At 64.2% G+C, this 56,574-nt stretch carries 54 protein-coding genes and 2 pseudogenes (1 of these 56 only partly in view); 30 read left to right on the top strand and 26 right to left on the bottom strand.

What is annotated here, in order from left to right; translation table 11 throughout:
- The 3 genes from NG698_RS16345 to NG698_RS16335 form a co-directional block, all read left to right on the top strand.
- Window positions 1-403, top strand: partial view of a metallophosphoesterase family protein gene (locus tag NG698_RS16345; protein ID WP_252611023.1) — the final stretch only. It extends 608 nt beyond the left edge of the window; only the last 403 of its 1,011 coding nucleotides appear in the window; the start codon falls outside the window, past its left edge; its stop codon occupies window positions 401-403.
- A 389-nt stretch (window positions 404-792) separates the two neighbouring features.
- Window positions 793-2,157 carry an MFS transporter gene (locus tag NG698_RS16340; RefSeq protein ID WP_374210100.1) on the top strand — a complete coding sequence of 455 codons (1,365 nt, stop codon included), beginning with the start codon at window positions 793-795 and terminating at the stop codon, window positions 2,155-2,157.
- The gene (locus tag NG698_RS16335; protein WP_252611021.1) at window positions 2,154-2,957 is read left to right on the top strand and encodes a putative hydro-lyase; all 804 of its coding nucleotides are present in this window, start codon (window positions 2,154-2,156) and stop codon (window positions 2,955-2,957) included. Before NG698_RS16340 ends, NG698_RS16335 begins: the two co-directional genes overlap by 4 nt.
- Before the next feature lie 161 nt (window positions 2,958-3,118).
- Here NG698_RS16335 and NG698_RS16330 read toward each other — a convergent pair whose 3' ends face one another.
- The 6 genes from NG698_RS16330 to eat all read right to left on the bottom strand — a co-directional run bounded on the left by NG698_RS16330 (window position 3,119) and on the right by eat (window position 9,355).
- Window positions 3,119-3,391 (bottom strand): hypothetical protein, encoded by a 273-nt coding sequence (locus tag NG698_RS16330; protein ID WP_252611019.1) that lies wholly within the window; start codon window positions 3,389-3,391, stop codon window positions 3,119-3,121.
- 158 nt (window positions 3,392-3,549) lie between these two features.
- Window positions 3,550-4,329 (bottom strand): 3-oxoacyl-ACP reductase, encoded by a 780-nt coding sequence (locus NG698_RS16325; RefSeq protein ID WP_252611017.1) that lies wholly within the window; start codon window positions 4,327-4,329, stop codon window positions 3,550-3,552.
- Between the two features lie 26 nt (window positions 4,330-4,355).
- A complete protein-coding gene (locus tag NG698_RS16320) occupies window positions 4,356-5,741 on the bottom strand; it encodes an aldehyde dehydrogenase family protein (protein WP_252611015.1) in 1,386 nt (461 codons plus the stop codon).
- Window positions 5,722-6,483 (bottom strand): gamma-glutamyl-gamma-aminobutyrate hydrolase family protein, encoded by a 762-nt coding sequence (locus NG698_RS16315; RefSeq protein WP_252611013.1) that lies wholly within the window; start codon window positions 6,481-6,483, stop codon window positions 5,722-5,724. The genes NG698_RS16320 and NG698_RS16315 overlap by 20 nt, the downstream gene beginning before the upstream one ends.
- A complete protein-coding gene (locus NG698_RS16310; RefSeq protein ID WP_252611011.1) occupies window positions 6,464-7,846 on the bottom strand; it encodes a glutamine synthetase family protein in 1,383 nt (460 codons plus the stop codon). Before NG698_RS16310 ends, NG698_RS16315 begins: the two co-directional genes overlap by 20 nt.
- A 60-nt stretch (window positions 7,847-7,906) precedes the next feature.
- Window positions 7,907-9,355, bottom strand: a complete 1,449-nt coding sequence (eat, locus tag NG698_RS16305; protein WP_252611009.1) for an ethanolamine permease — start codon at window positions 9,353-9,355, stop codon at window positions 7,907-7,909.
- A 195-nt stretch (window positions 9,356-9,550) separates the two neighbouring features.
- Between eat and NG698_RS16300 the strand changes: the two genes are divergently transcribed.
- Window positions 9,551-10,312, top strand: a complete 762-nt coding sequence (locus tag NG698_RS16300; protein WP_252611007.1) for a FadR/GntR family transcriptional regulator — start codon at window positions 9,551-9,553, stop codon at window positions 10,310-10,312.
- 97 nt (window positions 10,313-10,409) lie between these two features.
- Here NG698_RS16300 and NG698_RS16295 read toward each other — a convergent pair whose 3' ends face one another.
- Entirely contained in the window at window positions 10,410-11,528 is a 1,119-nt protein-coding gene (locus NG698_RS16295) for a type I restriction enzyme HsdR N-terminal domain-containing protein (protein WP_252568465.1), read from the bottom strand.
- A 309-nt stretch (window positions 11,529-11,837) separates the two neighbouring features.
- Between NG698_RS16295 and NG698_RS16290 the strand changes: the two genes are divergently transcribed.
- The 6 genes and pseudogenes from NG698_RS16290 (at window position 11,838) to NG698_RS16265 (ending at window position 15,661) form a co-directional block, all read left to right on the top strand.
- Window positions 11,838-12,428, top strand: a complete 591-nt coding sequence (locus NG698_RS16290) for a TerD family protein (RefSeq protein ID WP_252568464.1) — start codon at window positions 11,838-11,840, stop codon at window positions 12,426-12,428.
- 24 nt (window positions 12,429-12,452) lie between these two features.
- Window positions 12,453-12,640 (top strand): annotated as a pseudogene (locus tag NG698_RS16285) (TerD family protein).
- A gap of 38 nt (window positions 12,641-12,678) precedes the next feature.
- Window positions 12,679-13,260 (top strand): TerD family protein, encoded by a 582-nt coding sequence (locus NG698_RS16280; RefSeq protein ID WP_252568463.1) that lies wholly within the window; start codon window positions 12,679-12,681, stop codon window positions 13,258-13,260.
- A 121-nt stretch (window positions 13,261-13,381) separates the two neighbouring features.
- Entirely contained in the window at window positions 13,382-14,575 is a 1,194-nt protein-coding gene (locus NG698_RS16275; protein ID WP_252600439.1) for a toxic anion resistance protein, read from the top strand.
- Between the two features lie 31 nt (window positions 14,576-14,606).
- Complete coding sequence (locus NG698_RS16270) at window positions 14,607-15,110, top strand: hypothetical protein (protein WP_252568461.1); 504 nt, start codon at window positions 14,607-14,609, stop codon at window positions 15,108-15,110.
- Window positions 15,110-15,661: a TerD family protein gene (locus NG698_RS16265; protein WP_252575924.1), complete on the top strand. Its 552-nt coding sequence runs from the start codon at window positions 15,110-15,112 to the stop codon at window positions 15,659-15,661. The genes NG698_RS16270 and NG698_RS16265 overlap by 1 nt, the downstream gene beginning before the upstream one ends.
- Here the strand turns inward: NG698_RS16265 and NG698_RS16260 are convergent.
- Window positions 15,658-15,948 (bottom strand): hypothetical protein, encoded by a 291-nt coding sequence (locus NG698_RS16260; RefSeq protein ID WP_252568459.1) that lies wholly within the window; start codon window positions 15,946-15,948, stop codon window positions 15,658-15,660. The two genes, NG698_RS16265 and NG698_RS16260, sit on opposite strands and share 4 nt — an antisense overlap.
- A gap of 13 nt (window positions 15,949-15,961) precedes the next feature.
- Here NG698_RS16260 and NG698_RS16255 point away from each other — a divergent pair, with 13 nt between their 5' ends.
- The 5 genes from NG698_RS16255 to NG698_RS16230 all read left to right on the top strand — a co-directional run bounded on the left by NG698_RS16255 (window position 15,962) and on the right by NG698_RS16230 (window position 22,036).
- A complete protein-coding gene (locus tag NG698_RS16255; protein WP_252611005.1) occupies window positions 15,962-16,417 on the top strand; it encodes a hypothetical protein in 456 nt (151 codons plus the stop codon).
- 9 nt (window positions 16,418-16,426) lie between these two features.
- Window positions 16,427-17,677: an HpcH/HpaI aldolase/citrate lyase family protein gene (locus tag NG698_RS16250; RefSeq protein ID WP_252600442.1), complete on the top strand. Its 1,251-nt coding sequence runs from the start codon at window positions 16,427-16,429 to the stop codon at window positions 17,675-17,677.
- Window positions 17,674-20,220, top strand: coding sequence for a phosphoribosyltransferase domain-containing protein (locus NG698_RS16245; protein ID WP_252611003.1), 2,547 nt, complete (start codon window positions 17,674-17,676; stop codon window positions 20,218-20,220). The genes NG698_RS16250 and NG698_RS16245 overlap by 4 nt, the downstream gene beginning before the upstream one ends.
- A complete protein-coding gene (locus NG698_RS16240) occupies window positions 20,217-21,026 on the top strand; it encodes an HAD family hydrolase (protein WP_252568455.1) in 810 nt (269 codons plus the stop codon). The genes NG698_RS16245 and NG698_RS16240 overlap by 4 nt, the downstream gene beginning before the upstream one ends.
- 224 nt (window positions 21,027-21,250) lie before the next feature.
- Complete coding sequence (locus NG698_RS16230) at window positions 21,251-22,036, top strand: GOLPH3/VPS74 family protein (protein ID WP_252611001.1); 786 nt, start codon at window positions 21,251-21,253, stop codon at window positions 22,034-22,036.
- A gap of 10 nt (window positions 22,037-22,046) precedes the next feature.
- Here the strand turns inward: NG698_RS16230 and NG698_RS16225 are convergent, their stop codons facing one another.
- The 4 genes from NG698_RS16225 to NG698_RS16210 all read right to left on the bottom strand — a co-directional run bounded on the left by NG698_RS16225 (window position 22,047) and on the right by NG698_RS16210 (window position 26,482).
- Complete coding sequence (locus NG698_RS16225) at window positions 22,047-22,958, bottom strand: alpha/beta fold hydrolase (protein ID WP_252600446.1); 912 nt, start codon at window positions 22,956-22,958, stop codon at window positions 22,047-22,049.
- Between the two features lie 174 nt (window positions 22,959-23,132).
- Window positions 23,133-24,125 carry a PDR/VanB family oxidoreductase gene (locus NG698_RS16220; protein WP_252611000.1) on the bottom strand — a complete coding sequence of 331 codons (993 nt, stop codon included), beginning with the start codon at window positions 24,123-24,125 and terminating at the stop codon, window positions 23,133-23,135.
- Between the two features lie 55 nt (window positions 24,126-24,180).
- Window positions 24,181-25,155, bottom strand: coding sequence for an NHL repeat-containing protein (locus tag NG698_RS16215; RefSeq protein ID WP_252610998.1), 975 nt, complete (start codon window positions 25,153-25,155; stop codon window positions 24,181-24,183).
- Window positions 25,148-26,482 (bottom strand): cytochrome P450, encoded by a 1,335-nt coding sequence (locus NG698_RS16210; RefSeq protein ID WP_252610996.1) that lies wholly within the window; start codon window positions 26,480-26,482, stop codon window positions 25,148-25,150. Before NG698_RS16210 ends, NG698_RS16215 begins: the two co-directional genes overlap by 8 nt.
- Before the next feature lie 174 nt (window positions 26,483-26,656).
- Between NG698_RS16210 and NG698_RS16205 the strand changes: the two genes are divergently transcribed.
- From NG698_RS16205 to NG698_RS16185, 5 genes are all read left to right on the top strand, one after another.
- A complete protein-coding gene (locus tag NG698_RS16205; RefSeq protein ID WP_252610994.1) occupies window positions 26,657-27,679 on the top strand; it encodes a LacI family DNA-binding transcriptional regulator in 1,023 nt (340 codons plus the stop codon).
- Between the two features lie 246 nt (window positions 27,680-27,925).
- Window positions 27,926-28,948 carry a substrate-binding domain-containing protein gene (locus NG698_RS16200; RefSeq protein WP_157768982.1) on the top strand — a complete coding sequence of 341 codons (1,023 nt, stop codon included), beginning with the start codon at window positions 27,926-27,928 and terminating at the stop codon, window positions 28,946-28,948.
- 117 nt (window positions 28,949-29,065) lie between these two features.
- A complete protein-coding gene (locus NG698_RS16195) occupies window positions 29,066-30,154 on the top strand; it encodes an ABC transporter permease (protein WP_058931137.1) in 1,089 nt (362 codons plus the stop codon).
- Window positions 30,151-30,936 carry an ATP-binding cassette domain-containing protein gene (locus tag NG698_RS16190; RefSeq protein ID WP_252610992.1) on the top strand — a complete coding sequence of 262 codons (786 nt, stop codon included), beginning with the start codon at window positions 30,151-30,153 and terminating at the stop codon, window positions 30,934-30,936. The genes NG698_RS16195 and NG698_RS16190 overlap by 4 nt, the downstream gene beginning before the upstream one ends.
- 181 nt (window positions 30,937-31,117) lie before the next feature.
- Window positions 31,118-31,879 (top strand): GntR family transcriptional regulator, encoded by a 762-nt coding sequence (locus NG698_RS16185; protein ID WP_252600458.1) that lies wholly within the window; start codon window positions 31,118-31,120, stop codon window positions 31,877-31,879.
- A gap of 231 nt (window positions 31,880-32,110) precedes the next feature.
- On the opposite strand, the gene NG698_RS16180 is transcribed toward NG698_RS16185, so the two are convergent.
- Both NG698_RS16180 and NG698_RS16175 read right to left on the bottom strand, forming a co-directional pair.
- Complete coding sequence (locus tag NG698_RS16180; protein ID WP_252610991.1) at window positions 32,111-32,437, bottom strand: TOBE domain-containing protein; 327 nt, start codon at window positions 32,435-32,437, stop codon at window positions 32,111-32,113.
- A 78-nt stretch (window positions 32,438-32,515) separates the two neighbouring features.
- Window positions 32,516-33,526 carry a LacI family DNA-binding transcriptional regulator gene (locus tag NG698_RS16175; protein WP_252611075.1) on the bottom strand — a complete coding sequence of 337 codons (1,011 nt, stop codon included), beginning with the start codon at window positions 33,524-33,526 and terminating at the stop codon, window positions 32,516-32,518.
- A gap of 361 nt (window positions 33,527-33,887) precedes the next feature.
- Here NG698_RS16175 and NG698_RS16170 point away from each other — a divergent pair, with 361 nt between their 5' ends.
- From NG698_RS16170 to NG698_RS16135, 8 genes are all read left to right on the top strand, one after another.
- A complete protein-coding gene (locus NG698_RS16170) occupies window positions 33,888-34,592 on the top strand; it encodes a nucleoside/nucleotide kinase family protein (RefSeq protein WP_252610989.1) in 705 nt (234 codons plus the stop codon).
- Between the two features lie 98 nt (window positions 34,593-34,690).
- Window positions 34,691-35,455: an ATP-binding cassette domain-containing protein gene (locus NG698_RS16165; RefSeq protein ID WP_252600461.1), complete on the top strand. Its 765-nt coding sequence runs from the start codon at window positions 34,691-34,693 to the stop codon at window positions 35,453-35,455.
- A complete protein-coding gene (locus NG698_RS16160) occupies window positions 35,452-36,537 on the top strand; it encodes an ABC transporter permease (RefSeq protein ID WP_252610987.1) in 1,086 nt (361 codons plus the stop codon). The genes NG698_RS16165 and NG698_RS16160 overlap by 4 nt, the downstream gene beginning before the upstream one ends.
- A gap of 45 nt (window positions 36,538-36,582) precedes the next feature.
- A complete protein-coding gene (locus tag NG698_RS16155) occupies window positions 36,583-37,563 on the top strand; it encodes an ABC transporter substrate-binding protein (RefSeq protein WP_252575940.1) in 981 nt (326 codons plus the stop codon).
- 86 nt (window positions 37,564-37,649) lie between these two features.
- Window positions 37,650-39,149 carry a mannitol dehydrogenase family protein gene (locus NG698_RS16150; protein ID WP_252600463.1) on the top strand — a complete coding sequence of 500 codons (1,500 nt, stop codon included), beginning with the start codon at window positions 37,650-37,652 and terminating at the stop codon, window positions 39,147-39,149.
- A complete protein-coding gene (locus NG698_RS16145; protein WP_252575942.1) occupies window positions 39,146-39,922 on the top strand; it encodes an SDR family oxidoreductase in 777 nt (258 codons plus the stop codon). The genes NG698_RS16150 and NG698_RS16145 overlap by 4 nt, the downstream gene beginning before the upstream one ends.
- A 55-nt stretch (window positions 39,923-39,977) precedes the next feature.
- On the top strand, window positions 39,978-40,568 hold the full coding sequence (locus NG698_RS16140; RefSeq protein WP_252610986.1) for a P-loop nucleotide/nucleoside kinase family protein: 591 nt from the start codon (window positions 39,978-39,980) through the stop codon (window positions 40,566-40,568).
- 170 nt (window positions 40,569-40,738) lie between these two features.
- The gene (locus NG698_RS16135) at window positions 40,739-41,653 is read left to right on the top strand and encodes a hypothetical protein (protein ID WP_252610984.1); all 915 of its coding nucleotides are present in this window, start codon (window positions 40,739-40,741) and stop codon (window positions 41,651-41,653) included.
- A 61-nt stretch (window positions 41,654-41,714) separates the two neighbouring features.
- On the opposite strand, the gene NG698_RS16130 is transcribed toward NG698_RS16135, so the two are convergent.
- The 11 genes from NG698_RS16130 to NG698_RS16080 all read right to left on the bottom strand — a co-directional run bounded on the left by NG698_RS16130 (window position 41,715) and on the right by NG698_RS16080 (window position 52,919).
- A complete protein-coding gene (locus NG698_RS16130; RefSeq protein WP_252600466.1) occupies window positions 41,715-42,950 on the bottom strand; it encodes an NYN domain-containing protein in 1,236 nt (411 codons plus the stop codon).
- 144 nt (window positions 42,951-43,094) lie between these two features.
- Window positions 43,095-43,823, bottom strand: coding sequence for an amino acid ABC transporter ATP-binding protein (locus NG698_RS16125; RefSeq protein ID WP_256471159.1), 729 nt, complete (start codon window positions 43,821-43,823; stop codon window positions 43,095-43,097).
- Between the two features lie 8 nt (window positions 43,824-43,831).
- On the bottom strand, window positions 43,832-44,521 hold the full coding sequence (locus NG698_RS16120; protein ID WP_058931152.1) for an amino acid ABC transporter permease: 690 nt from the start codon (window positions 44,519-44,521) through the stop codon (window positions 43,832-43,834).
- On the bottom strand, window positions 44,514-45,185 hold the full coding sequence (locus tag NG698_RS16115) for an amino acid ABC transporter permease (RefSeq protein WP_252600468.1): 672 nt from the start codon (window positions 45,183-45,185) through the stop codon (window positions 44,514-44,516). The genes NG698_RS16120 and NG698_RS16115 overlap by 8 nt, the downstream gene beginning before the upstream one ends.
- 85 nt (window positions 45,186-45,270) lie before the next feature.
- Window positions 45,271-46,110: a transporter substrate-binding domain-containing protein gene (locus NG698_RS16110; protein ID WP_252600469.1), complete on the bottom strand. Its 840-nt coding sequence runs from the start codon at window positions 46,108-46,110 to the stop codon at window positions 45,271-45,273.
- A 293-nt stretch (window positions 46,111-46,403) separates the two neighbouring features.
- Window positions 46,404-47,153 carry an SDR family NAD(P)-dependent oxidoreductase gene (locus tag NG698_RS16105; RefSeq protein ID WP_252611073.1) on the bottom strand — a complete coding sequence of 250 codons (750 nt, stop codon included), beginning with the start codon at window positions 47,151-47,153 and terminating at the stop codon, window positions 46,404-46,406.
- Between the two features lie 14 nt (window positions 47,154-47,167).
- Window positions 47,168-48,010: a fumarylacetoacetate hydrolase family protein gene (locus NG698_RS16100; protein ID WP_252610982.1), complete on the bottom strand. Its 843-nt coding sequence runs from the start codon at window positions 48,008-48,010 to the stop codon at window positions 47,168-47,170.
- Window positions 48,007-49,212, bottom strand: a complete 1,206-nt coding sequence (locus NG698_RS16095) for a fumarylacetoacetate hydrolase family protein (protein WP_252610980.1) — start codon at window positions 49,210-49,212, stop codon at window positions 48,007-48,009. The genes NG698_RS16100 and NG698_RS16095 overlap by 4 nt, the downstream gene beginning before the upstream one ends.
- Window positions 49,209-50,708 carry an aldehyde dehydrogenase (NADP(+)) gene (locus NG698_RS16090; protein WP_308293045.1) on the bottom strand — a complete coding sequence of 500 codons (1,500 nt, stop codon included), beginning with the start codon at window positions 50,706-50,708 and terminating at the stop codon, window positions 49,209-49,211. The genes NG698_RS16095 and NG698_RS16090 overlap by 4 nt, the downstream gene beginning before the upstream one ends.
- The gene (locus NG698_RS16085) at window positions 50,705-52,051 is read right to left on the bottom strand and encodes an enolase C-terminal domain-like protein (protein ID WP_058931159.1); all 1,347 of its coding nucleotides are present in this window, start codon (window positions 52,049-52,051) and stop codon (window positions 50,705-50,707) included. Before NG698_RS16085 ends, NG698_RS16090 begins: the two co-directional genes overlap by 4 nt.
- Window positions 52,052-52,187: 136 nt before the next feature.
- Window positions 52,188-52,919 (bottom strand): GntR family transcriptional regulator, encoded by a 732-nt coding sequence (locus tag NG698_RS16080; protein WP_252610979.1) that lies wholly within the window; start codon window positions 52,917-52,919, stop codon window positions 52,188-52,190.
- A 215-nt stretch (window positions 52,920-53,134) separates the two neighbouring features.
- Between NG698_RS16080 and NG698_RS16075 the strand changes: the two genes are divergently transcribed.
- Entirely contained in the window at window positions 53,135-54,484 is a 1,350-nt protein-coding gene (locus NG698_RS16075) for an MFS transporter (protein WP_252610977.1), read from the top strand.
- A gap of 615 nt (window positions 54,485-55,099) precedes the next feature.
- Here the strand turns inward: NG698_RS16075 and NG698_RS16070 are convergent.
- Window positions 55,100-55,600 (bottom strand): hypothetical protein, encoded by a 501-nt coding sequence (locus NG698_RS16070; protein ID WP_252610975.1) that lies wholly within the window; start codon window positions 55,598-55,600, stop codon window positions 55,100-55,102.
- A gap of 246 nt (window positions 55,601-55,846) precedes the next feature.
- On the opposite strand from NG698_RS16070, the pseudogene NG698_RS16065 reads away from it, so the two are divergent.
- Window positions 55,847-56,574, top strand: a pseudogene (locus tag NG698_RS16065) (DUF222 domain-containing protein); the annotation flags it as partial.

The raw sequence follows: 56,574 nt of genomic DNA, 5'->3' as shown, positions 1-56,574 counted from the left end.
GCACCGGACGGATGCCGTCCTGGGCCAGATACGTGACACGTTCACCGACGCCGAGCGCCGCAACGACCGCGCCGTGGTGCTGATGACGCAGGCCGACATGTTTGATCCGTCGCTGCTCGCCGCGGCCGCTGCCAACCCGGAAACAGTCTCCGGTTCCGGGAGATCGTTGCGGCCATCATTGAAGAGACCAACCGCTTTGACCGCCCGGTCTATCTCATCAACGGCGACAGCCACGTCTTTGCCGAGAACCAGCCGCTGGCGGAAGGCTCACCATGGCTGGAGGTCTACGGCCAGCCCGCCGCGGATGACCTGCAGCGCATCACCGTGGACGGATCGGCCAACGCCACCAACTACGTCAGGTTCACGGTGGTCGGCAACAGCAGCGACAGCGATGATGTCCTGAGCTGGGAGAAGGTCCCCTTCAGCCAGTAGGCACCAAACGGAAGCGGACGACGGCGGGAGCCCCCCGCCGCCGTCCGCTTCCCTTCCCTCGAAGTAAGCCCTACGCCCGGCTCCTCTTGCGATGGCCCGCGCCCTCAACTCCGCAACTGCCGGCGGCGTCTGAATCCCATGAACCCCTTGACGGTGTGATCTGCGTCGCGTAGCTTGTTCAACAAGAGGATTGTTCAACAATCCAACGATCGCCGCAATTCCGACTTCCGCAGCCATCCTGACGGCAAGCGCCCAAATGTCCCACCCTGCAACGCCGCACGCAGGCGAGACAGAAGCATGCTCACCAGCACCATCCATCCCGAACACGGATGACATCAACTCTCTTCATGGAGGTTTAACATGGCCACTCCCCAAGCCATGGCCCCCGTTGACGCAAAGCCCCCGGTGGCGCGCAAGGACATGTACAAGGCATTCGCGGCCAGCCTGACCGGAACCGCGCTGGAGTTCTACGACTTCGCCGTCTACTCCGCGGCCGCTGCGATCGTCTTCCCGCTTATCTTCTTCCCGGCCTCGGACCCCGTCACGGGTACCCTGCTGGCCTTCTCCACCTACGCCGTGGGTTACATCTCCCGTCCCGTAGGCGGCATCATCTTCGGACGGCTTGGGGACGAGATCGGCCGCAAGAAGATCCTGGTCATTACGCTGATGCTGATCGGCGTGGCCACGTTCCTCATCGGCCTGCTGCCCACGTATGACAACATCGGCGTCATCGCCCCCGCCATCCTCGTGTTCCTCCGCTTCGCCCAGGGCGTTGGCGTCGGCGGCGAATGGGGCGGCGCGGTCCTGCTCTCCAGCGAATTCGGCGACCCGAACAAGCGCGGATTCTGGGCCTCTGCCGCACAGATCGGCCCGCCCGCCGGCAACCTCATGGCCAACGGTGCACTCGCCGTCCTCACCCTGACCCTGTCCGAAGAAGACTTCCTGAGCTTCGGCTGGCGGATCGCGTTCCTGATCTCCGCGCTGCTGGTGGCCTTCGGGCTCTGGATCCGGCTCAAGCTCGAAGACACCCCCATCTTCAAGGCCATGGAAGCCCGGGGCGACAAGCCCAAGGCCCCCATCCGCGAAGTGCTGGCCACCCAGCGCCGGCCCCTCATCGCCGCCATGCTCAGCCGCATTGGCCCGGACGTTCTGTACGCCATGTGCACCGTCTTCACGCTCACCTACGGCATCCAGGAGCTCGGCTTCGACCGCGGCCAGGTTCTCGTCGCCGTCCTGATCGGGTCAGCCCTCCAGATCTTCACCATGCCTCTCGCCGGAGCCATCTCCGACCGCATCAACCGCCGCATGGTTTACGGAATCGCCGCAGTTGGCGCTGCCGTCTGGTCCTACCTGTTCTTCATCGTTCTTGAGGGACGGTCCCCGGTCATGCTGGTCGTGGGCATCGTGCTGGGCCTGCTCTGCCACTCGTTTATGTACGGACCCCAGGCAGCGTTCGTCGTCGAGCAGTTCTCGCCGCGGCTCCGTTCCACCGGCAGCTCACTGGCCTACACGTTCGCCGGCATCATCGGCGGCGCCATCGCACCGTTTATGTTCACCCTCCTGCTGAGCACCTATGACAGCTGGGTCCCGGTGGCCGTCTACCTCAGCGTCGCCTGCCTGCTGACCCTGGTTGGCCTGGCCCTGGGCCGCGACTCCAACGTTGCCGAGGATGAGGAATACCTGCAGGCCGGGCAGGCGCCGGCTGAACTTGTGGAGTCCAAGTGAGCCAGCCACACGCCCTCCTGGCCCCCGCCGACGCACGCCTGAAGTTCCGCAACGGCCTGGTCACCCCCACCTCCGGCTGGAGCGACGGCTACACCCAGGCGAACCTGATAGCGGTCACGGCAGACTACGCCGATGAGTTCATCGAATTCTGCCGGCTGAACCCCAAAGCCTGCCCCGTCATCGACATCATTCCGGCGGGACAGTATGAAAGCGCCCTGGCGCCCGGCTCCGATATCCGCACCGATATCCCCGCCTATCGGGTGTGGGTGGACGGCGAACTGGCCGAGGAGGTCACCGACGTCGCGTCAGTCTGGCGTGACGACATGGTGGCCGTCCTCATCGGCTGCAGCTTCACCTTCGAAGCCGCGCTGGCCAGCGAAGGGATCCCGCTGCGGCACACCGAAACCGGCCGCAACGTCCCCATGTACCGCACAAACGTCGAGTGCACCCCTGCCGGCAGGATCCACGGCCCCATGGTGGTCTCCATGCGCCCGATGCTGCCCGGGCTGGTTGAAACCGCCGTCAGGGTCACGTCGGAAGTGCCGAAGGTCCACGGCAGCCCGGTCCACGTCGGGTCACCGGAGGATCTGGGCATTGCCGACATCAACCGCCCCGACTTCGGGGATGCGGTGGAGATCCGGCCAGGGGAGGTGCCGGTTTTCTGGGCCTGCGGCGTGACACCGCAGAGCGCAGTGATGGCATCCAGGCCCTCCTTCGCCATCGGCCACGCTCCCGGACACATGTTCATCACTGATGTTCCGGAAAGCACCTACCGGGAACCGGCGGGAGAGCCATCGTGAAGCGGAGACTTCCCGTGGCCGAGAAGCGGGCCCGCCGGCCTCCCGGCAAACAAGACGGATTCGCGCGAGGCCCGCGTGGCCACTGCTGAACACCACAGACAGTAAATGCCGCAAACGCAAGCGGACCTCCCGCCGTCGTCCGCTTGCGTTTAATCGGGGTGCTACGGCAGGCGCAGCACCCCGGCGGCCGCCACCAGATAGGGGACGGGATCCGGATCCGTCCCCGCGGCCCACCGCATCCAGGCCTCGAACGTGGCGCCCACGAACGCGGCGCACAGATACCCCGCCACATCCTCGTCGACTCCTGCCGAAACAAGGTACGCCCGGGCGCGCTCGCGCTGCGGCGCCAGGGACTCGTAACTCCGGCTGGCCAGCTCGGGATGCTCGGCGATCAGCCGCAGCCGCCCGCGCGTGACCGCCAGGTCTGGAATCACCGAAACCCCGGCAAGCGCCGCCTCCCGCAGCCCCGCCAGGGCGTCGCCAAGCGGACGACGGCGGGTGCCTCCCGCCGTCGTCCGCTAAGTAATCTGCGACGCCCCCGATCTGCCGCGCACGTGCCTTGGGGATAGGGTCCACGCGGAAGACCTGGCCGTCACTCGGGTGTTACGTAAGCGCCTGAAATGCCGCCGTCAACCAGGAAGGTCGAGGCGGTGATGAAGGATGAATCGTCGCTGGCGAGGAAGGCGACTGCTGCTGCCAGTTCTTCCGGTTCAGCGAACCGGCCCAAGGGAACGTGAACGAGGCGGCGGGCTGCCTTCTCGGGATCCTTGGCGAACAGTTCCTTCAGCAGGGGCGTGTTGACGGGTCCCGGGCAGAGTGCGTTGATCCGGATTCCCTGCCGGGCGAATTCGACGCCGAGTTCCCGGCTCATGGCCAGCACCCCGCCCTTGGAGGCGCTGTAGGAGATCTGCGAGGTGGCAGCACCCATGACCGCAACGAACGACGCCGTGTTGATGATGGAGCCCTTCCCTTGTGCCTGCATGTAAGGGAGGGCGTATTTGCAGCAGTAGAAAACGGAGGTCAGGTTTACTTCCTGGACCCTGCGCCACGCATCGATTCCTGTATCGATGATTGAGGCATCGTCTGCCGGCGAGATTCCCGCGTTGTTGAAGCTGATGTCCACGCTTCCGTACGTTTCGTTGGTGATGGCGTAGAGGTTCTTCACTTCCTCTTCGCTGGTGACATCCACCTTCACATAGAGGCCGCCGACCTCGTCGGCTGCGCGCTGCCCGGCGGTCGGGTCCAGATCAGCGATGACCACATGGGCGCCTTCCGCGGCGAACCGGCGAGCTGTGGCCAGCCCGATGCCGCTGGCGCCGCCGGTGATGACAGCGCTGCGTCCCTTGAGGCGGTTGGAAATTACTTCAATCATTTTTTCTTCCTTTTGTGGTGGGGACGTTATGGGTTGGTGGAGATGAAGACGTTTTTTGTTTCGGTGAACGCGTTCAGGGCGTCCGGGCCGAGTTCGCGTCCGAGTCCTGACTGCTTGAATCCGCCAAAGGGCGTGGAGTAGCGCACCGAGGAGTGGGAGTTCACCGAAAGGTTTCCCGACTCGAGTCCCCGGGCCATCCTCAGCGCCTGACCGATGTCCCGTGTCCAGATGGATCCGGACAGGCCGTAGATCGAGTCATTCGCCAGGCGGCGTGCGTCGGCTTCGTCCTCAAAGGGAACGACTGCCACGACGGGGCCGAAGATCTCCTCATGCATGACCCTGTCCTCGCGGGCGGGCGTAAGAACGGTGGGAGGGAACCAAAACCCCTTGCCGTCCGGCGCGGATCCCTGGAAAGCCACAGATGACCCGTCCGGGACGAAGCCGGAGACTGTGCGGTGTTGGGCTGCGGAAATCAGCGGCCCCATGAACGACGCCTCGTCGCTGGGGTCGCCGACCTTCAGGGCCTTCACGACTGGTTCCAGGAGTTCAAGGAATTTTTCATAGACGCTGTTTTGGACCAGGATTCTGGAGCGGGAGCAGCAGTCCTGCCCGGCGTTATCAAAAGCGCCGCCGGGTGCTGCCGCGACAGCGGCTTCGAGGTCCGCGTCGGCGAAGATGATGTTGGCGCTCTTGCCGCCCAGCTCCAGGGTCACGGGTTTGACCTGTTCCGCGCAGCCGGCCATGATCCGCTTGCCGACGCCGGTTGAACCGGTGAAGACGACCTTCCGCACTGCAGGGTGGGTGACGAACCGTTCCCCGACGACTGAGCCCTTGCCCGGGATGATCTGCAGGACCCCTTCGGGCAGCCCCGCTTCCAGAGCCAGCTGTCCGAGCCGGATGGCGGTCATGGGAGTCAGTTCCGCCGGTTTAAGGACAACGGTGTTGCCGGCGGCCAGCGCAGGGGCGAAACCCCAGGCCGCGATGGGCATGGGGAAATTCCACGGCACGATCACTCCCACGACCCCGAGGGGTTCGTTGAAGGTGACGTTGACCCCTCCGGCTACCGGAATCTGCTGGCCAAGGTGCCGTTCGGGGGCTGCGGAGTAGTACGTGAGGACGTCGCGGACATTCCCTGCTTCCCATCGGGCATTGCCGATGGTGTGCCCGGCGTTGCGGACCTCCAGTTGCGCCAGGTTTTCCAGATCGGCGTCAACTACCGCGGCAAACCTTCGCAGCAGGAGGGCCCGGTCTGCAGGGGCAACATGGCGCCAGGTCTCGAAGGCCTGGACGGCCTTCTCGATCGCCCTGTCCGTGTCCGCAAGTGTTGCAAGGCTTATGGTCTCGATGACCTCTTCCGTTGCCGGATTCAGTACGTCAAACGTGCTGGTGGACTCAAACGTGCTGGTGGACATTGCCGGGGCTCTCCGTTCGATTTTTGCGGTAGTTGGTTGCAGCCTCAATGAACCCATTGAAAAGCCGGAGATCGTTGGGATTCTGTTCCGGGTGGAATTGGACCCCTAGTGCCCATCCGCCCGTTGCCGTTTCGAGGGCTTCCACCGTGCCGTCGGCCGCCGCCGCCGTGACGGAAAGGCCGTCAGCGATCCGGTCCATGGCCTGGTGGTGGTAACAGGGTGCGCTGGCCGATGCTCCCAGCAGATGCCGGCTGATGCTGCCCGGCGCCGTCGTGAACTCCACGTTGCCGAATACGCCCGGCGCCGGTTGGTAGTCCGCCTCCGGGTTCACATCGGGGATGTGCTGAATCAGCGACCCGCCCATGGCGACATTGAGGATCTGGGCTCCCCGGCAGATGGCGAAAAGGGGGACTTCGGCGTCCAAAGCTGCCTTGGTGAGGGCGATATCGTGCACGTCCCTGGCCGGTTGGGCGCGGGTGAGCCGGTGGGGCTGCGCCCCGTACTGTTCCGGGCCCACGTCGCTGCCTCCGGAGATGATCAGTCCGTCCAGGACCTCCACGATCGATGGGTCAGTGCCGACGGGCGGCAACAGGACAGGGGTGCCGCCGGCAGCGACGACCGCCTGGACGTAGGTTCCCGGCAGAACTGCCGCATCCGCTGTCCAAACGCCCCAGGAAGCCTGCTGAAAGTAGGTTGTCAGTCCAATCCGGGGACGGTAGCCATCAGAGACGTTCAAAGACACGCTTGCGCTCCCAGTCCGTCACGGCGCTGTCAAAAGCTTTCAGTTCGACATCGGCTGCGAAGACGTAGTGGTCCACAACTTCATCGCCGAAGGATTTGCGGGCAATCTCGCTGTTGGCCAGCAGGGCACGGGAGTCCCGCAGGTTCGTTGGGATGCGGTCGGCGTCGGACTGGTAGGCATTGCCGGTCAAAACGGGCTCGAGCGGGAGTTCATTCTCGATACCGTGGATGGCTGCGGCGATCAATGCGGCGGCGGCGAGGTAAGGGTTCACGTCCCCGCCCCCCACGCGGTTTTCCACCCGAAGGCCGGGACCGCGCCCGACGATGCGGAGTGCGCAGCTGCGGTTGTCCAGCCCCCAGGCGATGGCTGTTGGCGCGAAGCTGCCTTCCACGAAGCGTTTGTAGGAATTGATGTTCGGAGCGAGGAAGTAGGCCAGCTCCTTCAGCCCGGCGAGTTGGCCTGCGATGAAATGCTCCATGACGGGACTGAAGCCATGCTCACCATCGCCGGCCAGGACCGGGTTGCCGTCCAGGTCGGTCAGGCTGAAGTGGATGTGGCAGGAGCTGCCTTCACGCTCGTTGTACTTCGCCATGAATGTGATGCTCTTGCCCTGCTGGGCGGCGATTTCCTTGGCTCCGTTCTTGTAAAAGACATGGTTGTCGCAGGCAGTAAGCGCCTCGGCATATCGGAACGTGATTTCCTGCTGGCCCAGGTTGCACTCGCCCTTGGACGATTCGACCACCAGGCCTGCCTTTTCCATACCCGTGCGAATGCTTCGGATGACCGGTTCCAGCTTTGCCGTGGCCAGAAGTGAGTAGTCCACGTTGTAGCGGGTTGAGGGAGTGAGGCCCTCATACTTCTTTTCCCAGGCTTCTTCGTAGGTGTCGTCAAACATGATGAATTCGAGCTCGGTGCCGATATGGGCGCGGTATCCCAGCGCCTCCAGGCGTTCGATCTGTGCGCGCAGGATCTGGCGCGGGGACTGGGAGACGGGGCGGCCGTCGAGCCAGAGGATGTCGCACTGGATCATGGCGGTGCCTTCCAGCCACGGCACCCGGCGGAGGGTCGAGACGTCGGGCCGCATCACCATGTCTCCATAGCCGTTCGCCCAGGAGGACATGGAGTACCCGTCAATGGTGTTCATCTCCACATCCACGCTCAGGAGATAGTTGCAGCCTTCGGCGCCGTGCCCCAGCACGTCCTCAAGGAAAGACCTTGCCCCGCATCGTTTGCCCTGCAGGCGTCCCATCGAGTCCGTGATGGCAACGACAACGGTGTCAATGTCACCGGAAGCGACCAGGTCCCGCAGCTCATCGACGCTGAGCTGGGCTTGCGCGGACGTGCCGGTTGTTTGATTCGTCATGTGATTTCCGTAACTTTGATCGTTATTATGAGAGTAAGAGATCGGACCGCGGGATGGGTGTCAGTTCTTGAGTTCTGCCTCGGCCGCGGCCAGCTGCGCGAATTCCTCTTCGGGAGCGCCTGCAACGATGCGGTGCCGGCTGTAGAACCAGTAGTAGAGGAGCGCTGCGCCGAAAATTCCAGCAGTTATGGACGCCGCGTTGACATCGACCACAAATGTTGCGACAACCGCGACTGCCGCCAGAACCAGCGCGATGGAGGTGGTCACGACCCCTCCGGGGGTCCGGTAACCGCGGGGCAGGTCGGGTTCCTTCTTCCGCAGCACAATGTGCGAGAGGTTCAGCAGGACATAGGACACAGTGGCACCAAAGACGGCGATGTTGATCAGGAGCGCGCCGTCACCGGTTACTGCCGCCAGGATGAAGCCGATCGTTCCGGGGACGATCAGTGCCCAATAGGGGGTTCGCCGCTTGCCGGTCAGGGACAGCCACTTGGGAAGATACCCTGCCCGCGACAGTGCGAAGAGTTGGCGGGAATAGGCGTAGATGATGGAGAAGAAGCTGGCTATGAGCCCGGCGAGGCCAGCATAGTTGACGAAGTCGGCCAGGAAAGTGTTGCCGCCGTACGCCAGACGCAGGGCTTCCGGGAGGGGATTATCGGACCCACTCATTGCCGCTGACCCTGCGGCCCCCGGAACGAGCACCAGCATCAGGGCCGCGAAGACGACCAGTACCACCACCGCGACCATGATGCCCCGCGGCATGTCCTTCTTCGGGTCGGCGGTCTCTTCAGCGGCCAGGGGAACCCCTTCGACCGCAAGGAAGAACCAGATGCCATACACCAGTGCACCGACGGCGCCGCTGATTCCCATCGGCAGGAAAGCGCTCGAGCTGGGTGAGCCGTCCGGGACTATGTCAAAGAGGTTCTGGACGTTGAAATGCGGGGCCAGCCCCACCACGACCGCAACCAGGGCGACGACAGCGACTGCGGTGATCCCGAAGATCATCTTTAGGGCTTCGCCCACTCCGCGGAGATGGATTCCAACGAAGATTGCATAGGTCACCAAATAGACCGGCCAAGAGTTGGTCAGGCCAAAGAGTCCCAGCGCTTCAACATAGCCGCCAATGAAAATGGCTATCGCAGCGGGTGCAACGGCGTATTCAATGAGCACGGCCATTCCGGTGGCGAATCCGCCCAAGGGGCCCAGGGCCCGGCGGGCGAATCCATATCCCGCGCCAGTGGCAGGAAGTGCCGAGGATAGCTCGGCGAGGCCGAAGGCCATACACGTATACATGATGCCCATGAGAACAGTTGCAATGAGGAGACCGCCCCATCCGCCTTGGGCGAGGCCGAGGTTCCACCCTGCGAAGTCGCCGGAGATGACGTAGGCAACTCCGAGTCCTGCAAGCAGGATCCACCCCGCGGCCCCGCGTTTCAGTTGTCGGTGCTGGAGATATCGTTTGTCGTCGGTAAGCTGGGCTGAATCAGAGGATGCCACTGTAGTTCCCATCGTCCAAGGGTATTGGTATGAAATAAGACCATAAGCTCGTTACAGTGTGTGCCAGATCACGAGCGTGGTCAAGAGGGTTCCCTGATCTCGGCCAACTTTTCCTCGGTTCAACCGTGCTTCCGGCCGGTGCGGCGGTTTTTCCCGCTTCAATGGCCCCTGCCATAGGCCTTTTTTTGGACCGATTAGGATAAGGGTATGGAAGAGGAACTGCTCGGAAGCCCCGCCCCGATTCTCCGCCCGGTCCGGCACGGCAACGCCTTCGAGGAGACCATCGAACGCTTGCTCCAGAACATCAAACTCGGTCTGTTCGGTGTAGGGACCAAGCTGCCAGCTGAGCGGGAACTTGCCGAGATGCTGGGCGTATCGCGCGCCACCTTGCGGGATGCCCTGGCCGAGCTGCAGAAGGCCGGATACGTTGAAGTTCAGCGCGGCCGCTATGGAGGAACGTACGTGTGCAGCCGGCCCCCTGCGGGTTCGGGGTCCTACCCGGAACTCGATCCGGCCGAGGTGGACGACGTCCTAACCTTTCGCGGCGTACTCGAGCCGGCGGCCGCATCCTTGGCGGCCAGGGCGACGTTATCACCTGCCCAGCGCGGTCACCTGTTAAGGGCTTTGGCCGAGGTGGCCAGTGCACCTGCGAATCTGTACCGGCCGAAGGACGCAAGATTCCATGTGGCGATCGCAGAAGTGGCAGGATCGCCAAGCCTTGCGCTCGCGGTGGCGGATGTCCGCTCAAAGGTAAGTGACCTGCTGGACCGGATACCTCTGATCCAACCCAACCTGGAACATTCCAACCGGCAGCACCAGGAAATCGTGGACGCCATACTCCGGGGCGACGATGAGGCAGCCTTCAAGGCGGCGCAAGATCACCTGCAGGGAACAGCGTCGCTGCTACACGGATTCCTCGGACATTCCCAGCCTGAGGTTTCCCCGCAATCGACTGCACCACAGCGTTGAGTTGACACGGCTTCCCCGCTGACCGCGACACCGCAGCGCTGGGGGAGTGGCACCCACCGCGAGCGGACGATGGCGAGAGATCCCGCCGTCGTCCGCTCTACCTGTTGCGAAGCTTAGGGTCAACTATCTCTGTCCGGATCACTGCCGCCAGCGTCTGGACCGTTGTGGTGATTCCGGTATTCCGCTTGATTTCCTTGCGGATGATGTCCAGCACCGAGTCGGACAGGATGACGTCCAGCAGCGCATCCGGCGATGTTGCCGCGCGGTGCTTCCACAGCTCATCGATCCGACGGCGCTTCAGCGCCTCCCGGTGGAGGAAGAACATTTTGTCCGCTTTTGCCTCCAGCGATTCAGGGCCGAGGAGGTCAACCTCGAAGGCGAGATTCAAAATCACGGGGAGCCCACCGGTCAGGTGGTAGGCCTGCCAAACCTGGCCGTTGGTGAGGATCATCCATTCCACACCCTCGTTGACCGCATACATTTGGACCTGGCGAAGGTGGCGCTCATTGAGTTTCTGGCTCACCCGCTTGACCTCTATGAAGGCAATCAGCTGCTTGTCAATTCTGACGCCGTAGTCCGCGAAATCCTGCCTGACCATGTATTCGGTGGTCAGGTCGCGGAATTTGTCATAGCCCAAACCCTCGCAGAGCATGTCCGTAATCAAAAGGCGGGTGTCGCCCTCATTGGCATCACGGGTGAGGAGATCGTGGAGTGGTTTGGTGAATCGCTGAACGGCGTCTTTAACCTGCTCATGGGCCTCGGACTCCCACTTCGGTCCCTTGGCAATTGGGGGAGCGGGTTTGATCTCCGCGATGACTGTGACGGCTTCGGCGGCGTGGCTGCTTCCGTGTTCCGTGTCCGGGGAAACGACCGCCACGAGGCTTAATTCCATCGCCGGCGGCGCTGGCGCGTCGGCTGAATTTTCGTCGGGTGGAACGACTTGGAGAGCGTGGGCCGCACGCACGGGCCGCGACAATTCGTCGGGGAGCTGGACATGTGGGTCCACAACACCAAAAGCCGCCTGTTTCAACAGCCACTGGATTGTCGGCAACCATGGCTGGACGGCCTCCCTGCTCACACCCGGGGCATCGACGGTCCTCGCCGCGGAGATGGCCTCCAGATCGGCGATGCGCGGAACAAGGTGACCCTGCCCAGCTGCCTCAGTCGCCCACTGAGACAGCACCTGCAGACGCGCCTGATACTTGATGTCTGTCATTTTCCCCCATTTGAATTCAATCCCTACTGGAAATTGACTTCGTGTGAATGCCTTCCGGCAAGAGCCGTCCTGCTTTTGAGATTCGCCAATTAGACGAGACCATACACGGCCGCCTTGTCCGGCTCCGCCCGCGCCACGGCTTCGCCATCACCTCGATTCCGGCTAGGATCGCTCTCGAACCCGCCTGATCGGCATGGTCCGCGTCCTCGCCCCCACTAACTTCACATGTACGCACGGAACTAGCGCACGGCCGGAGTCGTTGGGACCTGAGAACTCGAGTATTCAAACTAGCTGGAGGTTGAGAAAATTATGGGATTGAGCTTGCAGAAGGGCCAGTCGCTGTCGCTGACCAAAAAAGACGGCGGATCGCTCACTAAGACCAAGATGGGGCTGGGCTGGGACTCGGCGGCCCCGGTCAAGAAGGGCTTTTTCGGAAAGGCCAAGTCGGTGGAGGTCGACCTCGATGCGTCGGCCATTTTCTTCGACGCGGCTGGCAAGTCGCTGGATCAGGTCTGGTACAACCAGCTGCAGAGCAAAGACGGCTCCACGCGTCATACCGGGGACAACCTGACGGGCGACGGCGACGGCGATGACGAGACCATCCTGGTCAATTTGGAGCTCGTCTCCCCGGCAGTGGCACACATCGTCTTCGTTATCAGCAGCTACACCGGCCAGACCTTCGACCAGGTGCAGAATGCCTTCTGCCGGCTGGTGGACGACTCCACGCCAGGAAGCCCGGAAATTGCCAAGTACCAGCTGACCGACTCGGGGACCCATTCGGCCATGATCATGTCCAAAGTATCCCGTGACGGCGCGGGCTGGACCTTTAAGGCCATCGGGGAGCGGGCCCAGGGCCGCTCGGTCGCGGATCTGATCGCACCAGCTGCCGCCGTCCTCTAGTCGTTCGAGGCTCCCTTCTGCCGTGTGCTGAACCAGGACACGGATCAGGAAGTGGTCCGCTACGATTTGAGCGAGGACGCGGCACCTGAAACGTCGATGATTTGCGCCGAGATTTACCGCAACGTGCCGAATGGAAGTTCCGGGCGGTTGGCCAAGGCTATGCCACGGGCCTCCACGGCATCGCCACCGATTTCGGCATTTCGCTGGACTAGTTCGCAAGATCGATTCAACACGAAGGAATGGTACAAACATGGCAGGACTAACCCTTACCAAAGGCAGCAATCTGTCCCTGACGAAGAGCGCACCAGGCCTGACGAAGGCTGTGGTCGGGCTGGGCTGGGACCCGCGTACGACGACGGGAGAACCTTTCGACCTCGACGCCTCCGCCCTCCTGGTGGCGGCCGACGGCAAGGTCCGGTCCTCCGCGGACTTCATTTTCTACAACCAGCCCGCTGCCGCGGACGGCTCCGTCAGCCACCTGGGGGATAACCGGTCCGGCGAAGGCGCCGGCGACGACGAACAGATTCTGATCGATCTCTCCCTGGTTGCTGCCGACGTCGAGCGTGTTGTCATCGTGGTCTCCATCGACCAGGGTGAAACGCGCGGCCAGAACTTCGGCCAGGTGCGCAGCGCCTACTGCCGGGTGGTCAACCAGATCGATGAGAAGGAAATCGTCCGCTACGACCTGAGCGAGGACGCGGCGCCCGAAACGTCGATGATTTTCGCCGAGGTCTACCGCAACAACGGGGACTGGAAGTTCAAGGCCGTCGGACAGGGATACGCCACCGGACTCGCCGGCATCGCCAAGGACTTCGGCGTCGACCTTAGCTGATTAGTGTCCCGGACTGATTAGAGTCCGGACTGACTACTTCGGCTCCGCATCGTTTCCACCTGAGGTGGTGTCCCGGCCAATCGAAACCGGGACACCATCGACCTCTTGAAAAGGCAGCATCATGAATTCTCCGTTGACTCCCCCCGACGCCGCAGAGGCTTCATTGGTGCTTCAGGCTCCGGACGCCCCTGCCATAGTTCAGCCCGAAGACGCTCCCGGCATGGTGCCGGTCCCCGACGAACGACGGGCCGAGATCAATAGGCAGGCCAGGGAGTTCGTGGCCGGTCTGGCCCAACTGGACGCGCGCAGCCCGGAGTTCTCCGCGCAGGTCGATGGCATCAATAAGATCGGCAGCGCCGAGATCACAGCGTCCAGCAACTCCTCCAGCAGGCTGCTGGAGCGTTCCTCGACGTCCATGGCCGGCGCCAAGAAGTCCGGGAACAGCGCTCAGGTGGCGGTCGCCAACACCCTGGGTGAGCTGCGGAGCACGGTGGAGGAGCTCACTCCCAACCAGGCCAACATGAGCGTTGGCAAGAAGATCCTGGGCTTCATCCCCGGCGGCAACAAGCTGGCCAAGTACTTCCAGAAGTACGAGTCGGCGCAGACCCAGCTGAACCAGATCATCAAGGCCCTGATGACGGGCCAGGACGAGCTGCTCAAGGACAATGCCAGCCTGGCCAACGAAAAAGTCCAGCTCTGGGAAACGATGCAGGCGTTGAGCGAATATGCCGTCTTCGCCAAGGCACTGGATGCCGCCTGCATGGAGAAGATCGACTCCACCCGCGCCGCCGGGCAGATTACCGAGGCGCAAAAGATGGAGGCGGACGTCCTGTTCCCCGTGCGTCAGCGCCACCAGGACATCCTGACCCAGCTCGCCGTCTCGGTGCAGGGGTACCTGGCGATGGACCTGATCCGCAAGAACAACGTTGAACTGATCAAGGGTGTGGAGCGGGCGCGGACCACCACCATCTCGGCCCTGCGCACGGCGGTGATCGTGGCCCAGGCCCTGGCCAACCAGAAGATGGTCCTGGACCAGATCGACGCCGTCAATACCACCACCAACAACATGATCTTGAGCACCAGCGAAATGCTCAAGGACCAGACTTCCCGAATCCACCAGCAGGCGTCCAGCTCCGGGGTCAGCGTGGAGACGCTGCAGAAGGCCTTCGACAATGTGTTCGCCACGATGGATGCCATCGACACCTTCCGGTCGGAGGCGGCCAAGAACATGGAGAGCACCGTCGGGGCCCTCGAAGCCAGCGTGCTGAAGGCCAAGCCGTACCTGGAACGCGCGCGGCAGGGCAAGACAGACTAAGTGACGGCGGAAAGCAGCAGGCGGTAACGCAGTGATTGGTAAGTTCATCGGCTCCCTGTTCGGCGGCGCCCCCGTGCCGGGCATCACCGAACAGGCTCCCGAGCCAACGGCCGACGCCGAGATGGCGCAGACCGCCGGATCCCTGGACAACCTGCGCAGCGCCATCCGGCGGGCCGGCGCTGAGCTGCCGACGTCGGTGTCCTCGCAGTTGCGCCAAATCGACGATGTGCTGCGCCCGCTGGTGAGCCATATGGTCGAGCAGGGGGCTTCGATGGAGCAGCAGGTGCTGTTGAATTCCATCGTCTGCAGCTACATCCCGGATCCCCTGCGCACTTATCTGGCGCTCCCGGACAGTGCCAGGACTGAGGAATCCGGGCCGACGCGGCTGCTGGCGGAACAGTTCGCCACGCTCGAGGAAATAGCTCGTGACCTGGCCAACCAGGTGCGGATCGGTGCCATTGCCGAGCTGTCCACCCACGGCCGGTTCCTCGAGGATAAGTTCGCGCCGTCCAGCCTTCGTCTGGAAGGCCGCTGATGGGCAATCTTGTGGCCGGGGCCAACGCCGCGCTGACGGCCGAGAACCCGGGACTGAGCAAGATCCTGGTCGGCTTGGGCTGGCAGTCCATTCCCAGCCGGGGGCCCCAGTCCGAGCTGGTTCCGCTGGCGATCATGTGCGACGCCGGCGGCCGTGCCGTCTCGAACGATCACCTGGTGTTTTTCAACCAGATCGCCAGCCCGGAGGGCTCGGTGGCCTTCGCCGGCACCGAGGACCAGGAGCAGATCGACGTCGACCTGTCCCTGGTGCCGGCCGGCGTCGCCAAGATTACGTTCATTGTCTACGTGGACCCCGATCTCCGCGGGCCCGGCACCTTCTCCGCCATCCGCAACCAGTACATCCGGGTGGCTACCGCACAGAATCAGGAGCTCGTGCGCTTCGATATTCCCCAGTCCCCGCAGGACAACATCACCGCCATGATGTTCGGCGAACTGTACCGCCACCGCGAAGACTGGAAGTTCCGGGCCCTGGGCCAGGGCTACACGACTGGCCTGCGCGGCGTGGCAGCCGACTTCCGGTTCGATGTCTAGGCGATGGCACTGAACAGGTCCAGCACCCGCACGGACATCACGTACCTCAGCCGCCGGGTCAAGCCGGCCGCCCGCGCTGAAACATCCGCCCCGGCGACAGCGCCGCCGTCGTCTCCGGTGTCCCCTGCGGCCGTGACGTCGCTGTCCCTAAGCCGATCGTCCGCGCCCACATCACCAGCACCAGCCACGTCAGCGGCGACCCCATGGGCCGGAGCCCGGCCGGCAGCCGAGACCCGGCCCACCAGGCTCTTTCCGGCTCCCGGGATCGGCGAGACGAGGCTGCTCAACGCCCAGACACCGATGATCCGCCTCGACCGGCGCCAGTCGGCGATTGGCAGCCTGCTGGTGACGGGGGCAACCTCGGCGGCATGGGAAAGCCCAGAACGCGTGACCGGGGCAATGACCGTGGACGGCGCCGTCTCCGGCACTTCCATCAAGTGCTCGGGAAACCGCCCGCTTGTGGGCTACATGGACGGGACCGCCGTCGTGGCACTTCGGCATATCCGCGAGCTGCGCCGGTCGCTTTTTATCGGACAGCCTTCGGCCCCGCTGACCGTGGAGATCTTCGACGGCGGCACCGTGACGCTGCCCGCGGCCAGCGGGGAGCTCAGATACATCCTGTCCCTGACCGCGATCGATGGAGTCATCGAGCTGCGCGCCGAACCGGTGCCGGCCCGCGCCGACGCCGCCGAGCTCTGGCAGGAATTCGGCTTTTCCATGACCACCAACGCTGCCGCCCGTCGGCAGGGACACTGACGGGACGGCATGCGCCATTTCAGTTTTCTTAGCGACGAGAATGCCTCGCGCCTTTTCCACATCGCTCCGCAGGAGCTGAGCCTGGGCTCGGCGCCAGCGGTGCTGGCCGTGGCCTTGGGCGCCACGCTCTACACTCCGGCGGACCGCCCGAACCTGGCTCAGGATATCCGCAAACAGGCTGCCCGCGGCTGCCTGAGCATGGTGATCTGCCTCGAGGATTCCATCGCCGATGATGCGGTGGACTCTGCAGAGACCAACGTCGTGAACACGCTGACCCGGCTGCATGCCGGTTCCGCCGGGCCGCGCCGCGGGAGCGGCATCGGCAGCGACGACGACAGGAGTGGCGACAGCGGCAGCGACGCTGTCGGCGCCTTCCACTCCGACGAGGGGCCGTTGCTGTTTCTCCGGGTCCGCACGCCGGAACAGATGCTGAGCCTGGCCAGCCGCTGCGGTAAGGCACTGGACCTGCTGGTGGGCTTTGTCATTCCGAAGTTCGAGAATGAGACCGGCCAGGCCCAGCGGTTCCTGGATGCCCTGCATACCATCAACGCTTCACGCGGGGGCGGCCGCAGGCTGCGGATCATGCCCATCATGGAATCTCCGCTCGTGATCCACGGCGAGACCCGGGCCAGGACTTTGTCCGGTATCTGCGACGTGCTGCAAGCCAACAAGGAGGATGTCCTGGCCGTCCGCGTGGGCGCCACGGACATGTCCAGTGCTTTCGGCCTGCGCCGCTCCCGGGACCTGACCATTTATGACGTCAAGGTGGTGGCCTCCGTGATCGGGGACATCGTGAATATGCTGGGCCGGCCGGACAACGGATTCGTGATCTCCGGCCCGGTCTGGGAGCACTACAGCAACAGCGAGCGCGTGCTGCGTCCCCTGCTGCGGCGCACTCCCTTCGCCGACGCAAATGAGATGCCCCTCCGCGATCGGATTCTGACGGCCAACCTCGATGGGCTGATCCGCGAAATCGAACTGGACCTGGCCAACGGGCTGCTGGGCAAGACGGTCATTCACCCCACCCATGTCCCGCTGGTCCATGCCATGTGCGTCGTCAGCCACGAGGAATACGTGGACGCGCTGGAGATCGCCGGCAAGAACGGCGGCGGCGCCTCGGCCTCGCCGTACGGCAACAAGATGAATGAGATGAAGCCCCATCAGGCCTGGGCCGGCCAGACGCTGCTGCGTGCCGCAGCCTTCGGCGTTGCCGCGGAGAACATCACTTACGTTGACCTTCTGGAAGCGAGCATGAATTGAGCCAGGACATCTGGACCGGCGGTTTTGTGCGGGACGCCCTCGGCGTCGGCATCACGACGGACCACTCCGCGAGCCTGCTGCCGGTCGAGGACCTGGTGGGACTGGCACTGCGCCGCAACCCCAAGCGGGCCCACCTCCTGGTGTCCCGGGTGCTCGGCAAACACGTCCCCTCTGAACCCGGGCTGGTCATAGCCGCCGGTGAGCTGCTGGGAGTGCTCGTCGGCGAGGCTCTGTCCGCCACCCCGGAATCCGTATCCGTCACTCCGACCATTGCGGCCGGGCTCGCCGCGCTCCTGCGCGGGGAAACGCACGACGGCGGCCGGCGAGCCGCGTTGCAGAGCCTCCGTCTGCAGCTCGCCGGGTTGAAGACCCGCAACCAGCAGATCATCACCATCGGCTACGCGGAGACCGCCACCGGACTGGGACGGCTTGTTGCTGACACGATCGGCTCGTACTACATCCATTCCTCCCGGCACGCCCCGGCGGGCGCCGCCGCCTACGGGTCCTTCGAGGAATCACATTCGCACGCCACCTCACACCGGCTGCTGCCCACGGATCCGCGGCGCCTGAACGCCCCGGAACCGGTGGTGCTGGTGGACGACGAACTCAGCACCGGGGCCACGATCATCAACACCATCACCGAACTCCACGCCCTGGCTCCCCATCCCAGCTACACGGTGGCTGCGCTCGTGGACCTGCGGACAGCGGGGGACCGGGCCCGGTTCGACGAACTGGCGGAACGGCTCGGAACCCGCATCCGGGTAGTGGCCCTGGGCACTGGGCAGATCACCCTGGGCGCGGACATTCTCCAGCGCGCCGAGGAGGTGGTGGCGGCACTGCCGCAGGCGCCGGCAACCCCCGATTCGGCACCCGGAACGGTGACCTTCCTCAAGCCCGCGGCAGACGGCGCAGCTGTCCGCAGCGACCGGTTCGGCAACGGCGGCGCCCCCGCGGCGGCCACCCTGGCCGGCATCGCGGAATCGATCCACCGGATGCTTCCGCAGGCGGCTGCCGCGGAGTCCGTTCTGGTCCTGGGCAGCGAGGAGTTCATCCACGTGCCCCTGGCCGTGGCCGATGCACTGGACCGGCTGAATCCGGACCGCGGCGTCCGGTTCTCCACCACCACCCGCTCGCCCATCGTCGCCCTGGACCGCCCGGACTACGCCATCACCGGCACGGTGCGGTTCACCAGCCATGACGTCACCGTGGACGGCCCCGGTGTGCGCTTCGCCCACAATGTTTCCCCCGCCGGCCGCAGATTCGGCACGATCGTCCTGATGCCCGAACCTGGAACCCCCGCGGAGGTTCTCTCGGGTCCCGGCAGCGTGACGGAGGGGCTCAGCGCCGTCTGCAGCGTCGTCGTCGTCCTCCTGCCCGCCTCACCCATCCTCCCGGCGCCGCTGGCCGGACCGGCGTTCGGTTCCTACGCGCCCGAGGAAGTCACCTGGCTGCTCAAGGACATCGGTGATGCCGCGCTGGAAGCGCCCGCGGCCGATCGTGAAGCCGCGATGCAATCGGGCAGGGCGAGCTATGCAGAGTCCCTGCCGATCGAATATTCGCCCTCGCAGCAGTACCAGCAGCTGTACCGGGACGCCTTGAAAGGCTCCGCCGCGCGCGTCGCGCAGGCCGTGGGCACCGTGACCGAGATGGCGCTGGCCGCGCGCCGGAACCGGCCTGTGTTGGTTTCCCTGGCCAGGGCCGGCACACCGGTCGGCATCCTGATGCGCCGCTGGGCCCAGCAGATCCACGGCATCGACCTTCCCCACTACACGATGAGCATCGTGCGCGGCGTCGGGCCGGACCAGACGGCCCTGCGATACCTGGCCGCCCACCATGACCCGGAGCAGATCCTCTTTGTGGACGGCTGGACCGGAAAGGGCGCGATCACCCGCGAGCTCTCGGCCGGCCTCGACCGCTTCGCCGAAACCGACGGTGTTGCCTTCCCCAAGGACCTCGCCGTGCTCGCCGATCCCGGGCACTGCGCCGCCATGTACGGCACGCGCGAGGACTACCTCATACCCTCCGCCTGCCTGAACTCGACGGTGTCCGGGCTCGTGTCCCGCACGGTCTTCAACACGGAGTTCATCGGCCCCGACGACTTCCACGGGGCCAAGTTTTACCACCAGCTGCGCGGTGACGACGTCTCGCGGGAGTTCTTGGCCGCCGTCTCTGGCCATTTCCCAACCGTCGAACCGTTCGCCCGGGCAGAAGCCGGGGCGCTGCTGGCCGCGGACCGGACGCCCACCTGGGCCGGCAGGCTCGCCGTGGAAAGCCTCGGCCGGGAACACGGGATCGACGACCTGAACCTCATCAAACCCGGAGTCGGCGAGACAACACGCGTGCTGCTGCGCAGGGTGCCGTGGAAGATCCTGGTGCGTCCTGATGCCGCGCCCGAGATAGCCCACATCCTGCTGCTGGCTCAGCAGCGCGATGTACCGGTGCTGGAGGTGCCGCACCTGCCCTTCAGCTGCGTGGGGCTCATCGATCCGACGTTCAGCGGGGTATCCGGCGCCGATGGAGTCACTGCGGCGGCCGCCCTGTGAATTCCGTCCTGCTGGCCTCGGACCTTGACCGGACCCTCATCTACTCCGCGAAGGCCTTCTTTCTGGACGTCCCCGACCACCTGGCACCGGACATGGTGGTTGCGGAGCTCCACGAGGGGGTGCCGATCTCGTTTATGACCCGCACCGCCGAGCGGCTGCTGCTCGAACTGACCCGGACAACCATCTTCGTCCCAGTGACCACCCGGACCGAGGCCCAGTACCGGCGGGTCCGGCTGCCCGGTGCCGTGCCTGAATACGCGGTCACCACCAACGGCGGTGTCCTGCTCAAGAACGGCGAGCCGGACATCGAGTGGCAGACCACAGTCGGGCAACGGGTCTCGGAGGGCTCGGCGCCGCTGGCCGTCATCGAGGAATTTTTGTCCCGGGAGGCCTACCGGTCCTGGATTCTCCGGCTGCGCCAGGCCGAAGAGCTCTTCCTCTACGCCATCGTGGACCGGGAGCTCATGCCCGCGGAATTCGTGCGGGAGCTGGACGCATGGTGTGCCTCGCTCGGCTGGACGGTGTCCGTCCAGGGCCGCAAGCTCTACTGTGTGCCGCACGCGGTGACGAAGAACAGCGCCGTCGCAGAAGTCGCCCGGCGGACTGGGGCCTCCCGGGTGATCGCCGCCGGGGATTCGCTGCTGGACGGGCCGATGCTGGCCGAAGCTGACGTCGCCTTCCGTCCCTCCCACGGAGAACTCGCCGACGTCGACTTCCGCAGGGATCACCTGCGCGTCACCGATGCCCGCGGCATCCTGGCAGGCGAAGAAATCTCCCGACGCATACATGCGCTGGTCCAGCGCTGAGCACACGTCTACAGGCGGCCACCTGCCCAGCCTTGGCCTGACCAGGAACTCGGCCGTGATGTACGGGCCCAAGGGCCTGCGCTTCAATGCAGTGGACCCCGGCCCCACCATCACCAACATCAACGGGGCCATCCTTGCGTCCGACGGCAGGAGGTCCCGCCGTCGTCCGCTCGCCTTTGTAAATCCTCATTGTGGTGGGCGCCCAACAGGGCCACCATGTTCGTATGGACGCTGAAACACCGAAGGCGGCGGAGCTGAACCTTCCCCAGGCCTTCCTCCTTCTGGCAACGAACGACTTGAACGGCAAACCTGAAGTGCCGGTGTTCGCACTCAGGACCACTGTGGCAGGGGCAATATTGGCCGAGCTGGACCTGATCGGTGCGATCGAGCTGCAGGGGAAGCGCATCAGGGCCACCGGCGACGCCCCGGCAACGGACTTCCAGCGCGAGCTGGAAGTCATCCGTGGCAAATCCCGGCCCCACACTCCCAAGGGGTGGGTAGGCATGCTGGAGGGCCGCGCCGTAGTGCAGCGTGTCTACGAGGGCATGGCGTCACTGGGCATCGTAGAACATGTCGGCGAAAAGCACCTGGGCCGGTTCCGGGCCGTGCGGTACCCGGAGAAGGATCACGCTCCGGAGTCGGCGCTCCTGGAAAAGATCCAGGCCGCACTCAGCGGTGCGCCGTCCCATCTCGAGGCGCCGGATACCACGGCGACCGATGCCGGCTCTGATGCGGGGACCAGTGATGCGGGGACGGCTGACGCAGGGACGCCCGATTCCACGAAGCCTGGTGCCGGGGCCCCTGCTGCCAAGCCTGATTCCAAGGCGCCCGATGCGAGGACCATAGTGCTGATCGCCCTGCTTCAGGCGGCCGGAATGCTCGGCAAGCTCTTCCCGGCGGCAGATCTGACCCGGGCAACTGAGCTGTCGAAGGACTATTGGCCGTCCCGCGCGGTGGAGGACGAACTTCGTATGATCAGGCTGGCGGAGCAAGAAGCCGCAAACCTGTGATTCAACGCCTTCACAGTGACCACAGGCCCTCGAGCAGTTGCTGCACGTGCTCCGGCTGCTCGACGTTGGCGAAGTGGCCGCAGCGCGGGATCGTCACAGTCCTGACGTTCGGAATTGTGGCGGCCAGCCGGTCCAGGTCGGAAGGAAACGTGAACACATCAGTGTCCCCGCGGGTCGCCAGCACGGGGCAGCGGATGCCGCGCCACTGGTCAAAGTCGTAGTGCGCCACTGCCCGGGCAGCCGCGGAGAAGCTGGCCGGACGGGCGCCACGGCCGAGCCCGCGGATCACCCCCTCGGACATGCCTGCGGGATCGGCGAACAGCGGTGCCGTCAACGGTCCCATCACGGGGGTTGCGCCGACTGCACGGACCAGGGCCGGCCCTGCCGGACCCAGGGCCGCCAGTGAGCGCATGAGCAGCCTCATGCCGACAAACGCCGGGAATCGGGACAGACTGAGCAGCGGCTTGCGGGCGGCCTCGGACACGCCGAATGTCGTGGCCGAAATGGCGGCGACGCTCGCGGTCCGTTCCGGCCATGCCGCGGCAATATGCAACGCCAGGAAGCCTCCCATGGAGTGGCCCACGAGGTGCCATTGCGGGTAGCCGAGCAAGGCCAGCACCTCAGTGACGGCGCGTGCCATCGCCTCGATGCCGAAGTGTTCCAGCCTGGCTCCCTTGGTGGATTCGCCCCAGCCCGGCAGATCAATCAGGACACGATCGCGGGGCGAAGCGTCGGAAAGCAGCGGCTCAAAAGTGGTCCAGGATCCCGCGGCGCCGTGAAGATACACCTCCGCTGTGCCGGACGCCGGGGACCCGCCTCCGGTGCCCTGCTGGACACGCACCGTGCACGAGCCCAGCCCGGTTGGAACTATGTGCCGCCGCAGCGTGGCCTCCCGCGTCGCGGATACCTGCCGAACGCTCATGCCCGCCTTCCTCTGGTGATCTCTAACGCTGTTGATCTCTACAAAGGATTCGGAGCCGTGGCGTTACTGGACCGGACCGGACGTGCAGAGCACAGCTGCCTGGTGAGGCACTAAACGGAAACGGACGACGGCGGGAGGTCCCGTCGTCGTCCGCGTAACTGGGCGGCAGGAAGGCTAGAGGTCCAGCACCAGAACGGGGCACGTGGCGCGGGAGACGCAGACCATCATGCAGCTGTTCTCGGCTTTTTCTTCGTGGGTGAGGACGGAGTCGCGGTGGTCGATCCTTCCCTCGATGACCGTGGTTTCGCAGGTGCCGCAGGTCCCTTCGCCGCAGGAGGAAAGGATGCGCGTGCCGGCTTCTTCGAGAACACGCAGGACGGATTTATCCGCCGGGACGGTCAGCCGTACGCCGCTCGTTGCCAGTTCGATTTCGAACGCCACATCGTGCGCGGTGTCCACCTTCTTTGCCGTGAACCGTTCCAGGTGCAGGGACCCGGAGGGCCATTTCTCGGCACAGATTGCCTCGACGGCGGCCAGGAGCGGTTCCGGACCGCAGGTGTAGACGGCTGTGTGGCTGTCCGGGGAGCCCAGGGCCGTGGGCAGATCGATGATCCCCTTCTGGTCCTGGGGCCACAAGGTGGTTCGGGTGCCGTGGGCGGTTAGCTCATCCCTGAAGGCCATGGAGGAAAGTGTCCGGCCTCCGTAGACGAGTGTCCAGGGCTTCCCCTGCTGCTGTACTTCACGGACCATCGCGGCAATGGGCGTGATTCCGATACCACCGGCGACGAACAGGTAGCTGGGGGCATCGACCAGCCGGAAGTGGTTCCGCGGACCGCGGACAGTCACCGAATCGCCGGCAGCCAGCGATTCGTGAACGAACTGCGAGCCGCCGCGGCTGTTGGGCGCATTGAGGACACCAACGACGTAGCTGCTCCGATCTGCCGGATCGCCGCAGAGGGAGTACTGCCGCGTCAGGCCGTTGGAAAGAACCAGGTCGATATGGGCGCCGGGTCGCCACGGCGGAAGGTCTTCGCCGTCCTGGTGCTGGAGGGTGAGGAGTACGACGTCGTCGGCTGCGTGTGTCTTCGACGCGACGCGGGCAACGAAATGGGCCTCTTCGAGGGTGAGGTCCGAAATCGGCCCGGAGATGGTCTCTGTTGTGCTCATGGTCCTGCTCTCAATCTGAAAGTCGTCGCGTGGGATGGGTGCGGGGAAGTGTGTTCTAGTACTGCGTGAGTGACAGGCGGCTGAGCCGCCCGCCGATGAACCACTCGGTGACGTAGAGCCAGTGATCGTCGGCAGCGATGCCGTGGGGGCTGTTAAAGAACCCCGGGTCCACAACCGGTCCGTCCAGGCCCTCGGGGGTGCGGCGGTTGGGCCAGGCGTCGTCCTCGTTCGACCGGGGCCGGGTCTGTTCAAGGACGCGGGTGAATGCATCGCCGTCGAACCTCGCGACTCCGCCGAAGAGTTCGGTAATGTAGATCCGGTTCTCCACGAGAACGAGCGAGGACGGGCTGTCCAGGACTCCTTCGCCCAGGAGCCGCGACTGCATTCCGTTCGGGTCCATGACTACGATTCGGCGGTTGGTGCGGTCCGCCACGTAGATTTCGAGGCGCCCATGGTGGGTCCGCAGCATTATCCCGTGCGGGCAGGCGAAGGCGGTGCCCGTTTCAGCGCCGTCCCGCGTTCCGAGGTAGTGGCCCGAGGCGTCGAAACGGTGCACCAGGCTGGCGCCGTACCCGTCGGCTACCCAGATGTCACCGCTGCCGGAGTATCGGGAGTCGTCGACGGCGATCGACGTCGGGCGCCATGACTCCAGTGCATAGTCCAGCAGTGGCGGGCATTCCAGTTCCAGGAGGACGCTTCCGTCCCTGTTCAGGATCACTGCGCGCCCGGGCGAGAAGTGATCGACGTAGGCCGACGCATCGGCGGGATCCTCGACGAAGCGGTGCCCGGGATCGGCCACCGCGATGACTTCTACGCCGTCACGGTCGCAGGTGAAAATGCTGTGCATTTCGGTCAGGGACGTTCGTATGGTTTCGGAGCGACCTGAAGGGTCGATGACCAACAGGTCGCAGCCTTCCGGGTGGGCGCAGAGAATCCTGCCGTCGCTGAGCACGGCGACACCGGAGTGCATCCAGCCGCGTGACTGTGGCAGCAGGCCGGAGAGGTTCTCCCAGCCGTTGACCTCAGTCAACGAACTTCACCGGAAGCTTTGCGAAGCCGCGGACCATTTGCTTGGCCCAGCGCTCCGGCAACCCGACGACGCGGATCTCAGGGCCTTCGAGGAGAGTCTCCACGAGGACGCGTCCGGCCAGCCGGGCCAGGGGTGCGCCCAGGCAGGCGTGGATACCGTCGCCGAAGGTCATGATGCGGTTCTCCGGCGTCAGCTCGCGGCTGATATCAAAGAAGTCCGGGTTCTGGAAGACCCTTTCGTCCCGGTTGGCGGAGCCCAGCAGGAACATCACCCGGGAGTCCGCCGGTATGGTCACGCCGGCGATGGTGATCTCGGCGGTGGTCTGCCGGCAGAGGTTCTGGCCGGGGGTGTCAAAGCGGAGTGTCTCCTCCACAAAGGCCGGAATGGCGGCAGGGTCCTTCGCAAGGCAGCGCTGGAAGGCCGGGAACTTGTCGAGGGTGGCCACGAGGTTGGTGAGGAGGGCGGCGGGGGCGTCGATGGCTGCCGACAGAATCAGATGGGCGAGGCCCACCTGTTCATCCGGCTCCACCTTCCCGGCGTGCATGCCGAGGATGATCTGGGTGATGGCATCCGCCCCTGTGGCGGTGCCACCGGCTTCGACCTCTTCGCTCCGCTTCCCAAACACGTCCGCGAGGTGCTCTTCGGCTTCCTGATTGGAGACCGCGGCGTCGTCCGGCACTCCGAACTCGCCCACCGTCCGCACCATGGAGCGCAGGAGATGTTCCTGCAGCATTCCGCTGTCCTCGACGGCCATGCCAATCATTTTCGTGGCCGCACCGATAGCCAACGGAAGCGCCACCTCAGTGGCAAAATCACCGCCGCCGTTCTCGCGGAGTTCCGCGATCAGGTGGCGGGCCAGTTCCCTGATGCCGTCTTCCTTGGACAGTATCTCGCGTCCGACAAAGACGCGACGGACGGCTGATCGCAGCGAGGTGTGCCGGGGAGCGTCGACCATGATCAGGTTGCCTGCCCCGTAGGACGCATGAGTACCGTCCATGTCATTGCCCAGGGCGCTGGAGAGCTGCCCGTGGTTTCGCAGGCCTGCCTGGACATCGGCATAACGCGAGACGACGTACAGGTCGCGGCGCTCGTTGTAGTAGACCGGCGCCTTGTCCCGCAGGATTTTGTACAGCTCATAGGGATGGTCATACGCGGCGTAGGAGAGCGGATCGTAGAAGACGCCGGGATCTGTCTCCAGAGCGGGATTCGGGCCAATCCCGGGCGCCGCGACAGGGTCCGGCCTGAGTGCTTCTTCGCCGGCGAGTGCGGCGCCGCTGAAAGGGCATTGCTGGATGTCGGTGGTGTTCGGATCAGTGGCTAACGACATTGGTAGGCCCTGCTTTCGTGGGGTTTGCCTGGATGAGGGAACGAGACCTCAGCCGTGTGAGGAAGGGGATCTGAGCGCGATTTCCTCAAGACTAGCACGTGCCAGTTTTTCGTCAAGGGATGTCCTGACAAACTCGGCGGAGGGCCATCAACCCTGCGCGTATAGGATGTCCAAGTGATCTCTAAACGGCCGACCATGATGGACGTCGCCACTCGCGTCGGCGTTTCACGGCAGCTTGTGGGGCTCGCCTTCCGCAATGAGGCGGGCGTCAGTTCCTCGACGCGGGAACGCATCTTTGAGGCGGCTTCCGAGCTTGGATACAGCCCGGACATAGCGGCGCGGTCACTTCGCCGGCGGAGCAGCAACTACATCGGCGTGCTTTTCAATCCCGCCCACTCATCCGCGGACGACATTGTGGAAGCCCTCTATGCGGCGGCCCACGAGCGTGGCTACAACCTGATTCTCGGTGCCTTGACGGCGACGCGGGACGAGCGGGATGCCATCACGGAACTGCTCGGGTTCCGCACTGAGTCCGTCATCCTGATTTCGCCGGAAACGCCTGTAAACGAGCTGCGGAAACTGGCAAAGAGGCTGCCGGTGGTCAGCATCGGCAGACCTCTGCCGCAGGGTGTCTGCAGTGCTGTCCGGTCAGACGGGCAACGGGGGATCGCGGCGGCCGTGGACCATTTGGTGGAACTCGGGCACCGGGATATTGCCTACGTGCTGACGCGGTCACTTCCTGAATTCGCTGCCCGCCACCAGGGATACGTGACGGCCATGGACAGGCACGGACTGCCCTCGCGGGTCCGGGAGATCGGCGGGGACTTCACCGAGGAATCCGGTGCCGGTGCCGCCGAGTCGTTTCTCGCGGAGCCTGTCATGCCCACCGCGGTGGTCTGCTCCAACGACCATGCTGCCATGGGCCTCATCAATAGGCTTCTGCGTGCCGGCTTGCGGGTGCCCGAGGATGTTTCGGTCACGGGCTACGACGACAGCCGCATCGCCAGGCTGTCGTTCGTTGACCTGACGAGCGTCCGCCAGGATCCCGCGGAAATGAGCACGGCGGCCGTCGAGGCCGCCGTTCAAATGATGTCAGACCAGGATTCAACGCCCCAGGAACGCATGATCGTTCCCACGCTGGTCATCCGGGGAAGTACGGGCCAGCCCCGGTCAGAGGCGCAGCTGCACCCCAGGTAGGCCGGCGCTGCCGCCGACGTCCCGGCGCAACGTTTCCCGCGGAAGTTGCATGCCCGCATCCGCAATCCACGCCGTGTGCCCCGCGTCACAAAACTGGCACGAGACAGGACTTTTTCAAAAAGCCTTGCACGTGCCAGGGATTAGGCGTAAGAATGTCCTGACAATAAGTCGAAGATCGGCCGCTCCCACCGGACACCAGTTCCGGATGGAGGCAGGCTTCGGCACCTATGAGAGGGACACGACGAAGTGAAACCTATTTCTACGTTCAAGCGAGGACTCGGCGTAATTGCCATGGCGGGCGTGGCAACGCTGGCGCTGGCAGGCTGCACCGCAACGTCCAATGCATCATCAACCACCGGCCTGGCCGACAAGTTCGGCAGCCGCGCCGAAAACCGCAGTGTGTACTTCCTGACCTACTACAACCCTGCCGGCGACGCATTCTGGGCCCAGATCCTCAAGGGAGCGGAAGACGCCTCCACCCTCGGCGGCCTGCAGCTGACGCACCAGACCGCCGACGCCGATCCGGACAAGATGGTGGACCTCGTGGCAACAGCCACGGCGTCCAAACCCGCCGTCATCGTGATGCCGTTCAACGAAGGCGAGAAGTGGGTCAAGGTGGCGTGTGACGCCTCCAAGGCAGGCATCAAGGTTGTTGCCTACAACGTGCCGGCACCCGAGAGTGCCGCCGACTGCGTCAGCGGTTTCGTCGGCCAGGACTTCTTCGAGGTGGGCACGCTCGTTGGCGAGCGTCTGGCTGCGGAGGCCAAGCTGGGCGCCGGCGACAAGGTCCTCTTCCCGGCGGAAGAGCCCGAGCAGAACTACGCCATCCAGCGGGGCGGCGGCGTGCAGAAAGCGCTCGACAAGGTGGGTGCGAAGGGCGAGTACCTCCGGACCTCCGCTTCCGATGAGGAAGCTCTGAACTCCCTCACCTCATGGCTCATCGCCAACAAGGACGTCAAGGCAGTGGCGCCTCTGGGAGGCACCCCGCACCGCAACATCCTGGCTGCCATGGAGGCAGCCGGCGTGAAGGTTCCTATCGTCGGCTTTGACACCTCCCCGCAGGTCATCGACGGCATCAAGGCCGGGGACATCATCGCCACGGCTGACCAGCAGGGCTTCGTCCAGGGATTCCAGTCGCTGATGCAGAGCGCCCTTGCCATCGACTTCGGCCTGGCGCCGGCGAACATCAACTCCGGCGGCGTCTCCCTCATCGACAAGACAAACGTGGAAAACCTCGAAGCGCCGGACCTCCAGGGCGTCCGCTGGTAACCGCGTCATAGGGGGATGGGGCGGCGGCCACGTCCCCGCCCCATCCCCCTTCCGGGCCCCAGCGCCCACCTCTTCCATTCCGCGGCATCGACGCCGCTGCCATCGAAAGATCAGGTCATGTCACCACAAGACACAGGCACCGACCAACACGTCCTCACGGCGCCGTTGGAAACAGGGGCCATCACCAAAGTCCGCCGTCTTGCCGATAACCAACCCGTTACAACGGCCGAGAAATTCAAGGACTACATCCGCTACACCCGTGGCCGCGGAGCCCTCGAAATCGGCGCGATCCTGGCGGTCGTCATCATCGGCTTCGTCATCGCCAGCATCGCCAGCCCCGCCTTCCCCTTCCTTTCGGCCAACAACCTCTCGGGCGTTATCTCCCAGAGCATTCCCGTATTGGCCATCCTTGCCATCGGAGTCGGGATACTGATGATCGCCGGAGAATTCGACCTCTCCCTGGGCGCGAGTATCGGGTTCTCTTCCATCACGTTCATTCACGTCTCCAACTCGTTCGGCTGGGGCTGGGGGGTCCTGGCCGCAATCGCCGCGGCCACCGGTATTGCCCTGATCAACGGACTGATCGTGGTAATCACCGGCATCCCATCCTTCATCGCCACTCTGGGCATGGCGTTCTTCTGGACCGGCGCCAGCATCTTCATCAACGGCACGGCGCCGGCGCTGCTGCGCAAGGGCAAAGACGAAGCACTCGTCACCCTCTTCGCCGGCGATTTCGGCTTCTTCCGCTCGCAGCTGGTCTGGATGATCGTGGTGGGAGTAGTGGCGTGGTTCTTCCTGCACCGCCACAAGCTCGGCAACCACATCTTCGCCGTCGGCGGCAACGCATCGGCCGCCAGGGCGATCTCCATCAATCCGCTCAAGGTCAAGCTCCTCTCCTATGCCCTGTTCGGGGCGATGGTAGGCCTGGCCAGCATCCTGATCTCGGTCCGGACCTCCTCCATGCAGCCCGGTTCCACGGAGGACTACACCCTGATGGCGATAGCCGCTGCCGTGGTGGGCGGAACCTCTCTCCTCGGAGGACGGGGAACCATCATCGGCATGATCGTCGGCGCAGCCCTGATCCGCATCATCGAAAACGGCCTGATCCTGGGCAAGGCGCCCGGCTTCTACATCCAGCTCTTCGTCGGCCTGATCATCGTGGTCGCCGCCATCTTCAACAAGCTCATGGAAGGCAAAGCATCATGACCATCAACGAGGACTACCTGCTCCGGGTTGAGGGCATTACCAAGAAGTACGGCGTCAACACCGTCCTGGACGACGTGTCCTTCGACATCGGAAAAGGCGAGGTTGTGGGCCTCCTCGGCGACAACGGTGCCGGTAAGTCGACCCTGGTCAAGATCATGTCAGGCGTGGTCGCCGCCACCGCAGGCGACTTCTCCTGGGACGGCACCAAGCACCCGCACGTGAACAGGGCCCTGACCGAGAGCCTGGGCATCGAAACGATCTTCCAGGACTCGGCACTGGTCCCGCAGATGTCCATTAGCCGCAACATCTTTATGGGCCGTGAGATCACGAACCGCCTTGGTCTGATGAAGATCAAGGAGATGGATGCCATCACCTCCGAAATCCTGGACTCCGTGGTGACCATTGAAGGCATCAAGAGCTCCAAGCAGCTTGTCTCGTCGCTGTCCGGAGGTCAGGCGCAAGCGGTAGCCATTGCCCGGGCCGTCCACTTCAAGCGCAGCCTGCTGATCCTTGACGAGCCTACGTCCGCGCTCGCGGTGCGCGCCACGGAAGCATTGCTGGACTACCTGCGGGCGCTGAAGGCCGACGGAATCAGCTCCGTGCTGGTCACCCACAACCTCCACCACGCCTTCGAAGTGTGCGATCGGCACATCGTCATGAACCACGGGCGCAAAATCCTCGACGTTCGCCGCGAGGACACGAGCGTCGAAGAACTGACAGCCGCCGTCGTCGAAGGTGAACTCGGCATCCGCCGATACCGTGAGAACGCCACCGCGGCCTGACCCGACAAGCCGGTGATCACGGGACCCGGCACCCGCCTCGGAAGAAGTTCCCCGGCGACGGCCCTGCCCCTGGGGCGGCAGGGCCGTCGAGTCGAGCAGACGTCACGGTTTCTCCCCGCCAACGGACGTCGGCCGGCTTCCTGCCCCCGACCCGTTCGCAACGCCATTCCGGAGGACCACAATGCTGCAGGATCACATCGTCTTGCCCGAGGACCTTTTCGTGGATGTCGACCGCGCAGGTCCCGTTCCCCTCTACTTCCAGGTCTCGTCCTGCATTGAGCAAGCAATTCTCACCGGCCACCTGCCCGCCGGTGCACGCCTGGAGAACGAGATGGTTCTGGGGCGACGGCTGGGCCTTTCACGGCCAACCATCCGCCACGCGATCCAGGAGCTCGTCGACAAAGGACTCCTGGTGAAAAGCCGGGGAATCGGCACCCAGGTTGTCCACGGCCAGCTCACCCGGGATGTGGCACTGTCCAGCCTCTTTGAAGACCTGTCCAGGATTGGCAAGCGCCCGGGTTCAAGAGTCCTGACGCACGAGCTCGTAACAGCCCCTCCGCACGTTGCCGAAGCCCTCGACACAGGACCTGGCGCCAAGGTCTTGCACCTGCGCAGGATCCGTCTCGCAGACGGCGTTCCGTTCGCCATACTTGAGAACTACCTGCCGGAAAGGTTCGCCGCCTTGTCGCACGGACAGTTGGAGCAAGGCAGCCTCTACCGGCTGATGCAAGCCCGCGGCGCAACCATGCGGGTGGCCAAGCAGAACATCGGCGCCCGGACAGCCGAGCCAGACGAGGAGCGGCTCCTCGAAATGCCTCCCGGAGCTCCCGTCCTTACCGTCAACCGCCGGGTCTATGACAGTCTCGGGAAGGCTGTCGACATCGGCCGCCATTGCTACCGTCCGGACCTGTACTCCTTCGACATCACGCTGGTCGACAAGTAGGCGGCCGGCCGGCTCTGCAGGTCAACGGCACCAACGCAAGCGGACGACGGCGGGAAGTCCCGCCGTCGTCCGCTTCTTGCCGGTAGCGGGTACTGCCTAGAGTGCGCCCTGTTGGGAATTTCCGCGGGGATCGGCACCAGGCGGACGACCTCCACGGGTTCCGCCAGGAGTCCCTCGAGCGAAGCGTTGAGCCGCTTCCTTGTTGCTGAGATGGGACAAAGGTGTCGCGGGTCAGCCACGCACTGGCAGCAACCCAGCGGCCGAGACCTGGCCGGATGATGCCAGGTTCGCGCCGGTCTCGCTGTCGAAGTAGCTGGCCATTCTGGCCTCGAGGGCTATGGTGCAGGGATCTCCGGCCATCAGGCGTGCTTGTCCCGTCTGGCGGATCCAGATGAGGTCGTCCTGGTTGAGTTCCCACATTTTCAGGCCGAGGGCAGGGTCCGGCTGGACTCCGATCAGGGTGTCCGCGCCGAGGTATTCGATGCGCCGGACGGTACCGGCCAGACCTCGGCCGCCGACGTCGGCCGAGACCGTGAGGTGCTCCGGTCGCAGGCCCACTCAAAGGTGCTTGTGCGTCCATTGGCTGCTGATTTCCGGTGCGGGAAAGATTCGGTAGGGGAGTGGAACCTCGAGGCGTCACACTGCGACTGAGGATGCCAGCACCGCGCCTGCTGGCTGGCACGACTGGCGTTCGATCAGCCTGACGGGAATGACGTTTTTGCGCCGGAACCTCTTGTCGGGCGTCGCGATTCGGGCGAGGATGCGCTCGGCAGCAATCCGTCCGACCTGACGAGGGTTCTGGTCGATGACTGACACCGAGGGTTGGAGGACATCCGCCATGGGAAAGTCGCCAAAACTGATGAGCGCAATGTCGCTTCTTTTCAAAGCCTGAAGGGCCGGGAAAACGCCCGTTGAGAACCGCGCGTTGGAGGAGAAGATAGCCGTAGGCGCATCGCTCAGTGCCAGCAGGGTCCTGCAGACCTGGGCGGCAGCGTCCGCGTCGCGCGACCCAAGCACAATCAGATCCTCGTCGATCTCCAAACCGGCATCGTCAAGGGCGGCACGATAGCCTTCCAGGCGCAGCCTCGTGGTGGGGACGTCCGGTGAGTCTCCGACGATGGCGATGCGGCGGTGGCCGTGGGAAATGAGGTGCTGCGTCGCTTCGAAGGCGCCGCCGAAATCGTCTTCGACGAAGTAGTCGGCGTTGAGCTTGGTGGGTACGCGGTCAATGAAGACGATGGGGAAGCTGTCCTGCCACCGTGCGAGGTAGGACTGATCGGCTGCGATCGGGGCGATAATGAGGCCGTCGATCTGGCGGCGGACCGTCGCTTCAATGATGCTTTGCTCCAGGGACGGGCTATCCCCGAGGCTGGTCACGACGATGGCCATGTCGTGTTCGCGTGCCGCCAGCTCAATCCCCTTCGTGACGGCAGCGAAGAAAGGATCGGCGACGTCAGGCACAGCGATGCCAATGACGGCGGATTTGCCCTCGCGGAAGGTGCGCGCGAGCATGTTCGGCACGTACTTGAGTTCGCGCATTGCCGACTGAACGCGCTGCCGCGTGTCTTCCGTGACGTGCGGATCGTCGTTAAAAACCCGGGAAACCGTCTTGGCACTCACTCCGGCGTGCGTGGCCACATCCTGCATCGTAGTCACGGTTCGGCTCCTTCATTGTTTGCTGGGCACACCCTACAGGCTGGGCTGTTCAAAAGCGGGAACACCTCCACTGTTAAAGATGTCATCGGTGACAATCCGCCGCCCACCCCATCCTGCCCGATGTCCGCAGTAACTTCAAGCAACGCATGTCATCGATGACATGCGTTTTTTGATTTCCCTTGACATCGATGACATAGGCATCTAAGTTTCTGTAAGGCAGGTCACAGCGAGTTCCTCGAAGCCGAAGGTTAGAGTCACTCGATCCAGACCTGCGAGCTTGATTCAAGGCAGCGCTTCAAGGGTGTAGCAGCAGAGCTTCTTCACCGTGGCATGACCAACGGAGGAGACAGTGATGAACACTGCTGAAGTTCGACCCCAGGTTTCCCAGCAGGAAGCCGAGCATCTGACGTGCACCTTGGATGAGCTGGTAGAGCGGGCCCGTACCCTCGCTGTCAGCGGAAGCCGGCGCATCCTGGGCATTGCGGGAGCGCCGGGTGCAGGAAAGTCCACTGTGGCGCAGGCTATCGCCGATGCCTTGGATGGCCAGGCTGCCCGGGTCGGAATGGATGCTTTCCACCTGGCTAACGGAGTTCTTGCTGCGCGTGGCTCGACGGACCGCAAGGGCGCTCCGGACACGTTTGACCCTTGGGGATATGCCAACCTGCTGCGCCGGCTCAAGGCGAACGGCGAGCCGGTTGTTTATGCCCCGATGTTCGATCGCAGCCTGGAGGAATCGATCGGCTGCGCGATCCCGGTGGCCCGCGAGGTTCCCCTGGTCATTACCGAAGGGAATTATCTTCTCCTGGACGCCGAAGGCTGGCGGGAGAGCCGGGCGCAGATCGACGAGGTCTGGTTCCTGGACCTAAGCGACGACGAGCGGCAGCTGCGGCTGCTCCGGCGCCACGAAGCCTTCGGAAAGCCGCCCGCGGAAGCAGAAGCGTGGGTACTTGGCAGCGACCAAAGGAATGCCGCGGTCGTTGCTGCTACCCGGGAACGCGCCGATTTGATCATCGACCTGAGCTATTCCCACAGCCGTGAGACCTTCACGAAGGCCTGAATGAAGAGGAAGACAGAAGTGACAGCACAACGAAGTGTCTCCGGCTGCAGGGCCGGGGCCGCCGCATTCGTCCCGTACCAGCTGACAGGTGTTACACCATGACAACAATCCCCGTTTTGGAAGCCCGCGGCCTCACCCGCAGCTTTGGCAATGTACGCGCCCTCGACTGCGTCGACTTCGATGTCAACGCAGGCGAAGTGGTTGCCCTCATAGGTGACAACGGCGCCGGAAAATCGACCCTCGTAAAGGCACTGTCGGGAAACCTTGCTTTGGACTCCGGCAAGATCCTGTTTGCCGGCGGCGAGGTTGAACTGACTTCCCCGAGCCATGCCAGCAGCCTGGGCATCGAAACCGTCTATCAGGACCTTGCCCTGGCACCACACCTGAACGCAGCCCAAAACATGTTCCTGGGCCGCGAAATCCCCAAGCCCGGCTTTCAAGGGCGGCTCGGATTCATGGACAACAGGACAATGCGTGCCAAGTCACGGGAAGCCTTCGATGAACTCGGAGCTACGGTTCGAAGCCTGTCCGACCCAGTCGGCAGCATGTCGGGAGGCCAGAAGCAGGCGATCGCCATTGCACGTGCTGTTGCCTGGGCCAAGGGTGTCATCTTCCTGGACGAACCGACAGCCGCGCTGGGAGTCGTACAGACAAAAAACGTGCTCGAGACGATCCGGCGTGTCCGTGACAAAGGTGTGGGCGTCGTGTTCATCAGCCACTCGATGCCGCACGTCATCGATGTTGCCGACCGAGTCCAGGTACTCCGGCTCGGACGCCGGGTGGCCACCTACGAGGCGAAGAAAACGACTGTGGAAGAACTAGTCGGTGCAATGACCGGCGCACTTGATGGAGCACACTCATGACCACAACCGAAGCCGTACCCCGGACAGCCGGGACGGCACCCGAGATTTCACGCGCACACACCCTCCGACAAGTTCTCCACGTTCAATCGTTCCAGATCCTGCTTGTTCTGATGGTCATCTTCCTGGCCTTCACAGCGCTGGCGCCGGACGTGTTTCCGACCTGGGGCAACGTCCGCCAGATCATCCAGAACGTCTCCATCCTGGGTGTCCTGGGTATCGGCATGACCTTCGTCATTGTCACCTCGGGCATCGACCTGTCCGTTGGATCCAACCTTGTCTTCTCCGGAGTCGTGGCGGCAAAAGTGATGCAGGCCATGGGCGATTCTGGATGGGAAACTGCCATTGTCGGTATCCTCGTCGCCGTCGGATGCGGGCTCGGTTGGGGTCTTCTCAACGGTGTTCTCATCGCGAAAGCCAAGGTGCCGCCGCTGATTGTCACCCTGGGAACACTTGGCGGCGCCTTGGGGCTGGCGCAGGTCATCACAGGCGGCGTGGACATCCGCGAAGTCCCTGCGGTTCTCCAGGACACCATCGGATACGGCAACGTTCCGGGAACCACCTGGCCGACAATTTCCCTGATCGCGATGGTCCTGATCCTGATCTTCGGGACCGTACTCCACCGGACCAGATTCGGCCTCTACACCTTCGCCGTTGGCTCCAATGAGGAATCCGCCCGCCGGGTTGGCGTGAAAGTGGATCGCCAACTGATTTCCATTTACGCACTCTCCGGTGGCCTCGCCGGCGTGGCAGGCATCCTGTCGCTGTCCCAGTACGGCACGACCGCTATCGCCGGTCAGTCAGCGACAAACCTTAACGTAATCGCCGCCGTCGTGATCGGTGGAACGTCACTCTTCGGCGGTGTCGGCACCATCTTCGGAACCGTCATTGGCCTCTTCATCCCCGCGGTACTCCAAAACGGCTTCGTCATCGTCGGCATTCAGCCGTTCTGGCAGCAGGTGGCAGTCGGCGCCGTTCTCGTCCTCGCCGTCTATGTCGATCAGCGCCGCCGGGCGGCGGCAGCCCGAGGGCAGTCCGCCAAGCCTGACGGCAAAAAGAAGCTGTACGGCCGACGCTCCAACTGATTTTCCCCCCGCATCAACCTATCCAAGCAAACTAGGAGCTACACAATGAAGTTGACCCCTAAAGCCACCCTGCTCGCGGCTGCTCTCCTCGCCGCAACGTCCCTCACGGCCTGTGCCGGCGGAAGCGCCTCGGCCGGGAGCTCAGCCGGAGACCAGCCCAAGCTCACCTTCATCCAAGGTGTGGCCGGTGACGAGTTCTACGTCAGCATGCAATGCGGCATCGACGCCGCTGCCAAGGCAGCCGGCGCAACGATCAACACGCAGGGGCCGGCCAAGTTCGACCCGACCCTTCAAAAGCCCATTGTCGATTCTGTTGTGGCATCCCAGCCGGATGCCATCCTGATCGCGCCAACGGACGTGGCCGCAATGCAGGCACCCTTGAAGGCTGCTGCGGCCGCGGGCATCAAGGTCATCCTGGTTGACACCACGGTGCAGGACCCCTCATTCGCCGCGTCTGCGATCGCCTCGGACAACAAGGGCGGTGGCCTTGAGGCCTTCAAGGCAATCAAAAACCTTAGCCCCAACGGGGGCAAAGTCCTCGTAATTTCCACCGACCCCGGAGTCTCAACAGCCGATGCCCGTGTTGCGGGCTTCGAAGAGGGCGCCAAAGCCGACTCAACCTTCCAGTACCTGGGCGTGCAGTACAGCCACAACGATCCGGCTGAAGCCGCCAGACTCGTTTCCGCTGCGTTGGCCAAGGACCCGGACATTGTCGGAGTCTTCGCGGCCAACACCTTCGCGGCAGAGGGAACAGCCACAGGCATCCGCCAGGCCGGCAAACAGAATCAGGTGAAGATCGTCGGCTTCGATGCCGGGCCGGCACAGGTCAAGCAGCTCAAGGAGGGCATCGTCCAGGCCCTGATCGCACAGGAACCGGCATCAATCGGCACCCAAGGTGTGGAGCAGGCGCTCAAGGCCATCAAGGGCGAGCCCACAGAGAAGGAGATCCAGACCGGGTTCAAGCAGATCACCGCGGACAACATCAGCGGTGACGGCGCGAAGTACGTCTACAAGTCCTCCTGCTAACAGCGAGCGTTGCGGTGCCGTTGTCCGCCCACTCGCAAGCTGGCAACGGCACCATCCCGCCTCTCCCGACCAAAGAGAAGAATGACATGACGTCCCTGAATGAAGCGGCCCTTCCAGAAGCGGCAGGCCTGCTACCCATCCCCTCGTATCAGCGCCGCGCGGTACGGACCGGGATTGTTCACTTCGGCGTCGGCGGATTCCACCGATCGCACCAGGCAATGTTCATCGACCGCCTCCTGAACCTGGGCGGCTCCCAGGACTGGGGAATCTGCGGCGTCGGAGTGCTCGCCTCGGATGCCCGCATGCGCGATGTCCTCGAAGACCAGGATGGCCTGTACACGCTGGTGTTGAAGGGAGCGGATGGCACCGAAGACGCCAGAATCATCGGTTCTATCACCGAGTACTTGTATGCCCCCGACGACCCGGCAGCGGTGATCCGCAAACTCTCAGATCCTGCTACGCGCATAGTCTCCCTGTCCATTACCGAGGGCGGCTACAGCATCAGCGACGGCACGGGTGAATTCGATCCCCGTACGCCGGACATTCTCCACGACCTGAAGCAGAACGCCGTTCCACGCTCCGCGTTTGGCCTGATCACCTCAGCCTTGGCGCACCGCCGTGACCAGGGCACGGCCCCGTTCACCGTCATGTCGTGCGACAACATTCAGGGGAATGGCAACGTCGCCGGCAAAGCGCTCGTGTCCTTCGCCCGACTCAAGGATCCCGAACTGGCCGGCTGGATCGCCGACACCGTAGCCTTTCCCAACTCCATGGTCGATCGCATCACCCCCGTCACCACCGACCATGACCGGGCCGCGGTGACCGAAGCTTACGGATTCTCAGACGCATGGCCGGTCGTTGCCGAGCCATTTGAACAATGGGTTCTCGAGGACAAGTTCACCGCCGGGCGTCCGCCTTTGGAAGACGTCGGTGTGCAGATCGTGGACGACGTCGAGCCTTATGAACTCATGAAACTTCGGCTGCTCAACGCAAGCCACCAGGTCATGAGCTATCTTGGCTACCTCGCCGGATATCGGTTCGTCCATGAGGTCTGCGCCGATCCGCTGTTCGCCGAGTTCATCAGCGGCTTTATGGAACGCGAGGCGACACCCACCCTGCGACCCGTGCCCGGCATAGATCTGCAAGCGTACCGGAACGAACTCATCCACCGCTTCGCCAACCCCGCCATTCGTGACACCCTCGCCCGCCAAATGGTCGACGCATCCGAACGGATCCCCAAATTCGTGCTTCCGGTGGTGCGTGAACAGCTTGAACTCGGAGGACCAATAGACCGGGCCGTGCTGGTGATCGCCGCCTGGGCGCGGTTCCTGGAAAGCACAGACGAACATGGCGAACCGGTAGCCATCACTGACCGGCGCCTGGACGAACTTCGCGCGGCGGCCCGTGCGGACCAGGTAGAGCCGGGTGCCTTCCTCAACCTGACCGAAATATTTGGCGACCTGGGCCGGAACGCCCGCTTCGCCGCCGCGTACCGGCAGGCCCGCAAAGCCCTGGAACGCTCCGGGGCGCGAACCGCCGTTCAGGACCTGACCGAACTCTTGATGCCTACAAGGAGTACTTCATGACCGACTCACCCACAGCCAGCACGGCAGTCGAAGCCCGATCTGCAACAACCGACTTCAACGGCCGCTCCATCCTGGTCACCGGAGCCAGCGGCGGCATCGGGGCCGCCACCGTCCGGCAACTCACCGCCGCGGGGGCGAAGGTCACCGCCAGCGCCCGCACGCTCGAGTCCTTGGCGCCGCTCTGCGATGAAACCGGCGCCCAGCCCTTGGCATTCGACCTGACCTCCGAGGAAAGCATCAGAGACGCCCTCGAGGGCCTGGACCTGTGGGGCGTCGTGAACTGCGGCGGCTTCGGCGGCGAAATCGCCACACCGCAGGACACCGACATCGACGTCTTCGACAAGGTCATCAGCATCAACGCCCGCGGGGCCCTCCTGGTCATCAAACATGCGGTGCCCTCCATGATCCGCCAGGGCAATGGCGGTGCAATCGTCAACGTCTCCAGCCAGGCCAGCATGGTCGCACTTCATGGCCACATCTCCTACGGCTCCTCCAAAGCCGCCCTGGACAACATCACCCGGGTGTCGGCCCTGGAACTTGGCAAGCACAACATCCGCGTCAACAGCGTCAACCCGACAGTGGTCATGACCGACATGTCCAACTTCTACTGGGGGCGACCCGACGTCGGCGGCCCCTTCCTTGAGCAAATGCCACTCGGACGATGGGCCACCGTCGACGACGTGGCCGGCCCCATTGTCTTCCTGCTCAGTGACGCCGCCGCCATGATCACCGGTGCTTCCCTCCCGATCGACGGCGGCTACACCAGCCGCTGACCGCCGTTCCCGGCGCGGGGCGCCGCGACCCGACCTCAATGTGAAATGGATGACAATGAACCTGACCGAAGAACGCGCAGCCGAGGCGATTATCGTCTGCGGAGTGCCGGCGAGTGGCAAGACGACGTTTGCCCATGACCTGGCCCGCGAGCTCCACTGGACCATCCTTGACCTGGACACCGTCACGAATCCCTTGTTTGAGCACATGGGCGGCGAATTCCTGGTCGATGTCCCTACAGCACAACCCGCAGCGCGTGCGAGCGTGAACGATATTCGCTACACCTGCCTCTTCGACACCACCCGGGAGAATCTCGCACTGGGCAACAGCGTGGTTGTTGTTGCTCCGTTCACGTCCGAACGCACGTTCCCGGCTGCGTGGGCACGGCTTATTGAACGCCTCGCGATCCCTGAACCGCGGGTGCACCTCGCCTGGATGGACACCCCGCCGGGCGAGGTCGTGAGACGCATGCGGCTCCGCGGAGCGGCCCGCGACCTCGACAAGGTCAAGAACCCGGAGCGTTTCCTTTCTCCAGAGGTTACGCAGGCCCCCGGCGTCGGGCATATCCGTATTGATGGCCTGCTTACGCCGCGTCAACAGCTTGAGCACTTCCTCTCGGACTTCGCTGTGCGCGAGGCCGTGCACTGAGCCGCCGCTAGCGGTCACCCCGCCATTCCTCCACCGAGGGGCCATGCCTCCCAAGGCGCACCCCCTACGAGGCGCGATTTGTCGCGCCCTCACGACGGCAGTTTCCGGTGCATCCGGCCGCCGGACCCCAGATCCTCACAAGACCAAGACCATCTAATTAGGAGAAACCAGTGAACACTCTTACGACTCTCGAGCGCCGCGGCATGGCAGCGATCTCGACCCCTGGCGGCAAGATGCTCATCGTTGCAGCCGACCAGCGCAACGGCATGAAGGCCGTAATGAACGACGCACCCGGCGGGCCGAACTCCATTACAGCCGAGCAGCTCTCCGACGCGAAGGTGGATCTGGTCCGCTACCTGGGAAACGCCGCACCGGCCATCCTGCTCGATCCTGAGATTGCCCTGCCCCGTGTGGCGGATGAGGGCGTTCTCTCTCGCGACACCGCGTTGGTTGTCGGTCTTGACGCTTCGGGCTTCGACACGGTCGACGGCCTTCAGTACACAAAGTTCGTCCCGGGAATGACGCCCCGCAGGGTGCGCGAACTCGGCGGCAACGTGGCGAAGATGCTCTGGTACATGCGCCCCGATCTTCAGGACGCCAGCTCGCGCGTCGCGGATGAAATCCGCGAACTCGTCACGGCATGCACCGACGAAGGACTCCTCCTCATCGTCGAGATCCTGGTCTATCGCCTCGAAGACGAAAGCGAGGAAGCCTACGCTGCTGCGTTCCCCGGACTCGTCGCCGGTGCTGCCCGGCTCTCCGTCGAATGCGGCGCCAAGGTGCTTAAGCTGCAGTACCCCGGATCCGGTGAGGCCAGTGCCTCGGTCACCGAGGCGGCCGCAGGCGTGCCGTGGGCCGTACTGTCTGCAGGCGTGGACCACGAGACGTTCATGAGGCAGGTAGAGATCGCTGTCGCAAACGGTGCCGGCGGCGCCATGGCGGGACGCTCGCTCTGGAAGGACAGCCTTGCTGTCTCGGCAGAAGTCCGCGAGCGACTGCTGACGACGCGTGCGCTTCCCCGCCTGCAAGAGCTCGAAGCCATTGTGGACGGGACGCTGGTGGCGTCCCAACGCGCCACCATCTGATCAGCGCCCATGAGGCTGGCGGACGACGGCGGGAGGTCCCGCCGTCGTCCGTCTTCTGTTCTCAGGCGTCCAGCAGTCCGCCGCTTGCCCAGCGCCGCACGGCCAGCTTCTCGGCGGCGTCGAACTCCAGGAGCGCCACGCGGCAGAGCTCTTCCACGTTCGCGGTCCAGGCTGCTGCCAGACCTTCCGCGGTCGCCTCGTCGGTGAGCGGGAAATTGACGTAGGCCAGACCTTGAAGAACAAAGCTCACGGCGTTGCGGGAGACGGGCTGGTCCGCGTTGACGCAGTCGTCCCTCACCTGCCGGGACAGTTCGGTGCGGTTGAGTGGATGCTCACGAAGCCTGGCTTCCATGGCATGGAACATCTGGCGGAACTGGGCTGCGGAAAGTGCCGGCACGTCCGTCACCCTGGTGACCTGTTCCTCGATGCCCGGCTGCAGGTCCGCGGGCGCAGGAAGATCCTCGCTCGAGAACCGCTTCGCGTCCCAGACCCAGCCACCTTGTGCCGGAGAATATTCGACGCCCTGGCCGATCTGGGACACCCACGTCCCAAACTTTCCCCAGCCTCCCCAGTCCGTCTTCAGGGAAGGCTCTGCAGTGAGTGCCCGGTGGGCCACCATCGCGCCGTTAACCGGTCCGGGAGCGGCGCGGACGAACTCGAGGACCTCACGGATGGCGGGCGAGGCGGACTTGGCCTTCGCCTTCGCTGCGGCGGGGACAGTCTGGTGCTTCCCGGACGCCACCGCATGAACCGGCTCCACCGTTGAGCCGTTGAGGATGGCGACGAAGTCGTGGGATTCCACCACATGGTCCGCCATCTCCCGGTACGCGAAAGCAACGGCACCGGCTGCGATAACCGTGGTCATGCGGTCAGCGGCCCGGAACCGCTGGATCAGGGACGTGAAGTCGGCATCGGCCGAGGCAATGAAGAACTCTTCGATGCCAACGTTGCCGGACAGCGCGTCCATGGCGTCGAGCACCAGATTGATGTCCGTGCTGCTCTTGCCCCGCTGCGTCAGCGACGGGCAGTCGATCACGCGGAATCCGGCGCGGGTCCAATACGTCCGGTACTTCGAGTACACCACCGGGTTCAGGTAGCAGTTGCGGATCAGGAACCGGCGGGCGTCCTCGCCGGAACCACCTGCTGACAACGCATCCGCCCAGTGCTTCGGGTCTTCGGCAAAGCGCTTCGCTGCCAGCGGATCCAGTGCCTGCAGGCCGGTGAAGACGTTGTCGAAATCAACGAACATCGCAGCTCGGATGCCAGGCCTGCGGGACGGTGGGAGGGCCTCATTCATTGGCTCAGTGTGTCAGGAACGGCGCGAACTGGCGACCGGTCCGGCTGCGACACGCTAAGGGCGACGGCATGGCCCCGCGAACCGCGGCAGTGAGCGGACGACGGCGGGAACCTCCCGCCGTCGTCCGCTCACTGCGTGCTCCGGTTACAGAACCTTGCTGAGGAACCCCTGAGTTCTGGCGTTCCGCGGCGAGGAGAAGATCTCATCGGGGGAGCCTTCCTCGACGATCAGTCCCTGGTCCATAAACAGCACCCGGTCGGCCACTTCCCGGGCGAAGCCCATTTCGTGGGTAACTACCACCATGGTCATACCCTCATTGGCCAGGTCCTTCATGACGGTGAGCACCTCGCCGACAATTTCCGGGTCCAGGGCTGAGGTGGGCTCGTCAAAGAGCATGATTTTTGGATCCATGGCCAGCGCGCGGGCTATGGCCACACGCTGCATCTGACCGCCGGACAGGCTCCCGGGGAAGGCCTCCATCTTTTCGGCCAGACCCACCTTTGCCAGCAGCATTTCGGCTTTGGCGCGGGCTTCGTCCTTGTTGACCTTGGCAACCTTGAGCGGGGCCAGCATAACGTTGTCGATGACCTTCAGGTGCGGGAACAGGTTGAAATGCTGGAAGACCATTCCCGCTTCCTGCCGGACCAGGTTGATGTTCGTTTTCGAATCGTCCAACCGGTGCTTGTTGATCACGATGCTGCCGGACGTGATCGATTCCAGGCCGTTCATGCACCTCAGGAACGTGCTCTTGCCCGAACCTGAGGGGCCGATGACGCACACCACCTCACGCTCACGGATGTGGCAGTCAACGCCTTTGAGGACATGGTTCGGGCCGAATTTCTTATTCAAATTCTCAACAAAAATCACAGTCATATTCCGATCTAAACGCTCGCGGGCTCGGGAAGTTTGAGGGGGTCCACCTGGATGCCGGTCCGTTTCTCGTACAGGCGCCCCAGCAGGGAGATGCTGTAGCAAATGACGAAGTACATGGCGGCGACCGTCAGGAACGTCATGATGGGGTCGCCGGTGAGGTTGGTGACGATGTTGCCCGCGTGGGTCAGTTCGACCAGCCCGGTCACCGTCACCAGGGAGGAATCCTTCACCAGGCCAATGATGAAGCCGACGCCGGGGGGAACCATGATCTTCCTGGCCTGCGGCATGACCACATACCGGAGCTTCGCCCAGTAGTTGAGCCCGAGGGCATCTGCCGCTTCACTTTGTCCCCTCGGCACGGCTTCGATGCTGCCCCGCACGATTTCTGCCACATAGGCGGCTGCGAAGCAGGTCAGCGCAATGACGGCCGAGGCGAACTTGTCCAGTTCCAGGCCGGGAAACAGCAGCGGGATTCCGAAGAAGATGAAAAAGATGATGACCAGAATCGGGATGCCGCGGACGCAGCTGATATAGATGGTGCTGATCCACCGGGCGATCCTGCTGGGGGAGGTCCTGGCAATGCCGAGGATCAGTCCGAAGATGATGCCGAGAATGCCGGACATGGCGCAGAGCTGAATGGTCAGCCAGGCCCCCTTGGCCAGCGGAATGAGGTCCTGCCAATCAAAGGCCCTAAACACGTGCGCCCACCGCCCACCGAAACAGCGTCGTTTCGGCCCGTTTCGAGGCCAGGGACAGCAGGGCGGAAACGCCAAGGTAGAGCAGCCCGCCCACTGCGAGCACCTCGATGGTCCGGTACGTGGTGTTGCTGACGCTCATGATCGCGTTGGTCAGTTCAGGAAGCGAGATGATGGATCCAATCGACGAAGCCAGGAACAGCAGAATCAGCTGGTTGGTCAGTGCAGGGAAAACGTTCCGGGTGGCTGGCAGCAGGACGATGTAGCGCACGATCTGGGCGTTCTTCATACCCAGGGCCTTGCCGGCCTCACGCAGGCCGTGTGGCACCGACTCGAAGCCGGCCCGGTAAATTTCCGCCGTGTATGCCGCGTTGTTGAGGGTCAGGCCAATAACGGCGGCCCAGATGGGTTCGAGGTTGATGCCCAGCGCGGGAAGGGCAAAGTAGATCAGGTACAGCTGCACCAGCAGAGGCGTGTTGCGGATGGCCTCGATGTAGCACGAGCAGAAGATGCTGACTGCTTTTCCGGGCCCGACCTTCCCCAGGTACAGGAAGACGCCGAGTGCGCTTCCTGCCACCATGGCCACGAGCGTGATGTAAAGAGCTGTCCAGAGCCCCTCAAGCAATAGCGAGCTGAACGGGAGAAGGTCTCCGAAATATAAAGCCATGAGCAAAGGGTCCTATCCGTGAACGGCGGTGTGGGTGAATGACTGCCTGTCCTTCACCCACACCGGAGAGTGCGTCCGAATACTGTTAGTGGGCGAGGAAGGGCGGAAGTTCCAGCCCGAACCACTTCTGCAGGGAGGCCTCGTTCTGTCCGGAGATGGTGTAGTTCCGGATGAAGTTGTTGATGTAGTTAACCCACGTCTGGTCGCCCTGCTTGACGCCGATGGAGAACAGCGCCGGCTTGATCGGGTCGCCCTTGAGCACCTGGAATGCGGACGGATCACTCTTCACGAGCCCGCCGATGATCGCGTTGTTTTCAATCAGCGCGTCCACCTTGCCGCTCTTGAGGGCCTGGATGGAATCGGCCGTGGTGTTGAAGCCGGCGATCTTGGCGTTCGGGAAGGTGGCCTTGAGGATTTGCTCGCCCACACTTCCGCGCGACGTGGCCACGGATTTCCCGTCCAGATCCGCGTAGCTGGCGATCGGGCTTCCCGCGGGCACCATAAAGACGGTGGAGCTGGCGGCGTACGGCTCGGACATATCCACCACCTGGGCCCGCGCATCCGATGCCGTGAAGGTTGCAATGACGGCGTCCGCCTTGTCGGTCTGCAGCAGCGGGATGCGGCTTTCGTTCGTGGCCGTGACGAACTCAATCTTTGCGCCCAGCGAGGCGCCGAGCGCGTTCGCGACGTCAATGTCGAAACCCTCGTGCTCACCTGATGACGTCATCACGCCGTATCCCGGAGAGTCGGCACTGACGGCGATTTTGATCGTCTTCGTCTTGAGGATCTGGGTGAGGTGGCTGTCAGCCACGGCTCCTGTTGCGCTCGCAGCGCCGGCCGAGGCGCCGCCGGAGGAGCAGCCTCCCAGCGTGAGGGCCAACGCGATAGCCGGAACAAGAAGCAACTTCGGTGTTGCTTTGAACATGGTGCTCTCCTGGGGATTATTGATGCGGATCGGATGCGGGGGTGACGGAGTCCGGGGATCCCGGTCGTTCGCCGTCGAAGATCATATAGGAATACGCACTATCATATAGTGTATGTGACGCAGGTCAAGCCCCTCCTGAAAACCGCTTGTGTGCGCTCGCCGGAAGGGGTTGGCGCGGTTCATCCGGACACGCCAGAGGCGCCGCCGTGCCCCGACAAATCAGGACACGACGGCGCCTCGCAGCTTCTACTCCGACGGGGAGTTACCCCGCCGGGGCGTTACTCGGCGGGACGTTACTCGACGGGACGCAGGCGCACCGCCTGCATGCCGCCGTCGACCGCCAGTTCAGTGCCCGTCGTCGAACCGGCCAGCGGACTGGCCAGATACGCCACCGCCGCTGCAACCTCTTCCGGCGTCACCAGCCGGCCGTGCGGCTGCCGGGCCTCCAGCGCCGCGCGTTCCGCTACCGGGTCATCCGCCTGGCTCAGCAGCCGGTTGATCCAGGGCGTGTCAGCCGTGCCCGGATTGACGCAGTTGACCCGGATGCCTTCGCGGACGTGATCGGCCGCCATGCTGAGCGTCAGCGCCCGGATGGCGCCCTTGGTGGCCGCGTAGAGCGCCCGGGCGGGCAGCCCTGCGGTGGCGGCGATGGAGGACGTGTTGACGATCGCGGCGGCGGGGGACTGCCGGAGATAGGGCAAGGCGGCGCGGCTCACCCGCACCGCGCCGATCACGTTGACGTCCAGAACGCGCTGCCACTCGGCGTCGTCATTGTCCGCAACGGTTCCCTGGGCTCCAATGCCTGCGTTGTTGACCACAACGTCGATCCCGCCGAATTCCCGGGCAACGCGTTCGACGGCGGCACGCACCGAAGCGTCATCGGCCACGTCGCATCGGATCGACAGCGCCGCTTCGGATGCTGCCTCGGGATTCAGATCCAGCACCGCCACCCTCGCTCCGCGCCGGGTCAGATGAGCCGTTGTGGCCGCTCCGATGCCGGAAGCCCCGCCGGTGACGATGGCACGGATGCCTTCAAACTCCATTGCCGGGTCCCCGTTCATGCGATGAATTCATGGCGCTGCCGCCCCAGCCCGTCAATTTCGATTTCCACAACGTCGCCGGCCTTCAGGTACGGGAACCGCCCGGACAGCGCGACTCCCTCGGGGGTGCCGGTGCAGATGAGGTCGCCGGCCTCAAGCACCATGTACTGGCTCAGATTCCAGACGATGGTCTCGACGTCGAAGATCATGTCCGCGGTGGATGAGTCCTGGCGGATTTCGCCGTTGACCCAGCTGCGCAGCCGCAGCTTGCCGGCGTCGACCTCGTCGGGGGTGACCAGGTAGGGACCCGTGGGGCAGAACCCCGGTGAGCTCTTGCCCTTGGACCACTGGCCGCCGGAAACGTTCAGCTGGAAGTCACGCTCGGAGAGATCGTCCACCACCACAAACCCGCCGATGTGGTCCCGGGCGGCCTCGGGGGAGTCCAGGTAGGAGGCGCGTTTGCCGATGATGATCCCGAGCTCCACCTCCCAGTCAGTTTTGGTTGATCCCCGGGGGATGGCCACGGCATCGTCCGGACCGCCCACGGTATTGGGTGTCTTGAGAAAGATGACCGGATGCTCCGGCGGCTGGGCACCCGATTCCGCTGCGTGGGCGGCATAGTTCAGGCCAACGCAGACGACGGCGGACGGGCGCACCACCGGGGCGCCGTAGCGTACGACGTCGGAGCTGACGTCCGGCAGCGTGCCTGCGCCCAGTGCTGCGGCGGCAGCCGCGGGGCCACCGTTGGACAGAAAGTCACCGTTGATGGCCGGTGTGATGCTTTGGAGCGAGTAGTGCCTGTCCCCGTGGACCAGGACGGGCTGTTCGGCGCCCGGGGCGCCAATCTGGGCGAACTTCATGAGGCATATTCCTTACTGCTTGATGCGCGGACTTCGCGTTGGGCATGAAGATAGCCGAACAGCTGCCGCAGGCCAAACGACCATTCCGGCAACTGTTCCGCCGCCCCCACGACGTTTATGAGGGCCCCGAGGTGGCGGCTGCGGATGGTCACCGTATCGCCCATGTGGTGCGTGAACCCCTGTCCCGGATGGTCCCTGTCCTGCGTTGGCGCGAAGAGAGTGCCGGTGAACAGTGCAAAGCCGTCCGGGTACTGGTGGTGCTTCCCAACCGTCGCGGCGACGAGCTCTTCGAACGGACGGCTGATCCGGGACACGGAATTGCGTCCCTCCAGTGAGTAGCCTTCCCGGCCTTCGACGCGCAGCAGGATTTCCTCCTGGCGCAGCGTCTCCAGGGTGAAGCCGTCGTCGAACAACCGGATCAATGGACCTAGGGCGCTGGACGCGTTGTTGTCCTTCGCCTTCCCCAGCAGCAGGGCACTCCGGCCCTCCACGTCGCGGAGGTTCACGTCGTTGCCCAGGGTTGCGCCCACAACTGTGCCGGCCGAGGTGGCAATCAGCACCAGTTCCGGTTCCGGGTTGTTCCAGGAGGAGAACGCAGGGATCCCGACCGCCGCGCCCAGCCCCACCGACGAGAGCACCGGGGCCTTCGTGAAGACCTCGGGATCCGGCCCGATCCCGACCTCCAAGTACTGCGACCAGAGGCCTTCGGCGATGAGCACCTTCTTGGCTTCGGCAGCCGCGGGGGAGCCGGGCCGGATGGAGCTGATGCTGCCGCCGAGGGCACGGCCCACCAGTTCCCGCATCTCGGCCGCGCGGCTGGCGTCTCCGCCGCAACGCTCCTCGATGACCCGTTCGATCATGCTGTCCACAAACGTCACGCCGCAGGCCTTGATGACCTGGAGATCCACGGGAGCCAGGAAATGAGGGCGAGCCGCGTCCTGCGTCAGCGACGCGTGAATGATCTCGCTGGTCTTCCACCGGGGCAGTGTCATCGCGGCGCGGACGGCGGCCACGAGATCCGGCCGTTCCAGGAGCTCGGAGACGGTTTCGGCCAGATGCTGGAGGTCGAAGACGTCCTGCTCCTGGACGGCGACCACGCGTGGTCCGCCGGTTTCAACGTCCCAGACGCGGCCGATCAGGAGTGCCCGTGCCGCGTCGTCCGGGAGTACCGAGGCCCCGCCGAGGTCCAATGCGGCGCTCATGGCCGGACCTCGATTCCTGCAGTCTGGACTGCAGTCTGTCCCTGCCGGACGGGCCGCTGCCACACCCCATCCACTCGCTGCGGAACCCGCCAGGGATTGGCGTCCTGCAGAGGTTCGGGCAGGCGACCTTCCGGGAACGACTGGTAGGCCACAGGCCGGAGGAAGCGCCGGATCGCGGCCGTTCCTACCGAGGTGGTGGCCGATGTTGTGGCGGGGTACGGTCCACCGTGGTGCTGGGCGTAGCTGACCGTGACCCCCGTGGGCCAGCCGTTCCAGAGGACCCGGCCGCTGATGTCCGTCAGCCGTGCGGCCAGTTCTGACACGTCATCCTCCGGCTCCGCCTGGAGCGTGGTGGTCAGCTGTCCCTCCAGCAGTCCGGTGAGTTCCAGGAGTTCCGATTCGTCGCCGTACTCCACCACCAGGCTGGCGGGCCCGAACATTTCCTGCCGCAGAATTGACGGAACACTGCGGACAGCCGCGGAAGTCGTGTGGAGCACGGTTGGCGCCGGTGCCTCGTCGAAGTCTCCTTCCACTAGAACCTCCACGCCGGTAGTGCCGCGCAGATCCTGCACGGACTGCCGGTAGCCCTCGTGCAACCGCGGGCTCAGCAGCCGTGCTGCGGCAAAGTCCGCCAGCGCGGCGCTCAGAACCTGCCGGACGCCGTCGGCCTCTCCAGCCGGAACAAACAGCAGCCCCGGCTTGGTGCAGAACTGGCCCATTCCCATGGTGAATGAAGCGGCGTATCCGCTGAGGATTTCGTCGCGCCGCACCGCCCAGGCGTTCTCGGTGACGAACACGGCGTTGATGCCGCCCAGTTCGCCGAAGAAGGGAATCGGTTCGGGCCGGGCGGCGGCACGGTTGAACAGTGCCCGGCCGCCCGCCGTCGAACCCGTGAACCCGATGGCCTTCACGGCAGGATGGTCCACCAGAGCCTCCGCGGCAGGCCGGCCGGTGACGAGCGAGAACAGCCCGGAAGGGGCTCCGGCGGCATCCAGCGCGGCGATGACGGTCTCGGCGGTGCGGAGCGCGAGGTTCCGGTGCCCGTCGTGTGCCTTGTGCACCACGGCGCACCCGGCGGCCAGTGCCGAGGCGCTGTCGCCGCCCATCACGCTGAAGGCGAAGGGGAAGTTGGAGGCTCCGAAGACGCCCACCACGCCGATGGGCACGTTGAGCCGGCGCAGATCCGGCCGCGGGCCCATGCCCCAGTCCGCGTCCACGTGATCGATGGTGGCGTCGAAGTGCTCGCCGGCGCGGACTTCCGTGGCGAAGAGCCTGAGCTGGAAGACCGTGCGTTTCAGCTCGCCCCGGAGCCGTGGATCGCCCAGGTGGGTTTCCTGAGCGGCGATTTCCACCAGCGCATCGGCGTCGTTCTCCAGCGCGGCCGCTATCGCCTCCAGCCAGGCTGCGCGGGTGCCGGGGTCTGCGGTGCGGCCCTTTTCGAAGGCTGCGTGGGCGGCGTCGACACTCGCGTTGAGGTCATGGACCGTGGTTGTCATCGGAGAGCACCGGCTCCGGTCACGGAGGCGCCCGTAACCGCGGCGCGGTCGCCCACTTCGAGCCATCCGGCGCCGGCGGGGAACTCCCAGCGGGCCCGGGAGGCGCTGAGCATTTCGGCGCCGGTGCCCGGGAGTTCCGGGGCGGCGTAGCGGCCGTTGACGATGCGGACCGGCTCGGCGAAGTGCTCGTGCAGGTGGTCAACGTACTCGATCATCCGGCCGTCCTGGCTTCCTGTGATGGCCGCGTAGTCGAAGAAGGAGAAGTGCTGGACGAGTTCGCACAGCCCCACGCCGCCGGCGTGCGGGCAAACCGGTACGTTGAAGCGGGCAGCGAGCAGGAGGTTGGCGATGTTCTCGTTGACGCCGCCCACACGGGTGGAATCCAGCTGGAGGACGTCGATGGAACCGGCCTGGAGCAGCTGCTTGAACACGATGCGGCTGGCGACGGCCTCGCCGGTGGCGACGCGGACGGGGGCAACGCCCTTCCGGATCTCCGCGTGGCCCAGGATGTCGTCCGTGCTGGTGGGTTCTTCGATCCAGTAGGGGTTGAACTCGGAGAGCTGGTTGACCCACTCGATGGCCTCGGAGACCTCCCACCGCTGGTTGGCGTCGATGGCGATCGGGAGGTCGCCCACGGCCTTACGGGCCAAGGCCATGCGGCGGCGGTCGTCATTGATGTCGCCGCCCACCTTCAGCTTGATCATGGAGAAGCCGTCCGCGGCGGCTTCCTTGCTCAGCCGGACGAGCTTCTCGTCGCTGTAGCCCAGCCAGCCCGGCGAGGTGGTGTAGGCGGGGTAGCCGTCCACCTTCAGGGCGGCGATCCGGGCGGCCTTTCCGTCTTCGCCGGCGCGCAGGATGTCCAGTGCCTGCTGGGGGCTGAGAGCGTCGCGGATGTGTGTGAAATCTACGACGTCGACGATTTCTTCGGCGGGCATCTCGCTGAGCAGGAGCCACAGGGGCTTGTTCTCGCGCCGTGCGCGGATGTCCCAGAGTGCACTGACGAGGGCGCCGGCCGCCATCTGTGTGACGCCCTTCTCCGGGCCGAGCCAGCGCAGCTGGGAATCGTGGATGAGGCGCTTCGACGCGCCACCGAGGTCGTAGATCAGTTCATCGATGTCCCGGCCGAGGAGCAGGCCGGCATAGGCGTCAATGGCGTGCGTGAGGATTTCGTTGCCGCGTCCGCAGGTGAAAACAAAGCCGTGGCCTTCGTCGCCCGCGTCGGTGCGGATGACGACGTACGCAGCGGAGTAGTCCGGGTCAACGTTGACCGCGTCGGAACCGTCGAGCTCCAGGGACGTGGGGAACCGCACGTCTTGGGTGTGGATGGAAATGATGGAGGTCATGGGTTTCTTCTCTCTCTGGTCAATTCAATTCGTGAACACAATTCCTATATGAATTCTCATAATCATATAGGAACGGTGACTCAGATCAAGTGCCCGAGAAAAAAGAAGCCCCGGCCAGCAGGCCGGAGCTTCGATTTCAGGTGACGATATGCCTTCTTGGTGGTCCGCCGTTCTCCAGCGGCGAGAGGTCTGCCGTGCCTTCGAAGGCCTTGGCGAACCGGGCGAAGGAGTTCCTGATGTGCTGGGCCATGGCCTCCTCGGCGCGGTCGGGCAGGCAGGACGCGATGGCCTCCCGTACGGTGGCGTGCTCGGCGATGGTGATGGCGCCGTCGATGTCTGCCGGGTAGAGGCGGAAGGTGTGCAGGTGGCAGTGGGTCTGGGCGTAGGCGTGCTGGACTACCGGGTTCCCGGCTGCCAGCAGGATGGTGTCATGGAAGCGGGTGTCATGGGCCACGAGGTCCTGCCGAGCGTCGCCGCTGGTGGTCTTCATGGAGTTGCGGATGGCCGACAGTTCCTTCTCCAAGGCCGCGGCTGGGTTGGCGAGGCGGTCCACGGCCGCGGACCGCGCGGCCCACGGTTCCACCAGCAGCCGGAACTCAAAGAGCGATCGCAGCGCGGGTAGGTCCAGCAGCGGCGTGGTGCTGTATCCTCGGCCGGGGCTGTAGACCACCAGGTTGTCACCCTCCAGCCGTTGCAGCACTTCGCGGACCGGGGTCTGTGAGACGCCCAGGCTGCGGGAGACCGCATCAATATTGATCCGTGCGCCGGGTGCGATTTCGCCCTTGAGGATGGAGGCCCGCATGGAGGCGTAGACGTCACTTACGGCTGCCTTGCCTTTGGATGCATCGGATGATTGACGTGTGGGCACGCGGTTACCTCTTTGTGCTGGTTGGTGGAGTCGCTGTGGGAATCATATTCCACGGGTGGGAGCGGCCGGGGGTGGGGCGTTTTCTTCCAAAAGTTGCTCTGGATCACATTAACTATATGATTATTCCGATTCCTACATGATCTTGCGCCGGAATCCTCGGCGTCTTCCCCGGTGTCCAGGCACCCGAAAGCCACGTTTACGTCAAAGGAGACGGTATGACTGTCCTAGGCAGCAGGCTCGCCCCCAACTCTTCCCCCAATCTTTCGTCCAAGGCTCCCCGCACCATGACCCGCAAGCGCTGGGTGATCATCTGGCTCGCGTTCATCGGGCTCAGTATTAACTACCTTGACCGCTCAAGCCTCAGCGTTGCCCTGCCGTTTATGGGTAAGGATTTTGAGCTCTCGGCAACCCAGCAGGGCCTCATTTTTGCCGCCTTCTTCTGGGCGTATGACTTCTGCCAGCTGGCCGCCGGGTGGTACGTCGACAAGGTTGGGCCGCGGAAGTCCTTCACCCTGGCAGCGGTTTGGTGGTCCGTGTTCACCATGGTCACCGCCTTTGCGCAGAATTTCTGGTCGCTGTTCGCCGCGCGGTTCCTGCTCGGTGTCGGTGAAAGTCCGGCCCCCAGCACCGCCGCCAAGGTGGTGGCCACCTGGTTCCCGGTCCGCGAACGGGCCTTTGCCACCAGCATCTGGGATTCAGGCTCCCGTGTAGGTGCGGTCATCGCGCTGCCGATCGTCACGTTGATCGTCGCCTTCACGTCCTGGCACGCGGTCTTCATCATCATTGGGATTGCCGGCCTGATCTGGGCTGTTGTGTGGTGGAAGATGTACCGGAGCCCCGAGGACCACCCGACGGCCAATGACGAGGAGCGGGCCTACATCCGGGGAGGCGGTGCCCGGAGCGCAGCGAACGACGACGCCGACGCAGCGAAGCTCCCCTGGCGCTCACTGTTCAAATACCGCACCATCCTCAGCATGATGTTTGGCTTCTTCTGCCTGAACAGCGCCATCGACTTCTTCATCACCTTCTTCCCGAGCTACCTCGTGAAGGAACGCGGCTTCGACCTGCTCAAGCTCGGCCTCTTCGGTGCCATCCCGGGCATCTGCGCGGTGGCCTTCGGCTGGCTGGCCGGCTACGTTGCCGACCGGGCCGTCCAGCGCGGGGTCTCGGTCACACGGGTCCGGAAGACCGCCATCGCTGGCGGTCTGATCGGCGGTTCGGTCATCATGTTCGCCGCCGTGGTCCCCGAGGCGTGGATGGCACTTGCCCTCCTGTCGGTGGCATACTCCAGCCTCACCGTCGCCGCCACCGGCATCTGGTCGCTCCCCGCGGACGTTGCCCCGAGCTCCCGCCACGTCGGATCCATCGGCGGGCTCCAGAACTTCGCCTCCAACCTGGCAGGCATCTTCACGCCGGTCCTGATCGGTGTCCTGGTGGACCAGACGGGATCCTACGTGGCGCCGCTCGCGGTCATCGGATTGGTGTCGCTGGCCGGAGCCGCGAACTACCTGTTCGTCCTGGGCAAGGTGGAGCCCCTGAAGGTTCCTGCTTCCGCCGCGGCGTAGTCGAGCGGCAGGTTTCGACTAGCTCAACCACCGGGCGGACGACGGCGGGAGGTCCCGCCGTCGTCCGCTTGTCCACATCACACACCGCCGGTGAGTCCCGGAGGCTGATGCTGGGGGTGGAGAATGATTCTATGAGGATCGAACTGCTCCACATCGACGAGTGCCCCAACCTTGCTAAGGCGCAGGAGCGACTGGAATCAGCCCTGACCGCTTGGGACACGGCGATATTCCAGTGACCATACGACTCCTGGAGTCCGCGCCGGATACGGCGGGCACGGGATTCGCGGGTTCCCCTACGATCACCCTCAATGGGTCCGACATTGTTCCGACCGGTGCGACTGCAGACGATCTGGCCTGCCGGATATACGCGACTCCAAGCGGGCTGGCGGGTCTTCCGACGATCAGCCAAATAACCGAAGCGCTCAAAAACAATGGACTCTGAAGGGACCTGCAGATGCTCCTGCTGCGGCAGGGTGATGAGTCGCAAGCAGCTGCATGTGCTCGGCATCGAACCCGTCTACATTTGCCGGCGCTGCGGTTTATGGGTTGTCCTCCGGCTTCGGCCAGACAGCCCTGAACGCATTTGCTGACTTGCCGACTAAAAGCGATCTGCGCTTAGGTCAGGTCCTCCACGCCGGCAGCCCGGTCGGCGGCCGCACCTGTTGAGATCCCGCTCAATGTGCCAATGTAATCCAGCGTTTTGGGACTGACGTGCCGCACTAGCGCAAGGGCTTCCCGGAGGGCCGCACCCTGGATGTGGTCCTCGAGCGTGCCGCGGAGCTCCGCTACCGTTTCGATGCCCTCACGCTCGAACACTTGCGTAATGTCCTCTATCTGGGCCAGACGGCCAGGCGATGGCCAGTCGATGACTTCCGAGAGCTTCCCCGTATCGAGGTGCTGGCGGAATCCACTGGTTGTGGCGGCATCCGGCCATTCCGCGACGAGGGCTTCGACGCGCGGCTTGACGGTTTCGTTGTAGTTCTGGCGGCGCTGAAGCGTGGCATCCACAATGATGGCCCCGATGTGGAACCAGCCACGGCTGACTTCGGCCGCGGCGTCTGTGCCCTGTGAGTCCGTTGGCGCCGGAGTGTTGGCAGCATCATTATCGATAGTCATACCTGAATACTTCCACGTGCCGCGCGACGGCGGGGCCTCGCGCCGTCGTTCGTGGCGCCATCCCGGCACGATGCGGTGTCTCAGTCCGAGGAGGCGGGCCGGGGGGGACAGCGGGGACGATAGTTTCCCGGCGGAGAAATGATCCGGGGCGGTTGCATCGATCGCCAAGAACCGGCTCCCGTTTTGGCCACACGCCCCGAAATCCATTCTCGCTTAAATGTCAGACCCTCACTAGATGATGGAAACATGGGAAACGCGGCGGTGGCGAAGGCATATGCGGACATCATTGCTGCCATTGCCGTGCTGAATTCCGAACTGAACGGGGCTGGCGGGTCCGGTTCTGAAGTGTCATCGGAGGCTGATCTTTTGCGTGGCCTGGGTGATACGTGCCTGGACATCCTCTCCGGCGCCGCGGGAGTGGAGGCGCGGATGGCTGCCCTGAAGGCCCGGGCCGCAGTGGAATATGCGGACACCGCCCAAGCTATCGCTTCGCCAGGTGCGCCGGTGCAGGCGCAGGAGATGGCGGTGACCGCGGAGATCGCATGCGTCCTGGCCATCGGCGAACGGGCCGCAAGTGCGCTGCTGAACCAGTCACAACTGCTGACGACCGCTTTGCCGCTGACGCTGTCCGCTCTGCAAGCGGGCACCATTTCGTGGCAGCACGCGCGGGCCATGGTGGATGAAGCCGCAACCCTTGACCCGGCCGGTGCCGCGTCGCTGGAGGCCCACTTTCTGGACCCGGATGCGCCGAACGCGGCCGGTGGTTGTCCCGCAGGGGAAATGCCGGCGTTCCGGTTCCGTCACAGGGCCCGCACCTGGCGGGAACGCCACCATACGGAGAGTATCGAGAAGCGGCACGCAAAGGGTGTTTTGGATCGTCGGGTCGAGTACGCCCCGGATCAGGACGGGATGGCATGGCTCTCGGCCTACCTCCCCGCGGACCAGGCGGCCGGGATCTGGAACCGGACCACCGC

This window comes from Pseudarthrobacter raffinosi (assembly GCF_023913735.1).
In the GTDB taxonomy this organism is placed as follows: Bacteria; Actinomycetota; Actinomycetes; order Actinomycetales; family Micrococcaceae; genus Arthrobacter; species Arthrobacter raffinosi.
Note: the sequence above shows the minus strand (reverse complement) of the source record. Positions and strands in the feature narration are given on the sequence as shown.

What these genes read in the sequence shown, in the direction of transcription:
- NG698_RS16340 (WP_374210100.1), top strand. Translation starts at nt 793, where the DNA reads ATGGCCACTCCCCAAGCCATGGCCCCCGTTGACGCAAAGCCCCCGGTG.
- NG698_RS16325 (WP_252611017.1), bottom strand. Translation starts at nt 4,329, where the DNA reads ATGATTGAAGTAATTTCCAACCGCCTCAAGGGACGCAGCGCTGTCATC.
- NG698_RS16320 (WP_252611015.1), bottom strand. Translation starts at nt 5,741, where the DNA reads ATGTCCACCAGCACGTTTGAGTCCACCAGCACGTTTGACGTACTGAAT.
- NG698_RS16310 (WP_252611011.1), bottom strand. Translation starts at nt 7,846, where the DNA reads ATGACGAATCAAACAACCGGCACGTCCGCGCAAGCCCAGCTCAGCGTC.
- eat (WP_252611009.1), bottom strand. Translation starts at nt 9,355, where the DNA reads ATGGGAACTACAGTGGCATCCTCTGATTCAGCCCAGCTTACCGACGAC.
- NG698_RS16300 (WP_252611007.1), top strand. Translation starts at nt 9,551, where the DNA reads ATGGAAGAGGAACTGCTCGGAAGCCCCGCCCCGATTCTCCGCCCGGTC.
- NG698_RS16295 (WP_252568465.1), bottom strand. Translation starts at nt 11,528, where the DNA reads ATGACAGACATCAAGTATCAGGCGCGTCTGCAGGTGCTGTCTCAGTGG.
- NG698_RS16290 (WP_252568464.1), top strand. Translation starts at nt 11,838, where the DNA reads ATGGGATTGAGCTTGCAGAAGGGCCAGTCGCTGTCGCTGACCAAAAAA.
- NG698_RS16280 (WP_252568463.1), top strand. Translation starts at nt 12,679, where the DNA reads ATGGCAGGACTAACCCTTACCAAAGGCAGCAATCTGTCCCTGACGAAG.
- NG698_RS16275 (WP_252600439.1), top strand. Translation starts at nt 13,382, where the DNA reads ATGAATTCTCCGTTGACTCCCCCCGACGCCGCAGAGGCTTCATTGGTG.
- NG698_RS16265 (WP_252575924.1), top strand. Translation starts at nt 15,110, where the DNA reads ATGGGCAATCTTGTGGCCGGGGCCAACGCCGCGCTGACGGCCGAGAAC.
- NG698_RS16255 (WP_252611005.1), top strand. Translation starts at nt 15,962, where the DNA reads ATGATCCGCCTCGACCGGCGCCAGTCGGCGATTGGCAGCCTGCTGGTG.
- NG698_RS16250 (WP_252600442.1), top strand. Translation starts at nt 16,427, where the DNA reads ATGCGCCATTTCAGTTTTCTTAGCGACGAGAATGCCTCGCGCCTTTTC.
- NG698_RS16230 (WP_252611001.1), top strand. Translation starts at nt 21,251, where the DNA reads ATGGACGCTGAAACACCGAAGGCGGCGGAGCTGAACCTTCCCCAGGCC.
- NG698_RS16225 (WP_252600446.1), bottom strand. Translation starts at nt 22,958, where the DNA reads ATGAGCGTTCGGCAGGTATCCGCGACGCGGGAGGCCACGCTGCGGCGG.
- NG698_RS16220 (WP_252611000.1), bottom strand. Translation starts at nt 24,125, where the DNA reads ATGAGCACAACAGAGACCATCTCCGGGCCGATTTCGGACCTCACCCTC.
- NG698_RS16210 (WP_252610996.1), bottom strand. Translation starts at nt 26,482, where the DNA reads ATGTCGTTAGCCACTGATCCGAACACCACCGACATCCAGCAATGCCCT.
- NG698_RS16195 (WP_058931137.1), top strand. Translation starts at nt 29,066, where the DNA reads ATGTCACCACAAGACACAGGCACCGACCAACACGTCCTCACGGCGCCG.
- NG698_RS16190 (WP_252610992.1), top strand. Translation starts at nt 30,151, where the DNA reads ATGACCATCAACGAGGACTACCTGCTCCGGGTTGAGGGCATTACCAAG.
- NG698_RS16185 (WP_252600458.1), top strand. Translation starts at nt 31,118, where the DNA reads ATGCTGCAGGATCACATCGTCTTGCCCGAGGACCTTTTCGTGGATGTC.
- NG698_RS16175 (WP_252611075.1), bottom strand. Translation starts at nt 33,526, where the DNA reads ATGCAGGATGTGGCCACGCACGCCGGAGTGAGTGCCAAGACGGTTTCC.
- NG698_RS16170 (WP_252610989.1), top strand. Translation starts at nt 33,888, where the DNA reads ATGAACACTGCTGAAGTTCGACCCCAGGTTTCCCAGCAGGAAGCCGAG.
- NG698_RS16165 (WP_252600461.1), top strand. Translation starts at nt 34,691, where the DNA reads ATGACAACAATCCCCGTTTTGGAAGCCCGCGGCCTCACCCGCAGCTTT.
- NG698_RS16160 (WP_252610987.1), top strand. Translation starts at nt 35,452, where the DNA reads ATGACCACAACCGAAGCCGTACCCCGGACAGCCGGGACGGCACCCGAG.
- NG698_RS16155 (WP_252575940.1), top strand. Translation starts at nt 36,583, where the DNA reads ATGAAGTTGACCCCTAAAGCCACCCTGCTCGCGGCTGCTCTCCTCGCC.
- NG698_RS16150 (WP_252600463.1), top strand. Translation starts at nt 37,650, where the DNA reads ATGACGTCCCTGAATGAAGCGGCCCTTCCAGAAGCGGCAGGCCTGCTA.
- NG698_RS16145 (WP_252575942.1), top strand. Translation starts at nt 39,146, where the DNA reads ATGACCGACTCACCCACAGCCAGCACGGCAGTCGAAGCCCGATCTGCA.
- NG698_RS16140 (WP_252610986.1), top strand. Translation starts at nt 39,978, where the DNA reads ATGAACCTGACCGAAGAACGCGCAGCCGAGGCGATTATCGTCTGCGGA.
- NG698_RS16130 (WP_252600466.1), bottom strand. Translation starts at nt 42,950, where the DNA reads ATGAATGAGGCCCTCCCACCGTCCCGCAGGCCTGGCATCCGAGCTGCG.
- NG698_RS16125 (WP_256471159.1), bottom strand. Translation starts at nt 43,823, where the DNA reads ATGACTGTGATTTTTGTTGAGAATTTGAATAAGAAATTCGGCCCGAAC.
- NG698_RS16115 (WP_252600468.1), bottom strand. Translation starts at nt 45,185, where the DNA reads ATGGCTTTATATTTCGGAGACCTTCTCCCGTTCAGCTCGCTATTGCTT.
- NG698_RS16110 (WP_252600469.1), bottom strand. Translation starts at nt 46,110, where the DNA reads ATGTTCAAAGCAACACCGAAGTTGCTTCTTGTTCCGGCTATCGCGTTG.
- NG698_RS16105 (WP_252611073.1), bottom strand. Translation starts at nt 47,153, where the DNA reads ATGGAGTTTGAAGGCATCCGTGCCATCGTCACCGGCGGGGCTTCCGGC.
- NG698_RS16100 (WP_252610982.1), bottom strand. Translation starts at nt 48,010, where the DNA reads ATGAAGTTCGCCCAGATTGGCGCCCCGGGCGCCGAACAGCCCGTCCTG.
- NG698_RS16095 (WP_252610980.1), bottom strand. Translation starts at nt 49,212, where the DNA reads ATGAGCGCCGCATTGGACCTCGGCGGGGCCTCGGTACTCCCGGACGAC.
- NG698_RS16090 (WP_308293045.1), bottom strand. Translation starts at nt 50,708, where the DNA reads ATGACAACCACGGTCCATGACCTCAACGCGAGTGTCGACGCCGCCCAC.
- NG698_RS16085 (WP_058931159.1), bottom strand. Translation starts at nt 52,051, where the DNA reads ATGACCTCCATCATTTCCATCCACACCCAAGACGTGCGGTTCCCCACG.
- NG698_RS16075 (WP_252610977.1), top strand. Translation starts at nt 53,135, where the DNA reads ATGACTGTCCTAGGCAGCAGGCTCGCCCCCAACTCTTCCCCCAATCTT.
- NG698_RS16070 (WP_252610975.1), bottom strand. Translation starts at nt 55,600, where the DNA reads ATGACTATCGATAATGATGCTGCCAACACTCCGGCGCCAACGGACTCA.